The 47,417-nt window shown below is 28.6% G+C and carries 44 protein-coding genes; 20 read left to right on the top strand and 24 right to left on the bottom strand.

All coding sequences use genetic code 11. The annotated features are described in order from the left end of the window. Positions 1–356: 356 nt before the first annotated feature. The 12 genes from Q326_RS0108760 (at position 357) to pdxR (ending at position 11,915) form a co-directional block, all read left to right on the top strand. Positions 357–917, top strand: coding sequence for a 2-oxoacid:acceptor oxidoreductase family protein (locus Q326_RS0108760; RefSeq protein WP_026895048.1), 561 nt, complete (start codon positions 357–359; stop codon positions 915–917). Beyond that, the gene (locus Q326_RS0108765; RefSeq protein ID WP_026895049.1) at positions 904–1,791 is read left to right on the top strand and encodes a MurR/RpiR family transcriptional regulator; all 888 of its coding nucleotides are present in this window, start codon (positions 904–906) and stop codon (positions 1,789–1,791) included. The genes Q326_RS0108760 and Q326_RS0108765 overlap by 14 nt, the downstream gene beginning before the upstream one ends. 70 nt (positions 1,792–1,861) lie before the next feature. Further along, positions 1,862–2,491, top strand: a complete 630-nt coding sequence (locus Q326_RS0108770; RefSeq protein WP_051531330.1) for a histidine phosphatase family protein — start codon at positions 1,862–1,864, stop codon at positions 2,489–2,491. Between the two features lie 74 nt (positions 2,492–2,565). Further along, on the top strand, positions 2,566–3,012 hold the full coding sequence (locus tag Q326_RS0108775; protein ID WP_026895051.1) for a hypothetical protein: 447 nt from the start codon (positions 2,566–2,568) through the stop codon (positions 3,010–3,012). 145 nt (positions 3,013–3,157) lie between these two features. Next, positions 3,158–3,814, top strand: coding sequence for a (d)CMP kinase (gene cmk / locus Q326_RS0108780; RefSeq protein WP_026895052.1), 657 nt, complete (start codon positions 3,158–3,160; stop codon positions 3,812–3,814). Positions 3,815–3,817: 3 nt separating this feature from the next. Beyond that, a complete protein-coding gene (locus tag Q326_RS0108785) occupies positions 3,818–4,399 on the top strand; it encodes a lysophospholipid acyltransferase family protein (RefSeq protein ID WP_026895053.1) in 582 nt (193 codons plus the stop codon). 1 nt (position 4,400) lies between these two features. Continuing rightward, positions 4,401–6,356 (top strand): bifunctional 4-hydroxy-3-methylbut-2-enyl diphosphate reductase/30S ribosomal protein S1, encoded by a 1,956-nt coding sequence (locus Q326_RS0108790; protein WP_026895054.1) that lies wholly within the window; start codon positions 4,401–4,403, stop codon positions 6,354–6,356. 194 nt (positions 6,357–6,550) lie between these two features. Then, positions 6,551–7,321 (top strand): CheR family methyltransferase, encoded by a 771-nt coding sequence (locus tag Q326_RS0108795; RefSeq protein WP_026895055.1) that lies wholly within the window; start codon positions 6,551–6,553, stop codon positions 7,319–7,321. 30 nt (positions 7,322–7,351) lie between these two features. Then, positions 7,352–8,383 (top strand): M42 family metallopeptidase, encoded by a 1,032-nt coding sequence (locus Q326_RS0108800; protein WP_026895056.1) that lies wholly within the window; start codon positions 7,352–7,354, stop codon positions 8,381–8,383. Next, positions 8,374–9,384, top strand: coding sequence for a M42 family metallopeptidase (locus Q326_RS0108805; protein WP_026895057.1), 1,011 nt, complete (start codon positions 8,374–8,376; stop codon positions 9,382–9,384). Before Q326_RS0108800 ends, Q326_RS0108805 begins: the two co-directional genes overlap by 10 nt. Before the next feature lie 11 nt (positions 9,385–9,395). Further along, positions 9,396–10,403, top strand: coding sequence for a M42 family metallopeptidase (locus Q326_RS0108810; RefSeq protein ID WP_026895058.1), 1,008 nt, complete (start codon positions 9,396–9,398; stop codon positions 10,401–10,403). Positions 10,404–10,469: 66 nt separating this feature from the next. After that, positions 10,470–11,915, top strand: coding sequence for a MocR-like pyridoxine biosynthesis transcription factor PdxR (gene pdxR, locus Q326_RS0108815; RefSeq protein WP_026895059.1), 1,446 nt, complete (start codon positions 10,470–10,472; stop codon positions 11,913–11,915). 4 nt (positions 11,916–11,919) lie between these two features. On the opposite strand, the gene Q326_RS17025 is transcribed toward pdxR, so the two are convergent. Further along, complete coding sequence (locus Q326_RS17025) at positions 11,920–12,942, bottom strand: potassium channel family protein (RefSeq protein ID WP_051531332.1); 1,023 nt, start codon at positions 12,940–12,942, stop codon at positions 11,920–11,922. 268 nt (positions 12,943–13,210) lie between these two features. Here Q326_RS17025 and Q326_RS18485 point away from each other — a divergent pair, with 268 nt between their 5' ends. Continuing rightward, positions 13,211–13,360 (top strand): hypothetical protein, encoded by a 150-nt coding sequence (locus tag Q326_RS18485; protein WP_156936281.1) that lies wholly within the window; start codon positions 13,211–13,213, stop codon positions 13,358–13,360. A 179-nt stretch (positions 13,361–13,539) separates the two neighbouring features. On the opposite strand, the gene Q326_RS0108830 is transcribed toward Q326_RS18485, so the two are convergent. Next, on the bottom strand, positions 13,540–14,733 hold the full coding sequence (locus tag Q326_RS0108830; RefSeq protein ID WP_026895060.1) for a pyridoxal phosphate-dependent aminotransferase: 1,194 nt from the start codon (positions 14,731–14,733) through the stop codon (positions 13,540–13,542). A gap of 320 nt (positions 14,734–15,053) precedes the next feature. Between Q326_RS0108830 and miaB the strand changes: the two genes are divergently transcribed. The 6 genes from miaB (at position 15,054) to Q326_RS0108860 (ending at position 23,581) form a co-directional block, all read left to right on the top strand. Then, positions 15,054–16,343, top strand: coding sequence for a tRNA (N6-isopentenyl adenosine(37)-C2)-methylthiotransferase MiaB (gene miaB, locus Q326_RS0108835; RefSeq protein ID WP_245592080.1), 1,290 nt, complete (start codon positions 15,054–15,056; stop codon positions 16,341–16,343). A 118-nt stretch (positions 16,344–16,461) separates the two neighbouring features. Continuing rightward, positions 16,462–19,101 carry a DNA mismatch repair protein MutS gene (gene mutS, locus Q326_RS0108840; RefSeq protein WP_026895062.1) on the top strand — a complete coding sequence of 880 codons (2,640 nt, stop codon included), beginning with the start codon at positions 16,462–16,464 and terminating at the stop codon, positions 19,099–19,101. A gap of 12 nt (positions 19,102–19,113) precedes the next feature. Beyond that, positions 19,114–20,958: a DNA mismatch repair endonuclease MutL gene (gene mutL / locus Q326_RS0108845; RefSeq protein WP_026895063.1), complete on the top strand. Its 1,845-nt coding sequence runs from the start codon at positions 19,114–19,116 to the stop codon at positions 20,956–20,958. A gap of 13 nt (positions 20,959–20,971) precedes the next feature. After that, positions 20,972–21,922: a tRNA (adenosine(37)-N6)-dimethylallyltransferase MiaA gene (gene miaA / locus Q326_RS0108850; RefSeq protein ID WP_026895064.1), complete on the top strand. Its 951-nt coding sequence runs from the start codon at positions 20,972–20,974 to the stop codon at positions 21,920–21,922. A gap of 65 nt (positions 21,923–21,987) precedes the next feature. Next, a complete protein-coding gene (hfq, locus tag Q326_RS0108855; protein ID WP_026895065.1) occupies positions 21,988–22,224 on the top strand; it encodes an RNA chaperone Hfq in 237 nt (78 codons plus the stop codon). 64 nt (positions 22,225–22,288) lie between these two features. Continuing rightward, positions 22,289–23,581 (top strand): methionine gamma-lyase family protein, encoded by a 1,293-nt coding sequence (locus tag Q326_RS0108860; protein ID WP_026895066.1) that lies wholly within the window; start codon positions 22,289–22,291, stop codon positions 23,579–23,581. A gap of 74 nt (positions 23,582–23,655) precedes the next feature. Here the strand turns inward: Q326_RS0108860 and lexA are convergent, their stop codons facing one another. Continuing rightward, positions 23,656–24,279, bottom strand: a complete 624-nt coding sequence (gene lexA, locus Q326_RS0108865; protein WP_026895067.1) for a transcriptional repressor LexA — start codon at positions 24,277–24,279, stop codon at positions 23,656–23,658. Between the two features lie 144 nt (positions 24,280–24,423). On the opposite strand from lexA, the gene yneA reads away from it, so the two are divergent. After that, the gene (gene yneA / locus Q326_RS17030; RefSeq protein WP_051531336.1) at positions 24,424–24,732 is read left to right on the top strand and encodes a cell division suppressor protein YneA; all 309 of its coding nucleotides are present in this window, start codon (positions 24,424–24,426) and stop codon (positions 24,730–24,732) included. A 224-nt stretch (positions 24,733–24,956) separates the two neighbouring features. Here the strand turns inward: yneA and Q326_RS0108880 are convergent, their stop codons facing one another. The 21 genes from Q326_RS0108880 to Q326_RS0108980 all read right to left on the bottom strand — a co-directional run bounded on the left by Q326_RS0108880 (position 24,957) and on the right by Q326_RS0108980 (position 47,058). Further along, positions 24,957–25,931, bottom strand: a complete 975-nt coding sequence (locus tag Q326_RS0108880) for a tyrosine recombinase XerC (protein ID WP_026895068.1) — start codon at positions 25,929–25,931, stop codon at positions 24,957–24,959. Positions 25,932–26,362: 431 nt separating this feature from the next. Further along, positions 26,363–27,793 (bottom strand): adenylosuccinate lyase, encoded by a 1,431-nt coding sequence (gene purB / locus Q326_RS0108885; protein ID WP_026895069.1) that lies wholly within the window; start codon positions 27,791–27,793, stop codon positions 26,363–26,365. Further along, positions 27,790–28,992, bottom strand: coding sequence for a pyridoxal phosphate-dependent aminotransferase (locus tag Q326_RS0108890; protein ID WP_026895070.1), 1,203 nt, complete (start codon positions 28,990–28,992; stop codon positions 27,790–27,792). Before Q326_RS0108890 ends, purB begins: the two co-directional genes overlap by 4 nt. Positions 28,993–29,025: 33 nt before the next feature. Then, positions 29,026–29,397: a PadR family transcriptional regulator gene (locus tag Q326_RS0108895; protein ID WP_245592078.1), complete on the bottom strand. Its 372-nt coding sequence runs from the start codon at positions 29,395–29,397 to the stop codon at positions 29,026–29,028. Positions 29,398–29,409: 12 nt separating this feature from the next. Next, positions 29,410–30,228, bottom strand: coding sequence for a PHP domain-containing protein (locus Q326_RS0108900; RefSeq protein WP_084489588.1), 819 nt, complete (start codon positions 30,226–30,228; stop codon positions 29,410–29,412). An 80-nt stretch (positions 30,229–30,308) separates the two neighbouring features. Continuing rightward, positions 30,309–30,569, bottom strand: coding sequence for a stage V sporulation protein S (locus Q326_RS0108905; RefSeq protein WP_026895073.1), 261 nt, complete (start codon positions 30,567–30,569; stop codon positions 30,309–30,311). Positions 30,570–30,720: 151 nt separating this feature from the next. After that, positions 30,721–32,256: a ribonuclease Y gene (gene rny, locus Q326_RS0108910; protein WP_034601695.1), complete on the bottom strand. Its 1,536-nt coding sequence runs from the start codon at positions 32,254–32,256 to the stop codon at positions 30,721–30,723. 407 nt (positions 32,257–32,663) lie between these two features. Next, the gene (locus Q326_RS0108915) at positions 32,664–33,329 is read right to left on the bottom strand and encodes an AAA family ATPase (RefSeq protein ID WP_026895075.1); all 666 of its coding nucleotides are present in this window, start codon (positions 33,327–33,329) and stop codon (positions 32,664–32,666) included. Positions 33,330–33,336: 7 nt separating this feature from the next. Then, positions 33,337–33,588, bottom strand: coding sequence for a hypothetical protein (locus Q326_RS0108920; RefSeq protein ID WP_026895076.1), 252 nt, complete (start codon positions 33,586–33,588; stop codon positions 33,337–33,339). A 14-nt stretch (positions 33,589–33,602) separates the two neighbouring features. Then, on the bottom strand, positions 33,603–35,027 hold the full coding sequence (locus tag Q326_RS17035; RefSeq protein ID WP_051531338.1) for an AAA family ATPase: 1,425 nt from the start codon (positions 35,025–35,027) through the stop codon (positions 33,603–33,605). Between the two features lie 2 nt (positions 35,028–35,029). Then, entirely contained in the window at positions 35,030–36,010 is a 981-nt protein-coding gene (locus tag Q326_RS0108930; protein WP_026895077.1) for a metallophosphoesterase family protein, read from the bottom strand. 83 nt (positions 36,011–36,093) lie between these two features. After that, a complete protein-coding gene (gene recA, locus Q326_RS0108935) occupies positions 36,094–37,128 on the bottom strand; it encodes a recombinase RecA (RefSeq protein ID WP_347876187.1) in 1,035 nt (344 codons plus the stop codon). A 132-nt stretch (positions 37,129–37,260) separates the two neighbouring features. Further along, complete coding sequence (locus Q326_RS0108940) at positions 37,261–38,496, bottom strand: competence/damage-inducible protein A (RefSeq protein ID WP_026895079.1); 1,236 nt, start codon at positions 38,494–38,496, stop codon at positions 37,261–37,263. A 30-nt stretch (positions 38,497–38,526) separates the two neighbouring features. Continuing rightward, positions 38,527–39,072: a CDP-diacylglycerol--glycerol-3-phosphate 3-phosphatidyltransferase gene (gene pgsA, locus Q326_RS0108945; protein ID WP_026895080.1), complete on the bottom strand. Its 546-nt coding sequence runs from the start codon at positions 39,070–39,072 to the stop codon at positions 38,527–38,529. Next, complete coding sequence (gene rimO, locus Q326_RS0108950; protein ID WP_245592079.1) at positions 39,056–40,402, bottom strand: 30S ribosomal protein S12 methylthiotransferase RimO; 1,347 nt, start codon at positions 40,400–40,402, stop codon at positions 39,056–39,058. The genes pgsA and rimO overlap by 17 nt, the downstream gene beginning before the upstream one ends. Before the next feature lie 28 nt (positions 40,403–40,430). Then, the gene (gene mnmH / locus Q326_RS0108955) at positions 40,431–41,474 is read right to left on the bottom strand and encodes a tRNA 2-selenouridine(34) synthase MnmH (RefSeq protein WP_034601701.1); all 1,044 of its coding nucleotides are present in this window, start codon (positions 41,472–41,474) and stop codon (positions 40,431–40,433) included. A gap of 28 nt (positions 41,475–41,502) precedes the next feature. Continuing rightward, positions 41,503–43,719 (bottom strand): DNA translocase FtsK, encoded by a 2,217-nt coding sequence (locus tag Q326_RS0108960; protein ID WP_026895083.1) that lies wholly within the window; start codon positions 43,717–43,719, stop codon positions 41,503–41,505. Between the two features lie 98 nt (positions 43,720–43,817). Beyond that, entirely contained in the window at positions 43,818–44,642 is an 825-nt protein-coding gene (locus tag Q326_RS0108965) for an undecaprenyl-diphosphate phosphatase (protein WP_026895084.1), read from the bottom strand. Between the two features lie 120 nt (positions 44,643–44,762). After that, on the bottom strand, positions 44,763–45,437 hold the full coding sequence (locus Q326_RS0108970; protein ID WP_026895085.1) for a ClpP family protease: 675 nt from the start codon (positions 45,435–45,437) through the stop codon (positions 44,763–44,765). A 45-nt stretch (positions 45,438–45,482) separates the two neighbouring features. After that, entirely contained in the window at positions 45,483–46,703 is a 1,221-nt protein-coding gene (dapG, locus tag Q326_RS0108975; RefSeq protein ID WP_026895086.1) for an aspartate kinase, read from the bottom strand. Between the two features lie 85 nt (positions 46,704–46,788). Beyond that, a complete protein-coding gene (locus tag Q326_RS0108980) occupies positions 46,789–47,058 on the bottom strand; it encodes a YlmC/YmxH family sporulation protein (protein ID WP_026895087.1) in 270 nt (89 codons plus the stop codon). Positions 47,059–47,417: the final 359 nt, after the last annotated feature.

A 47,417-nucleotide genomic window follows, 5' to 3' on the forward strand; every position in this document is an offset into this window, starting at 1 on the left:
CACCTTTCCTAGAAAATGGAGAACAATTAGTAAAAGAGATATCCTAATCTTAGTCGCTAACTGCAACCTCGCACTATTAGCATTCATCTTTGAAAACTAACCTTGCTGTTGGTCTAATCAAAGAGATGCAGCATCTGTAGTATGCAGGTTATGACAACTAAGTCAGGAAGCATGCTTTTCTGGCAATAACCTTATGGTTTTGCAAGGAGGACAAGAATTATCCTTTGCTAACTATTCTTAATCTTATTTTAGCACTAGGATATCTCAATTAAAAATTGTAATAAAAATAAATAAAAAAAATATGCTTAGAACACTTATAAAAGTGTTTCTAAACATATTATACGAGGAGAGATCTTATGAGGATTCATAAAGAAATAATGTTAAGTGGGTCTGGCGGTCAAGGACTCATATTGGCTGGTATAATATTGGCTGAAGCGGCTATTTCAGATGGATTAAACTGTGTCCAAACTCAATCCTACGGTCCTGAAGCAAGGGGAGGTTCTAGTAAGGCTGAGGTTATAATAAGCGACAATATTATTAATTATCCAAATATAATGCAATGTGATATATTATTGTCTTTAACAGAAGATGCTTGTAAAAAATATATCTGTTCATTAAAGCCAGGAGGTACTCTAATTTTAGATAGTAAAATTAATTTACCTGAAAGAAGAGATATAGATATTTGGCATGTGCCTATATTGGATACCGCATTATTAGATCTGAAAAATCCTGTTGTTTCAAATATAGTTGCATTGGGCACATTAAGTGGTATAATAAATATAGTATCCGAGTATTCTATAATAACTTCTATTTTAAATAGAGTGCCATATGAGTTAAGAGATCTAAATAAAAAGGCTTTTTATAAAGGTTTAAAATTACAAGAACAGGGTGAAAAGTATTTATATGAAAGAAAATGAAAAAGATTTAATGCGACTAATTCAACTTAATTTTACTAGACTAAGTAAAGGACAAAAACTTATTGCAGAGTACATAACATCTCATTATGACAAAGCTGCATTTATGACAGCTTCAAAATTAGGGGAAAAGGTAGGAGTAAGTGAATCTACCGTTGTAAGATTTGCTAATGCTTTAGGATTCTCTGGATATCCTAGTTTGCAAAAGGCATTACAAGAACTTATTAAAAATAAGCTTACTACAGTTCAACGATTAAGTCTTTCTGATGAGTTATCAGAAAAAGGTGCTTTTATTGAAAATATATTGAAAGCTGATATAGAAAACATAAAATCCACCCTTGAGGACATAGATGTAGAGGTATTTAATCAAGTGGTAAATATGATTTGCGATGCTAAAAGAATATATATACTTGGTCTTAGAAGCTCCACTGCGTTAGCTGGATATTTAGGATTCTACTTGAGTTTGATGTTAGAAAATGTTAAAGTTGTAAGTTTCGGTATGAGTGACATATTTGAGCAATTACTGAGAGTTACTAACGATGATTTAGTTATAGGTATAAGTTATCCTAGGTATTCAAGAAAAACATTGGAAGCTCTAAAATATGTGAAAGACAATAATTGTAAGATTGTAGGTATCTCTGATAGTATGATGTCTCCTGTATCTAATATGGCTGATTATACATTAATAGCTAAAAGCAATATGGTTTCTTTTGTAGACTCCTTAGTTGGTCCAATGAGTCTTATAAATGCAATTATAATTTCCATAGGGGTTAGAAAAAAAGGAGAACTCAAAGACTATTTTACTAAATTAGAAAAGGTATGGAATGATTACAATATTTATGGTAATAGAGATAAATCGGATATGTTTGGGTTATAATAATATATATTAAAATCCTCGGGCCTTAAATTGTCCGAGGATTTTAATATATATATCTAAGGAGGGGATTATGACTAAATTATTTTTAGTGAGACATGGAGAATCAACTTGGAATTTAGAAGGTAAAGTGCAGGGTCAACATGATACTCATTTAACTAAAAAAGGAATATCTCAAGCTACAGCATTAGGTAACAGATTAAGATCTGAAAATATACATATAAATTCTATTTATTCTAGTGATTTAAAAAGAGCTTTTGAAACAGCTAAAACAATACATAGTTGTCTAAATAATGTTACAACTTTTAAAAAAAATATAGCATTGAGAGAAAGACATTTTGGTTTATGGCAAGGGCTGAATATAGATGATATTAAAAGCAAGTATAAAAAAGATTATGATATATGGAAAAAAACACCCCATCAGCTTATAATAGAAAATGGAGAATCTTTACAAGATGTACAAAAAAGAGTTATGAAATTTATAGATAGATTAATACACGAAACAAAAGATGCCAATATATTGATAGTTTCACATACTGTCGTTTTAAAACTTATTATTCTAGGATTATTAAAGCTACATATTAAAAATTATTCTAGTCTTAAATTAAGTAATACAAGTTTAAGTATAATAGAAATACCTGTTGGAAAACGGCCTTTTATAAGGGTTTTAAATGATACATGCCACCTTAAAGGTTTAAAATAAAGTTTTATTTTACTCATAAATAGCCAATAATAAATAAGTAAAGATTATTACTTATTTATTATTGGAGGAACTTTATGAAAAAAAATCATAAATATGATAAAATAGAAAAATCATTACTGAATTCAACTATAATATTTTTTTTAATTCTAATTTTCTTTCAAAGTATATTATTGAATGACAAAATTAGTATGTTTTTAAATAGAGAAACTATCAATCATAGTCTTTTTAATTCATCTTTACATAACCAATTAGGAAATTTGACATTAAAAATAAATAATGATCAATATAAAAATATAGAAGTTTTTATAAATGGAGACATGAAATTTAATTTTAAAAACAAATCTAAAATTAAATTTGAAGTCTATGACAATGATTTGATAGAAATTAATGGTAGCATGTATGAAGAAAAAGTAAATATATATTTAGTAAATATTTCTGATAATATTAAAACTCAATATTTAAAAACACATATTGCTACAAATGGAAATATAAAACCATTGGGCCAGATAAGATTGAAATAAATTATTTTATTATTTATTATGAAACTTGAGAAGGTATAAATATTGGTATATAATATTTTTGTATCCGTTAGAGACATTATAATCAAGGTTTCAGCTTTTAAACCACCTTTGAAGGTGGTACATTTTTGTTTAGGGAGGATTGATTGTGAATAATATTGTTATCGCTATAGATGGTCCAGCAGGATCAGGTAAAAGCACTATTGCAAAATTATTAGCTAAAAAACTCAATATAGAGTACATAGATACTGGTGCAATGTATAGAGCAATTACTCTTAAATTTTTAAGCAACAATATTGACTTAAGTGATAAAGAAAAAGTACTACAAATACTAGAGAATACAAAAATTGATTTTAAGGACAAACATATATTTCTTGACGATAAGATAGTAGATAATGAGATAAGAAAAAATTATATTAGTAAGAATGTTTCAGCTATAGCAAAAATAAAAGAGGTAAGATTAAAGCTTGTTAAAATCCAAAGATTCATTGCTATTAATAAAAGTATTGTCATGGATGGAAGAGATGTAGGCAGTTATGTATTGCCAAATGCTAATTACAAATTTTATATAACTGCATCTCCTGAAGAACGTGGCTTAAGAAGATATAAAGAATTAAAAGAAAAGAAAGAAAATGTCATTTTAAATAAAATAATAGAGGAAATAAAAAATAGAGATAGAATAGATAGTACAAGGGCATTTTCACCCTTAATTAAATCTGATGATGCAATTATAATTGATACTACTAATAAGTCTATAGAAATAGTATTAAAAGAAGTCATAGACCACATAAAAGAGGTGAAGTAGTTTATGCGATTTTATAATTTAGCTAGATTTTTAGCTAAAGTGGTACTAAAAATATTATATAAAGTTGAGATACATGGTTTAGAAAACATACCTAATAAAGGAAAAATTGTAATATGTTCAAATCATAGTAGTTTGTGGGATCCAGTTATAGTAGCAACATCAATATCAAGGCAAGTTTCTTTTATGGCTAAAAAGGAATTGTTTAATAATAAGATTCTCAAATCAATAATTTTGAAATTAGGTGCGTTCCCTGTAAACAGGAAAGGTGCTGATTTAAATGCTATAAAAACATCTTTGCGGATATTAAAAAAAGGAGGAGCATTAGGGATTTTTCCTGAAGGTACCAGAAATATAGAAGGTAAAAGAATAGATGCAAAACCTGGAACTGCTATGATTGGTATAAAATCGAGGACTCCAATAATACCAATGAGAATCATAACTAATTATAAATTTTTTAATACTATAAAAGTTTTCATTGGAAAACCAATATATTTGGAAAGATATTTTGGCCAAAAATTATCTATGGATAAATATTCTGAAATTAGTAATGAGATTATGAATAATATATATGGATTAGGTGATTAATATGAAAATTATTTTAGCTGAAAACTCTGGATTCTGTTTTGGTGTAAAAAAAGCTATAGATACCGCTATGGAATCATTAAAGAAAAATGATAATGCCTATTCATTAGGTGCTTTAATCCATAATAAACAGGTTATTAAAAAGCTTAATGATATGGGTCTTAGTGTTATTGAAGATTTGTCTAATATTAAACAAGGTAAACTCATAATTAGGTCTCATGGTGTACCTCTAAGTTTGTACTCAAAGGTTAAAAATAAAGATATAGATATAATAGATTCTACTTGTCCCTTTGTTAGAAAAATACAAAACAAAGTAAATAAATACAGTAAAGAAAATTATAAAATTGTTATAATAGGGAATCCTATTCATCCAGAAGTTATTGGAATCAATGGTTGGTGTAACAATGAAGCTTATATAGTTAATTCTCAAGAAGATATTGAACATATAAAAAAATGTGATAAAATATGTATTGTAGCACAAACTACTATGACTCAGGAAAAATTTGAGAACTTATCTTATTTAATATCACAGAAAGCAAATGAGTCTAAAGTGTTTAATACTATTTGTAGTGCTACTAGACTAAGACAAGAGTCTTGTTTTGAAGTATCAAAAATGGTAGATGCAATGATTGTAATTGGAGGATATCATAGCTCCAATACACAAAAACTTGCTGAGATAAGTAGAAGAAATTGTTCTAATACATATCATATTGAGACGATTGATGATCTACCATTACAAAAAATTAAAAAATACAAAACAATAGGAATAACAGCAGGTGCATCTACGCCTGACTGGATTATTAAGGAGGTTGTAAACACATTGAGTAATATTGATAATGATATGGACAAAATGATGAAAGAAATTGAAGAATCTATGGTTCAATTAAAAAGGGGAGAAATAGTAAAAGGTACTGTTATATCGGTTAATAGCAATGAAGTTATGGTCAATATTGGTTATAAATCAGATGGTATTATTGAAAAAAGCGAGCTTTCTAACGATCCTTTTATAAATCCAGAGGATATGTTTAAACCTGGAGATGAAATAGATGTATATGTTGTAAAAGTCGATGATGGAGAAGGTAATGTATTACTTTCTAAAAAAAGAGTAGATAATATAAAAGGTTGGGAAGAGTTAGAAGATATTTATAAAAATGGTGAAAAAATAAATGCTAAGATTGTAGAGATAGTTAAAGGTGGAGCAATAGCAGTAGTTAACAATCTAAGGGCATTTATTCCAGCATCTCATGTATCAGTAGAATTTGTAAAAGACCTAAATGAATTTTTAGGAAAAGATATGGTAGTGAAAATTATTGAAATAGACAAAGATAAAAAAAGAATAATAGTATCAAGAAAAGAAGTTGAAAAAGAAGAAATTAAAGTCAAAAGAGATAAATTGTGGGAATCATTAGAAAAAGGACAAATAATAGATGGTGAAGTGAAAAGAATAACTAATTTTGGGGCATTTGTAGATATAGGTGGCATAGATGGCCTAGTCCATATTTCTGAATTGTCATGGGGCAGAGTTGATCATCCTTCTGAAATAGTTAGTGAAGGAGATGATGTCAAAGTAATAGTATTAGATTTTGATAAGTCAAAAGGAAGAATATCTTTAGGCTTAAAACAAACAAAAGCTCATCCATGGGAAAATATAGATGAAAAATATAATATAGGCGATATAATAGAAGGTAAAGTTGTAAAATTAGTAGATTTTGGTGTTTTCGTTGAATTAGAACCAGGTCTTGATGGTTTAGTTCATATTTCTGAGATATCTCATAAACATATAGCTAAACCTTCAGATGTATTAGCTGTTGGAGATACAGTAAAAGTTAAGATCCTTGATATAAAGAAAGAAGAAAAAAGAGTAAGCTTAAGTATGAAGGAATTAGAAGATATGACACAATCAGATGAGAATTATGAAAATGATAATAGTGATTTAACGATAGGTGATATAGTAGAATAAATTTTATACAAAAAAGAAAGTTGAAAAAAACTTTCTTTTTTGTATAAAAAATTTGATAAATGTTCATACTATATAATGACCTCACAAAATACATCAAGACCCCCTTTACATTCTCTGTGGCTTTTATTGCCACAGACTTTTTTTTTATGCTAAAATATACTTAAACATCAAAAAAATAATAAAGGGGATACAAAATGGATAAATATGAAATTTTTAAAGATAAAGTGTATAAACTGACGGGGATAAACTTGTCATTATACAAAGAAAAACAAATGAAAAGAAGGATAGGCTCATTAGTTTCAAGGAATAATTATAATGACTTTGACGATTATTTTATGGCTCTAAAGAGTAATAAGAAATTATTTGATGAATTTTTAAATTACCTAACTATAAATGTATCAGAGTTTTATAGAAACCCTAATCAATGGCATATATTAGAAAAAAATATTTTACCAGAACTCTTGAAAAAAAACAAAAAAATAAATATTTGGAGCAGTGCTTGTTCCACTGGAGAAGAGCCATATTCACTGGTAATGCTACTAAGTAACTTTATGGACTTAAATAAAATAAAGATTCTCGCTACAGATATAGATAAAGGTGCTATAGAAAAAGCTCAAGTTGGAGTTTATAGTGAAAAAAGTCTTAAAAACCTTCCTGAAAAATTCAAAAAGAAATATTTTACTAAAATTAGCAATTCTTATAAAATAAATGAAGATATTAAAAAATGTGTGGATTTTAAAAGCATTAACTTATTAAAAGATAAATATCCTAAGAACTATCATTTGATTCTCTGTAGAAATGTCATGATATACTTTACTGAAGAGGCGAAATCTGAAATGTATAATAAATTTCATGATTCTCTTGCTGATGACGGTGTATTCTTTGTAGGTAGTACAGAGCAAATTATATTACCTAATAAATATAATCTACAACCTATAAAAACTTTTTTTTATAAGAAAATTTAATAAATCTTTGTATAGAAGGAGTGTATTATTGTGTTAATAGAAGATTTTTTAGTAGAAGCTACACAGTGTCCATCAGTTTCTGGATATGAATATAATGCTGTGAAAATAATAAAGGATTACTTTAAAACTTATACAGATACTATTACTACAGATAAACTCGGAAATGTAATAGCTCTTAAAAGAGGCACCACAAGTAATTTCAAAATAATGTTGGCTGCCCATATGGATGAGATAGGACTAATGATTACGGATATTAAAAAAAATGGAAGCATTAAATTTACTCAAATTGGAGGTTTTGATCCTAGAACATTAATAAGTCAAAATGTAGTTATACATGGGGCTAAAGATATAACAGGTGTTATTGTTTTATCTGATGAAAGTAAAACAGAGAAAGTTAAATTGAAGGACCTTCATATTGATACAGGATACACTAAAAAAGAATTAATTACATTAGTCAATGTAGGAGATATAATAACTATAGATAGAAAAATGTCTAAACTTGACAACAATATTTTAACAGGTAAATGCCTTGATGATAAAGCAGGCATAGCTGTAATGTTACAATGTGCTAAGGAATTATCTAATATGAAACATGATGGAGATATATATTTTGTTTCTACAGTTCAAGAAGAAGTTGGATACAATGGAGCTAAAACTGGAATTTATAGCATAGACCCTGATATAGGTATTGCCATTGATGTAGGTTTTGGAAAAACTCCTGAAATACCTGATGATAGAGCTATCCATATGGGTAAAGGTGCCGCCATTACTATGGGAGGTAATATACACCCTTCATTAAGAAAACATATGACTGAGGTTGCTAAAAAATATAATATACCTCATCAATTTGAAGTATCGCCAGGTGCTACTGGTACTGACGCATGGATAATGCAAATATCTAAAGCAGGTATTCCTTGTATTTTATTATCGATACCATTAAGGTATATGCATACATCGGTAGAAACTGTTGACATAAAAGACATTTTAAATGCAGGTCAATTATTGGCACAATTTATTATTAATATAACTGATGATTTGTTGGAGGGATTATTATGTTATTAAAAAAACTATCACAGTCCAGTGGTGTATCAGGCAATGAGGGAGAAATAAGGCAGGTTATTATAGAAGAGATTAGAGAGTATGTTGATAAAATATCTATTGATAAAATAGGTAATATAATAGCTTTTAAAAAAGGTACAAATCCATCATGTCGATTAATGCTATCTTCTCATATGGATGAAATAGGACTTATAGTTACTAATATAGATGATTGTGGGTTAATAAAATTTTCTCCAGTGGGAGATGTTGATAAGAGAACATTATTATCAAAACAAGTTTTTATAGGAAATAATAAAGTTCTCGGAGTTATAGGTGGGAAACCTATTCATTTGCAAAAACAGAATGAAAGAGAGAAGTTTTTAGATTTTAAAGATATGTATATAGATATAGGTGCAAAAAGTAAAGATGATGCTGAAAAATTAGTATCTATTGGAGATTATATATCATTCAATACAGATTTTTATCTTGTAAATAATACTTTGTTAAAAGGAAAGGCTTTAGACTCTAGGTCAGGATGTAATATATTGATTGATTTAACAAAAAATGATTATAAGAATGATATATATTTTGTATTTACTGTAATGAACAAAATTGGTGTTAGAGGAGCTGGCCCAGCAGCTTTTCAAATAAATCCTGACTTAGCAATTGTTTTAGAAAGCACTGAAACAGATGATATGGTTGAAAACAAAGAACATATACCAAAAATAACTTTGGGGAAAGGACCAGTATTGGGACTTATGGGAAAAAATATTATTTATAATGAAGAACTAAAAAAGATCATAATAAGAATAAGTAAGAAAAATAACATTGATATTCAATATCAAACCGATTCAAAGCATTTAAGTGATGCTTTTGCTATCCAAACTTCAGCAACAGGAATAAAAGTTGCAAGTATATCAGTACCTGTTAGATATATGTATTCTTTTAACAAATTAATAAGTAAAAATGATTATGATAATTTTAAAAAACTTTTAGATTTATTTCTAAAGGAATATAATAAATAGGAGGATAAAAGATGACTATAGAAAGCGGTTTATTAAAAAATTTGACTCAAATATTTTCTCCATCTGGATATGAAGATTCTATTAGAGACTTTATAAGGGAAGAAATAAAAGAGTATGTAGATGAAATATTTATTGATAAGCTTGGTAACCTAATTGCACGAAAAAAGGGAAATGGTAAAAAAATAATGGTTGCTGCTCATATGGATCAAATAGGTATGATGATTACTAATATTGATAATAATGGCTTTTTAAGATTTACTGGAATAGGAGGAGTTTTTCCACATCATGTTATAGGACAAAAAGTAATTTTTGAAAATAAAACAGTGGGCATAATTGAAATGGAAGAAAAAATAGAGAATAAGGATAAACTAAAATTAAAAGACCTTTATATAGATATAGGCGCAAAAGATAAATCAGAAGCTATGAAAACCGTCAATATTGGAGACACATGTGTATTCCATAGTGAATACCACGAAGACGACAATAGAGTGGTAACTAAGGCCCTCGATGACAGAATTGGGTGCTATATATTAATAAAAACAATAAAAGATTTAATTGAATCTCCAAATGATATATATTTTACATTTACTGTACAAGAAGAGTTAGGGCTGAGGGGCGCTAAGACATCAGCATTTTTTATAGAACCTGATTTAGGAATATCTGTAGATATTACAGGTTGTGGAGATACTCCCAATGCTGAACTCTTTGCTGTCAAACTTGATGGAGGTACAGCTATTAAAGTAAAAGATAATTATTTAATAACCCATCCAAAAGTTAAAAATTTAATGGTTAATATAGCAAAAGAAAATGAAATTAAATATCAGATGGAAGTTCTTGAATATGGTGGCACAGATTCTGGTGCTATTCATACATCAAAATCTGGGGTGCCTTCTGGAGTTATTTCTGTACCCACTAGATACTCTCATACAGATCATGAGACTGTATTTAAATCAGATGTTAATGCATCATTAAGATTATTAATGGCTATTTTACAGAAAGATGTTTCTCTTTATCTTTAATTGTATCGCATTATCTGATATGATTATTGTATGGAAACAAAATGTCTGTAAATGTGGAGGATTAAAATGAATAGTATATATGATATAAGTCTTGATAGAAGCTCCAATCAACATCTTTATATACAATTATACAATGAAATAAAAAAGCTTATAGTAGATAAGGAATTAAATCCTCACCATAAGCTACCACCTATTAGAAAATTATCTGAATTTCTAAATGTAAATAATGTAACTGTTGTAAATGCATATAAATTACTTGAACAGGAAAACTTTGTTTATAAAAAAATAGGTAGTGGTACATTCGTAAACAAAATAATACCTAACTCAATGATGGATATGGAATCAAATCAAGATATTAAAAAAAATAATGAAGATATAATAGACTTTGCCAGTGCTACCCCTACTCCTGATCTTTTTCCCGTATCTGACTTTAAGCTTGTTATGAATGAAGTACTAGATAGAGATAAAGGAGATGCTTTTGGATATCAAGAAAGTCAAGGCTACCTTCCATTAAGAAAGTCTATAATGGAATATATTAGTAATTATAATATACATACCAGATTAGAAAATATTCATATAGTATCTGGTGCTCAACAGGGAATTGATATAATATCAAAATCTCTCATTGATTATGGAGATATTGTATTCATAGAAAGCCCTACTTATACTGGAGCTATTGGCACTTTTAAATCTAGAGCTGCTAGAATAATAGAAATTCCTATGCTGGAAGATGGGATTGACATCCAAACATTAGAAAACAAATTAAAAACCTTTAAGCCTAAATTTATTTATGTGATGCCCAATTTCCAAAATCCCACTGGCTTTTCATATAGCTTAGAAAAAAAACAACAATTATTAAAATTAGCAAATGAATATGATATATATATTGTTGAAGATGATTATTTAAGTGACTTATCTTTTTATAGCAATGAAAATACTACTTTAAAATCTATGGATAAAAATGATAAAGTCATATATATAAAAAGTTTTTCTAAAATATTTATGCCGGGATTGAGACTAGCTTTTGTAGTAATTCCAATATCTCTTACTAGAGAGTTTATTGCAGCCAAACATATATCAGATATATCTACTTCTAGTCTTATACAGAGGGCATTTGATTTATATCTTAAAAAAGGAATATGGCAAAAACATATAAACTATATGGAAAATATTTATAAAAAAAGATTTGAAATAATGTCTGAAGGACTAAAAAAGTATATGCCTAAGGCTCTAAATCTTTATAATCCTATGGGCGGATTAAACTTTTGGATATCTTTGCCCCATGGCTTTTCCGCTGATGTATTATATGAAATATCCATTCATGAAAATATAACTTTTGTACCTGGATCCTATTTTTTCTTAAACAAAAGAGATGATAACCATTTTAGGCTAAGCATTGCATCAGTCTATGCTGATGAGATTTATAAAGGTATAGAAAAAATGAGTACTGTTATTAAAAAATATCTAAGTGAACAAATATATGTAAGAGATGAACAGACACCTTTACTATAAATTATCAATTAGGAGATATACATATCAATATATCTCCTTTATTTAATATCGTGCTAGATGATGGACATATATTTTTTTGTTTTTCTCGTATAAATCCTACTATTGTTACTTTGCTATCTAAAAAATGATTTAATACTTCCATATATGTTTTTCCATAGCAATATGAAGGAAGTTTAATCTTAAAACTTTTATAATAAGACATCTTCTCAAAAGATTCACTATCTTTATTTAGTAATTTATATAAAACATTTTTAACTAAGATTTCACTTTCTATTTCATTACTTATAAAAATATAATCTACATTTGCTCTTTTGAAATGAATCTTATTATCAGGGTTAAGTGCTTCAGCTATTAAAAATATATTGGAATTCAAATGGTCTATAGCTAGACAAGTTAATATGGATTTTGCATCTTCCATATGGGAATCCTTACTTTTTTTATTTACAAGTACCATTGCTGTTTGAGCTTCCTTAATATTAGCCCTCAATAAAGTCTTATCATACCAGGGATTCCCTTTAATAAATGATACATTCTTATTGTCAAAGGGATTGTATTCAATATCATCTATCAATACAATCTTTATATCTTTATTCTCTTTTAAAAGTGTGTTTATTATTATACTAGAACGTTCATCCCAACCTATTATAATTATATGTTCTTTAAAATTAACATCCAATATACCCATACCTTTCTTAAGATTTTTCTCTATTAATATAGATGCAAATGATGCAGCTATATAACCAAAGATACCTATACCTATAAGCATTAATAACATAGCTATAATACGGCCAGCAATAGTTATAGGAAATATATCACCATAACCTACAGTTGTACTAGTTACAATACCCCACCAAAGGGCATCCCATATTGAATTTACGCTGCTATTAATATTTGATTCAAGACAATAGAACACTATTGAAAAAGCTATAATTAATATAATCGATATAATAAAGCCCTTATATATTTTTCCTTCAAACATTATATGATGTATTTTCTTTATATAAATTAAAATACTTCTAACTTTCACTACCTCCATCCATATATAATGAGTTTCAAATGTATCTGTTTAAAATATTGAAATATGCAGTATTATTATATATATATTTCATGTTTTTTATTTACTTATTTGTGATAACTATAACTGTATAATTGTAGTGAAGTATACAATATTGATTCATTCATATAGTGCCATTTTAAATCTTATTATCTGATATATATGAATAATTTCATATATTGACTTGCAATTAACGAAAAAATCTGGTATAATATAGAAAAGGTTATAGGAGGGATGAAGCATGGAAAATAATATCATTCAAAACAACCAACATGAATTTGAAAGTAGATTAAAAAAATGTGGTGCTATAACGTGTATTCATAATATAGATGGATATTGTAATATGGAAAAATGTGAGATTTATGAGAGAACCCTAAGACAAGAACATTAAAATAATATTTTCTATATTAAAACACCTTTAGGTGTTTTTTTGTTTGCCGAAGATATTACTTATTAATAAAAATAAAAAAACCCTCTTGTCATATATAGTCAGGAATACTAACTAAATAAGACAAAAGAGGGTTGCTAATACTTTAGCATATAAATTTTTACTCTCTTATTATGATTTTATTATTTTCTACCTGGATAAGCTTTAAGCCCTTCTGCTAATATTTCCATAGCTCTTTTCAAGTCCTCTTCTTTTAAAACATAAGACATTCTTACTTCATCTCTACCTAATCCTTCTGTTGCATAAAAACCTTCAGCTGGAGCAAACATAACAGTTTCGTTATCTAGATCAAATTCTTCTAATAGCCATACTACAAATTTCTCTGCATCATCTACTGGTAACTTAGCAATTATATAAAATGCACCATGGGGTTTTTCGCAAAGTACTCCATCCATTTGTTTAAGTGCATTATATACAACATCTCTTCTATTTTTGTATTCAGCTACAACTTTATCAAAATAATCTTTAGTTACGTTTGTTAAAGCAGCAGCTCCAACTTGTTCGATAGTAGGTACACAAAGTCTTCCCTGACAAAGTTTTAATATTTGCTTTATTAATGTTTTATTCTTACTAGCTATACATCCTATTCTAGCACCACAAGCACTATATCTTTTAGATATACTATCTGTTATAACTACTCTATCTTCAATTTCAGCTACTTCACCAAAACTTATATAATCAAAACCATCATAAATAAATTCTCTGTAAACTTCGTCAGCTACTATAAATAAATCGTTTTCCTTGGCAATATCGCCTAACATATATACTTCTTCTTTTGTATAAATAGCTCCTGTAGGATTGCCTGGATTTGATAATAATATAGCCTTAGTCTTAGGAGAAATTAGTTTTTCTATTTCTTCTTTTTTAGGCAAATGAAATCCATCTTCTGCTTTAGTTGTAATAGGCTTAACCTTTACACCTATTTCTCTTCCAAATCCATTGTAATTTGTATAGAATGGCTCTGGTATAAGTACTTCATCTCCATCGTCACATACAGCTAAAAGGGTAAACAATATGGCTTCACTACCACCATTTGTTACTAATATGTCTTCTGGTTTAAAATCTATTCCATAATCGTTATAGTATTTTGTAAAACTATTAATTAATTCAGGTATACCTTGTGAAAAACTATAAGCTAGAACTTCTTCATCAAAATTCTTTACTGCATCAAAGAAAAACTTCGGTGTCTTAATATCAGGCTGTCCAATATTAAGATGATATACCTTTTTACCATTTTTTTTAGCCTTTTCAGCTATTGGAACAAGTTTTCTTATTGGTGATTCTTGCATAGATGTAATTCTGTTAGATAATTTCATTTAAGATACCCCCTAAAAAATATTTTATATAATGCATAAAAATATAGATGGTTAAACATTTTCCATCTATATCTAACTTCCATTTATATGATAACATATAAATAATACAAATAATAGATACTAATCATAAAATTTATATTATTTTTAATAGTGTATTTTTAAGACAAAAAAAAGTAATATGTTATAATAAAATATATGATTAAAATTGATATTTTGGTATAATAATTGAATATAGAACTAAAATCATAGGAGGAATTATTTTGAATATAGATGGAAATAGAAAAAGCAAAAAATATCTAATATCTACTTGGGGTTGTCAAATGAATGAGCACGATTCCGAAATGATTATTGGTATATTAGACCAAATGAATTTCACTCAGACTGAAAATAAAGCAGAAGCTGATTTAATAATATTTAATACATGCTTGATTAGAGAAAATGCTGAAAATAAAGTTTATGGAAATTTAGGAGAATTAAAAGAACTAAAAAAAGAAAATCCTGAACTTATAATAGCAGTATGTGGATGTATGATGCAGAAAAAAGAGATAAGAGATATTATAAAATCTAAATATAGACATGTTGATATAATATTTGGAACCCATAACATTCATAGATTGCCAGAGTTATTATCTAAATATAATCAAAATGATGAAATGTTAATAGAGGTATTGGAAGATAGTGACCATATAACAGAATATGTACCCGTTAAAAGGAAATTTAGTTTTAAAGCCTATGTTAATATTATGTATGGATGTAATAATTTCTGCACGTATTGTGTTGTTCCCTATACTAGAGGTAGAGAAAAAAGCAGGGAGCCTGAAGATATATTAAATGAAGTACTTAAACTTAGCAAAGAAGGATATAAGGAAATTACCTTATTAGGACAAAATGTTAATTCTTATGGAAAGACTTTGGACAGCAAGTTAACATTTGCTCAATTGCTATATATGTTAAATGAAGTGGATGGAATTGAACGGATTAGGTTTATGACTTCACATCCCAAAGATCTTTCGGATGAATTAATAGAGGCTATAAAGAAATGTGATAAAGTGTGTGAGCATATACATTTACCATTTCAATCTGGAAGCAATAATATACTTAAATCTATGAATAGAAAATATACAAAAGAAAAATATTTAGAACTTGTAGAAAAAATAAAGAAAGAAATACCAGATATAGCTGTTACTACAGATATTATTGTTGGCTTCCCTGGGGAAACAGAAGAAGACTTTGAAGAAACTTTAGATGTAGTTAAGCAAGTAGGTTATGATTCTGCTTTTACTTTTTTATATTCTATTAGAAAAGGAACTCCTGCTGCAAAAATGGAAGATCAAGTCCCCGAATCAATAAAAAATAAAAGATTTCAAAAACTTTTAGATACACTTCACCCTATTAGTTATAATAGAAACCTTCCATATTTAAATAAAATAGTGGAAGTATTAGTAGAGGGTACTAGTAAAAACAATGAATCTATACTTTCTGGCAGAACTAGAACTAATAAATTGGTTCACTTTAAAGGAGAAAAAAGCTTAATAGGAAAACTAGTTGATGTTAAAATTAACACAGTAAAGACTTGGACATTAGAAGGAGATCTCATAACTACAAAATAGATTATGAATTTTTAAAAACATAAGGTAAGGGAGAAAAGTTGTATATGTTATAATATTTGTATCCATTATTGAAAATTATATACACTTTTTTTATAAATCAATATAGGAGGAATATAGTTTGAGTAATTTAACTCCCATGATGAAACAATATATGGAGATAAAATCTAGACATAAGGATGCTATTCTGTTTTTTAGATTAGGAGATTTTTATGAAATGTTTTTTGATGATGCTATATTAGCATCAAAGGAATTGGAAATAGCCTTAACTGGTAGAGATTGTGGTCAAAGGGAAAAAGCCCCTATGTGTGGTATCCCTTACCACTCTTCTGATTCCTATATAGCGAAATTAATAAAAAAGGGATATAAAGTAGCTATATGTGAACAAGTTGAAGATCCCGCTAAATCAAAGGGGATTGTTAAAAGAGATGTAGTAAGAATAATTACTCCAGGAACTATAACTGATGCTAAAGTATTAGATGAAAAGAGAAATAATTATCTATCGTGTATATATATGGATAAAGATGGATTTGGCATATCTTATAGTGACATAACTACTGGTGATTTATACACTACTGAAATAGCAAATAACAATACAAATATAGAGCATAAATTGCTTGATGAATTAGCTAAAATTCAACCTACAGAAATCATTGTAAATAGCTTTTTATATGAAAACGAAAAACTCATAAAAAAAATTAAGGATAGATTCAATTTAGTATTAAACACTTATCATGATTGGGCATTTGAAATTTCCCATTGTAAAAATAAGATATTAAATCATTTTAATGTACTTACTTTAGAAGGATTTGGAATAGAGAATAAAAAGTATTCCACATCTTCTTTAGGAGGCTTATTAGAATATTTGACAGAAACTCAAAAGATTGTACTAAGTCATCTGAATACTGTGAGATACTATAGTATGGATAAATATATGGTATTAGATATAAATACTAGACGAAATCTAGAATTAACAGAGACCATGAGAGATAAATCTAAAAAAGGGTCTCTATTATGGTTATTAGATAAAACATCTACAGCCATGGGGGCAAGACTATTAAAAAAATGGATAGAAGAACCTTTATTAGATAGAACTAAAATAATTGAAAGACTTAATGCTGTAAAATTCTTATACAATAATAAGGATACTGTAGATTCTTTAAAAGACTTGTTGAAATCAATATATGACATGGAAAGACTTATGGGTAGAATATCTTATGGTAATTGTAATGGAAGGGACTTGATCTCTTTAAAAGATTCTATAAAAGTTATTCCTGATATTAAAGATATACTTATATCTGCGGACACCAAGCTTTTAGTTAAACTTGGTAACAAAATAGACGAGCTAATGGATGTCTATAATTTGATAGAAGATTCAATTATAGATGAGCCTCCTTTAACGATAAAAGAAGGAGGAATAATAAAGCCCCAATATGATGAAACTCTTAAGGAATTGAAAGAAGCTTCAGCTAAAGGTAAGGAATGGTTATCTAGCTTAGAAGAAAATGAAAAATTAAGAACAGGTATAAAATCTCTTAAAGTAGGATATAACAAAGTTTTTGGATACTATATAGAAGTAACTAAAACAAATATTAAAAATGTTCCAGATAATTATATGAGGAAACAGACATTGGCTAATTCAGAAAGATATATAACTCCTGAATTAAAAGATATGGAAAGTAAAATATTAGGTGCAGAAGAAAAAAGTATGAATATAGAATATCAAATCTTTATGGAAATTAGAGATAGAATAAGAAATGAAGTGAAAAGAATTCAGTCTTGTGCACATATAATATCATGCATAGACTGTTTATTATCTTTAGCTATTATAGCATTTAATAATAACTATATCATGCCAACACTAAACACTGAGGGTATTATTGATATACAATCTGGTAGGCATCCTGTAGTGGAAAAAATGATAGATCAAGAGTTATTTGTTCCTAATAATACCTTCTTAGATAATAAAAATAGGATTATTATTATCACTGGACCTAATATGGCAGGTAAATCTACATATATGAGACAAGTTGCCTTAATAACTTTAATGGCTCAGATCGGTAGTTTTGTTCCTGCTGAATCAGCTAATATTGGAATAGTCGATAAAATATTTACTAGGGTAGGTGCTTCTGATGACCTTGCACAGGGGCAAAGTACATTTATGGTCGAAATGAGTGAAGTGGCAAATATATTAAACAATAGTACTAAAAACAGCCTTGTAATTCTGGATGAAATAGGTAGAGGAACTAGCACCTTTGATGGGCTTAGTATTGCTTGGTCTGTAGTGGAATATATAAGTAACAAGGATAAGATAGGAGCTAAAACCCTTTTTGCTACCCACTATCATGAATTAACAGAATTAGAAGGTAAAATTGATGGAGTAAAAAATTATAAAATATTAGTTAAAGAAAAGGGAGAAGATATAATTTTCCTTCGAAAGATTTCAAGGGGTGGAGCAGATAAGAGTTATGGAATAGAAGTAGCTAGATTAGCTGGAGTTCCTAAAGAGGTAATAGATAGAGCGAAAATTATTTTGAAAAGTCTTGAAGAAAAAAATATTACTAAAAAAGGAAAACTTTCAGATATCGTTCCAAAAGAAAAGAACAGTAAGAATAATGATAAAGAAATGCAATTAGATTTATTTAATGCTAAGGAAAAAGAAATAATAGATAAGATTAAAAATGTAGATATCATGGATACAACCCCTATGGATGCTATGAATCTACTCTATTCTCTTATTAAAAAAGTTAAAGATTTGTAGGTGATTATTTTAATGACAACTAAAATTAATATATTAGATGATACTACTATTAATAAAATTGCAGCTGGTGAAGTTATAGAAAATCCATCTTCTATAGTAAAGGAATTGGTTGAAAACTCTATAGATGCTGGATCTAAATCTATAATTATTGAAGTTAAAAATGGAGGAAAAACTTATATAAGAGTAACAGACAATGGAACGGGAATAGATATAAGTGACATAAATCTTGTATTCTTAAGACATACTACTAGTAAAATAAAATCTGCTAAAGACTTGGAAAAAGTAATGTCCCTTGGCTTTAGAGGAGAGGCGTTAGCAAGTATAGCGGCTGTTTCTCACGTTCAAATGATAACTAAGACCAAAGATGCCTTAGAAGGTATCGAAGTAAATGTTAGAGGTGGAAAAATAGTAGACAAAAATGAAGTTGGATGTCCGTCTGGTACTACTATTGTTATAAAAAACCTTTTTTACAACACACCAGTAAGAAAAAAATATTTGAAGACAGAAGCATCAGAATCATCTAAGATTACAGATATAGTATATAAATTGTCATTAGCACATCCAGAGATATCTTTTAAATATATAAGAGATAATAAGATGATACTAAAAACTTCAGGAAATAATGACATCAAGTCAACTATTTATGATGTCTTTGGCAAAGATATATTCCAAAATATTATTCCCATATCTTATAAAGATAGTAATGTTGATATAAATGGATTTATTTCTAATCCATCATATACTAGAGGCAATAGGAAATATCAATATTTCTTTGTTAACGATAGATACGTTAGAAGTAAAATGATTTCTAAGGCAATAGAAGAGGGGTATAAGGAGTTATTAACAATTAATAGATATCCTGTAGCTATTTTGTGTTTAAAATTAAATCCTGAAACTATAGATGTAAATATACACCCTAGTAAGCTCCAAATAAGATTTCAGCAGGAAGAACTAATTAAAAAAATCATTTATAATTTAGTACACAATACAATTAAAAACAAATATATAATTCCTGAAATAAAATCGGAAAAAAAAGTGAAAAAAGAAGAAAAACAAACATCCTTTATAGATATAAAAATTGAAGACAATAATAGTAGCAATAATAAAGATGTTGAACCATCTGTAAAAGGATATGAAAAAAGATTATCCTATAATATTAAAGAAAACAATAATAACTATGGTAATATAAATATTAAAGATGAAAAAAAATTTATATTTGAAAGCAAAAAAAATCTTCCTTCTGATGATAAAAACAAAAAAAAGGATACTGGAATATTTCCAAATCTGAAAGTTGTAGGAGTAATCTTTTCTACATATATATTGGGAGAAGATTTAGATAATAAAATTTTTTATATTATTGACCAACATGCTGCCCATGAAAGAATTATGTATGAAAAATACAAAGAACAGTATTTAAATGAACATATCGTTATACAAAACCTACTAGCTCCAGAAGTAATAGATGTATCATTTAAAGATTATGAGTCAATAATCAATAATATTGAAATATTTAAAAGACTAGGTTTTATAATAGAAGATTTTGGAGGTAATAATTTAATATTACGAGGTGTACCTATGATATTTGGGAAACCAAATTCAAAGGAAATGTTTATGGAAATTTTAGATAATATAAGATCAGATTTAAATACTACTTATGATCTTAAAATAGATAAAATTATGAAATTGGCATGTACAAATTCTATTAAAGGAGGGGATAGAATACAGGATATAGAAATAAAAAAACTTATAAATGATTTAAGTAAATCCCAAAATCCTTTTACATGTCCCCACGGAAGACCTATAATAATAAAAATGACTAAATATGAATTAGAAAAAAAATTTAAAAGAATTCAATAAAGGTTGTGATAATATGTATACAAAACAGCCTCTTGTTATATTAGTAGGGCCTACTGCTATAGGAAAAACAGCTATTTCTATACAAATAGCTAAAAAAATTGATGGAGAAATTATATCAGCTGATTCTATGCAAATATATAAATATATGGACATAGGTACTGCAAAAGTCAATGAAGAAGAGATGAACTCTATTAAACATTACATGATAGATGAAATTCTTCCTAATGAAGAATTTAGCGCATCGGATTTTCAACAAAAAGCAAAATATTATATAAAGACAATAGCAAATAAAGGGAAAATCCCTATGCTTGTTGGAGGCACAGGACTATATATTAATTCTATTGTATATAATCTTGACTTTACAAATGCAGTTTCTGATTGGGAATTAAGGGCTAAATATAATAGAATTGCTGAAAAATTTGGAAATGGATATCTACATGAAGAGCTAAAAAAGGTAGATTTAGAATCATATAATAGAATACATATAAACGATAGAAAAAGAATAATAAGGGCATTAGAAATATACCATATAACTGGAAAACCCATGTCTTATTACTATAAGAAGTTTAGAGAAGAAAATAAAGAGTATAGACTGATTTTTCTTGGATTAAATATGAATAGAAAAAGACTATATGAAAGAATAAATAAAAGAGTAGATACAATGATTGAAAAGGGAATAATAGATGAAGTGAAGAATCTATTATCAAAGGGGTATAGTCCTTCTTCTATAGCATTACAAGGATTGGGGTATAAAGAAATAATTAAATATTTAGAGGGTGAATGGTCTTTGGAAGAAGCTATCCATATCTTAAAAAGAGATACTAGAAGATTTGCTAAAAGACAGATTACTTGGTTTAGAAGAGATAAAAGAATAAGATGGTTTAATAAAGATAATTATGAAAATGATACATATCTCACTGAAGATATAGTGAAGTATATAAGAAAAGATTTAAATCATTCTTAGTCTTTAACATTAACATTTTATTTATAATAATTTAAGGAAATAAATAGATTTTAGGAGGGGTATATTTGAAAAGCAATATAAATCTTCAAGATGCTTTTTTAAATAAAGTTAGAAAGGAAAACATAGGTATAACTATCTATCTAATTAATGGTTATCAACTGAAGGGTCATGTAATGGGATTTGATAATTATACTGTAGTACTTGCTTGTGATGGTATTCAACAGCTTATATATAAACATGCAATATCTACTATAATACCCAGTAAAAAAGTAACTTTTATGAATAAAGAAGGAAGTAATTAAAGATAGCTGGTCTAAGACCAGCTATCTTTAGGTAAATATATAATAAACTAAGCAGGTGATATCGATGAATGAATTTACTATAAAATTATTATGTAAACAGTTTGATTTAGATAAATATGTTATTTCATATATAAATGAAATAGAAAAGAAAATAACTCAGCAATTTAATAAAATTGATTCAATAAAAGAATTAAATCAATATAAAATAATAAGTAGCATGCAAAGGGCTAAATTAGATGATACACATTTTAACTGGACTACTGGATATGGTTATGATGATGTGGGTAGAGAAAAGGTGGAAGAAATTTTTAGTTATATATTTAATACTGAAGATGCATTAGTAAGACCTACTATTGTCTCAGGTACCCACGCTTTAACTTTAACGTTATCAGGGATACTAAGGCCAGGAGATGAGATGATATCTGCTGCTGGTGCTCCTTATGATACTTTACAGAAGGTTATAGGTATAAAAGGAAATGAACCAGGAAACTTAAAAGAATATGGAATCAATTATAAAGAAGTTCCTTTGACAGATCATGGAGAAATAGATTTAGATTTATTAGAACATACAATATCTGAAAAAACAAAGCTTATATTAATACAAAGGTCTACTGGATATAGTACTAGAAAAGCATTAACCATAAAAGAAATAGAAAATACAATACGTTTTATAAAATCAAAATACAATAATATAGTTTGTATGGTAGATAACTGTTATGGTGAATTTGTAGAAGAATTAGAGCCTACTGATGTGGGAGCAGATATTATGGCTGGTTCTTTAATCAAAAACCCTGGAGGGGGATTAGCATTAAGTGGAGGATATATAGTAGGGAAAAAAGATTTAGTCACTAAAATCGCCAATAGAAGTACTGCACCAGGTATTGGAAAAGAATGTGGCCTTACCTTTGGAACTACTAGAACTACGCTTCAAGGTTTGTTTTTATCTCCTCATACAGTTAGTGAGGCATTGAAAGGTGCTGTACTAGTAGCAGCAACTTTTGAAAAATTAGGGTTTGAAGTCATACCAAACTTAAAAGATAAAAGAAGTGATATCATACAAGGAATTCAACTTAATACCGAAGAAAGAGTAGTGGCCTTTTGCCAAGGAATACAAAGCGCTTCTCCTGTAGATTCCTACGTGACTCCCATACCTTGGGACATGCCAGGGTACGAAAGTAAAGTAATTATGGCAGCAGGAGCATTTGTACAAGGGTCTTCTATAGAACTTAGCGCCGATGCACCTATTCGTAAACCATTTATGGTTTATTTTCAGGGAGGACTTGTTTATGAACATTGTAAACTAGGATTATTGAAAGCAGTCGATAAGTTATACAAAAATAAATTAATAGAGATATAGCTTTACATAATAAATTTATGTAAAGTAAAGCACAGACAATACATTGTCTGTGCTTTACTTTAACATTTAAAATGCTATTTTATTTTTCTAAAAACCCCTATTACTTTTCCTAAAATTATAACGTCCTTAACACATATAGGTTCCATATATGGATTTTCAGGTTTTAATTTAATAAACTGGTCTTCTATATAAAACCTTTTTATTGTAGCTTCATTTTCTAATAGTGCAACAATAATATCTCCATTGTTAGCAGTGTTTTGTTGCCTGACCAATACATAATCTCCATCTAATATACCAGCACCTATCATACTTTCACCTTGAACAGACAACATGAAACTATCATTATTGTCTACAAAGTCTACAGGTAGTGGGAAGGTATCTTCTATATTTTCAACAGCCAATATGGGTTGTCCTGCAGTTACTTTTCCAACTATGGGAACTTGAACTATTTCTTTTTTAGAAAAATAAGAAATATCGTTATTGCTCTCTAGAATTTCAATAGCCCTAGGCTTAGTAGCATCTCTTCTTATGTATCCTTTATCTTCAAGCTTAGAAAGATGCCCATGTACTGTAGAAGTAGATCTTAGCCCCACAGCTTTACATATCTCTCTAACAGAAGGAGGGTACCCCTTGTCTTGAATCTCTTTTTTTATAAAATCAAGAATTTTTAATTGGCTCTTTGATAAATCTTCATACATAATAGCACCTCACATGGTTATATTTAGAATAATTATAACATAATTATAAAATTTTATCAAACATTCGTTCCCCAAACCCTTGACATAGAACATAAGTTCTATTATAATTAGATTAACGAACAAACGTTCTTAGGAGGGATTTAAGTGCATAAAAAGAGATTAGTTATTGTTAGCAAACCTAGATTTATAACATTCCTTATAATTGTATTTTTATTTTTGATGATACTTATAAATATTGCATTAAACAATGATAAGGTATACAGTAGTACATATACAAAACGATATAAAGAGATAATTGTAGACAGAGGAGATACCCTGTGGACTATAGCAAAGAACAATAAAAAGAATGGGGAAGATATAAGAAAAATAATACATAATATCAAAGAAATTAATGATATGGATAGTGTTCTAATTAAACCAGGAGATATTATCAAAGTCCCGATATTAAAATAAAAGCAAATCTCATTTTAAGAGATTTGCTTTTATTTTAATATCTACCAAAGCCATTCGGCATAAATAATACTACTAATAACAAGAAAAAGAATAACAATTCACTACCACTTTCTCCAAAACCTCCGAACAAACCTTTACTTTCAGCCATTATACAACCTCCTATTATTTATTTGACTATTAATACATTGTATTATGAAAAATATATTTTGTTACTAGCTGAAAGCTTAAACCTTTTTATCTTTTTTATTATTAGAAAGGGGATTACTTTTAACCGCTTTTCTAAGTCTATCATCATCTATATGGGTATATATCTGAGTAGTAGATACACTTTCGTGTCCTAAAATCTTTTGTAAAGCACGAATATCTACATTACCATACTTATACATCAATGTAGCTGCTGTATGCCTCAATTTATGAGGAGAGTATTTCTCAGTATCTAAGCTTGCTTTCTCCATATATTTCTTAACTAAATGTTGTACGGCCCTTACACTAATACGATTTTTCCTTTTGCTTAAAAATAGGGCCTTCTTATCTTTCACACCTTCAGTAGGTCTTACGGATAAATACCTATTTATACTATCTATACAGGCATCATTTAAATATATAGTACGTTCCTTATTTCCTTTGCCCACAACAGTTAAAGTATCATCTTTAATTTTATTTATATCTATACTGATTAGTTCTGATATCCTTAGACCACAATTCAAAAATAGGGTAATGATGGCATAATCTCTTTCTTTATATGTTCCATCTATAATATCTAAAAGAAACTTAGATTCATCTAATGTAAGATAAACAGGTTGCCTAGAATCAGTTTTAGGGGTTTCTAGATTCAATGCAGGGTTAGTATCTACTAGCTTTACAATTGTATGTAGATATTTAAAAAAAGATCTTATGCTGGCTACTTTTCTTGCTTTTGCAAAATTAGAATTATTCCTCTTTATATCAGAGTAAGATATAAAGGCAAATAGGTCTTGCAATGTAATTTTATCTATAAATTTTTCATCAATATCATCAATAGGTATAGAGTCGAAGTCCATATTTCTATCTACAAACCTATATCTTATTTTTAGAAACCTAAATAAAGTTCTTAAATCATAATAATATTCTTTTACTGTATTTTGAGATTTTCCTTTTATAGTGCCTAAATAGTTTAAAAAATCTTCTAGTATCAAAGGCATTGGTTCATCAAATATCATTTTTTACCCTCATTTCTTATTAGTTTTTGAGTATTAGTCGCAAAATATCTATTTTGCGACTAATATATAAGTAATATTCTATAAAATAGTGACCAATTCCTGCTTTTATCTATAAAAATATAAAAAATTATTAATTTGAAACTATCTAAACAAATTTTGTCTATTTTAGTCTTTATTTATCCTTACAGCTATTTTTATACATAATACGACATATACTATGTTTTAATCATTTTAATAGCTTTAAAATCAATCTGAATCGTTACATATTTTTACAATCAGTGCATTAAAAGTTCATTTTTGTTTCTAATTATATAAAAATAATAAAGGCTATTGAGTTTAAAATATTCTCAGATATCATTCCAATTCAACCAAATAAAAAAGGTTAACATAATTTAATTATGTTAACCTTTTTTATTTGGTTTCAAAAAACATTAAACTTTCAATTCAATATCAATTCCGACATATTCTTTATATTTATTAAGTATAGGTTTAATATAGTCTGCTATAAATTCTTCAACTTGTTTTGCAGATCTTCCAATATATTTTTTATGTTCCAATATATTTTCTAATTCATCTTTTGATAGTTGGAACTTATCTGAAGATATTATTCTATCTAATAAATCGTTTTTCTTTCCAAGCTCCTTGACCTGGTATCCAGCCTCCATTGATAACTGCCTAATAACTTCATGTAATTCCTGTCTATCTCCCCCTTTTTTAACAGCCTCCATCAAGATATTTTCTGTAGCCATAAAAGGAAGCTCATTTTCTATATGTTGTTTTATCACATTTTCATATACTACAATGCCATCAAAAATATTTATTCCTATTTCCAATATTGCATCACATGCTAAAAATGATTGGGCTATAACCAATCTCCTATTTGCAGAATCATCAAGGGTTCTTTCAAACCATTGGGTAGAAGATGTCATCGCCGGACTCATCAAATTAGAAATAATAAATCTAGCTAGAGATGCTATCCTTTCGCTTCTCATAGGATTCCTTTTATAAGCCATTGCTGAAGAGCCTATTTGGTTTTTGCCAAAGGGTTCTTCGATCTCCTTTAGATGTTGTAGAAGCCTTATATCATTAGTAATCTTATGCATAGACTGTGCTATTCCTGATATCACAGACAGTATATCGAAATCAACCTTTCTAGAATACGTCTGTCCAGTGACTGGATATGTATCTTCAAAACCCATTTTTTCAGCAACCAATTTGTCTAATTTTTTTACTTTTTCATGGTTTCCATCAAATAAATTTAAATAACTAGCTTGTGTTCCAGTTGTACCCTTTGCTCCCCTCATCTTTAGGCCTTTGATGCCATCAATTAAATTGTTATAATCTAGATATATATCATGTAACCAAAGAGAGGCCCTCTTGCCCACTGTAGTCATTTGAGCTGGTTGAAAATGAGTGAAGCCCAATGTAGGCATATCTTTATACTTTAAAGAGAACTCAGTTATTTTGTCCATCAAATTTACAAGTTTTATCTTTATAAGATTCATAGCTTCTTTCATAACGATTATGTCTGTATTATCTCCTACAAACGCACTGGTTGCTCCTAAATGTATTATTCCTTTAGATTTTGGACATACATGTCCATATGTATGAACATGGGCCATTACATCGTGACGAAATTTTTTCTCCATTTCTGCTGCCATATCATAATCTATGCTTTCTAAATTATCTTTCATCTCACTAATCTGATCATCGGTTATATTTAGCCCTAATTCCTTTTGTGACTCCGCTAAAGCTATCCACAGTCTTCGCCAAGTTTTAAACTTCGTATCAGGCGAAAATATATTTGCCATCTCTTTGCTACTATATCTTGTTATAAGTGGATTTTCATATAATTTTTTCATATTATGCCTCCTCGTATAAATCTTTCTATCCTATCTAGACCTTTTTCTATATTATCCATAGATGTAGCATAAGAAATCCTTATATAATCATCATTGCCAAAAGCTATTCCAGGTATTACAGCTACATGTGCTTCTTCTAAAAGAATATTAGAAAATGTCATAGATGAATCTACTAATCGTCCATTAATACTTTTATTTTTAAGTTTAGAAATATTGGCCATTATATAAAATGCTCCACCTGGATTATAGCATGACATTCCAGGTATGGAATTTATTTTTTCTACCATATAATCTCTTCTATTGATAAAATGATTTCTCATATTATTAATAATATCATAACTTTCTGTAAGGCCTTTAATGCTAGCGTATTGAGAAATTGAAGAAGGATTAGATGTTGTATGACTTTGAAAATTGGACATTAACCTTATTATTTCATCATTAGCTGCCGCAAAGCCTATCCTCCAACCAGTCATAGAAAATGCCTTAGACATACCATTAATTACAATAGTCAATTCTTTAATTTCTTTTCCCAATGATGCAATACTAATATGTTTATTGTCATCGTATATTAACTTTTCATAAATTTCATCTGAAATAACCAAAACCTTATTTTCCACAGCCCAATCCGCTATATCTTTCAATTCAGTTTCATTATATACAGAACCAGTAGGATTATTGGGAGTATTTAATATAATAGCTTTTGTATTTTCAGTAAATGCTTTTTCTAAATCCATTACAGTATATTTAAAATGATTTTCTTCTTTTGTCTCTATTAATACAGGTTTACCTCCAGCTAACTTTATGAGTTCAGGATAGCTTACCCAATAAGGCGAAGAAATTATGACTTCATCTCCAGGATTTAATATAGCGCACAACGCATTATATAAAGAATGTTTAGCCCCATTGGACACTATTATATTATCTTGAAGATATGCTAAATTATTATCTTTTTTAAATTTTTCACATATAGCATCCTTTAATTCTTTTATACCCGATGCAGGAGTATATTTAGTCTTCCCCGATATTATGGCATCGATAGCCCCATATTGTATATTCTCAGGAGTGTTAAAATCAGGCTCACCAGCTCCAAATCCTATAATATCAACCCCATTGTCTCTCATTTCATTGGCCTTTGCTGTAATCTTTAATGTCATAGAAGAAGATACGTTTTTTAATTTTCTAGATAAATTTAATTTCATATAAGCCCTCCATAGTAATTTATAATATATCTTTTATAATTTCATTTCATATATATCTGTTAGAACATTTGTTATTATAGTCAGAGAATCCATAAAATTGACCTTATATGTATTCTTTATGGTCTTATAATGCTTAAACCCTTCATCAGTTAGTCTATAATGCCTTATAGACCTTTTATCAGGTTCTTGCCATCGTCCCTTGATATATCCTTTTTCTTCTAACTGTCTCAATAAAGGATATATCATACCAGGACTAGGTTCCCATTTATCATCTAACCTCTCTTTTATCACTTCTATTATTTCATTGCCATAATAACTTTTATCCTTTAGTAAGTGCAATATATATAATTTAACAAAAGACGTAGTACTTATTTTGGAAGGAAATTGCCTGTTTCTTTTATTCAATATTACCCCTCCTTACAGCTGCTTTAAAAATTTATGTTCTTTAGATACATTTATATAATAATCTCCAACAATAGGAATGCCATCAAACAATCTTCCATGGCAATCAGAGCCTCCTGTCATTATTAACTCTAATTCTTTTGCCATAGTTTTAAATTTCAAAACATCTTCATTAAAGTGTTTCGAATGTATAACTTCAATACCATCAAAATTTTCCTCTATCAATAACTCCTTTACATTAATATCTCCCTGTATGATGCCAGGATGGGCAAGTACTGCAAATCCACCTAATCTATGGATTAAATTTACAGATTCATTAACAGTTAATTTAAATCTTGGTTCATAAGCTGGACCATTATATTTTAAATATTTATCAAATGCTTCCTCTATACTCTGAACATATCCATTATCAATTAGCGCCATGGCTATATGAGGTCTTCCTATAAAATCTTCACCTACATTTTTCCTTATGTCCTTTTCACTTATGTGTATATTTAAACCTTCTAATTTTCCAATTATTTTTTTTGCCCTCAATATCCTTTGACTTTTTATTTTTTCAGATAAATTGTATAACAAATTTGACTTATAATCAATACAATATCCTAAAACATGTATTTCACTATTATTTAATTCACTACTAAGTTCTATTCCAGGTATTATTTTTAAGTGCTTTTTATTATTAGCATTTAACGCTCTATCAATTCCTTTAGTAGTATCATGGTCAGTAATTGCTATAATATCAACTTCCTTTTTTATAGCCCAATCAACAACCTCTTCTGGTGTAAATAGTCCATCAGATGCTGTAGTATGGATATGTAAATCAGCTTTTATCATAAGCCCTCCTTATTATAGTCCATATTAAATAATGAAAAACCTGCCTATAATTTATTATGGCAGGTTTTTTGCTTATTATTTTATCTTGGTGCTACAATTAATTTAATAGCTGTTCTTTCTTCACCGTCTATTTCAATATCGGTAAAAGCTGGTATGCAAATAAGATCAACGCCACTAGGAGCAACAAAACCTCTAGAAATAGCTACTGCTTTCACTGCTTGATTAAGTGCACCTGCACCAATTGCTTGAATTTCAGCAGATCCTTTTTCCCTCAAAACTCCTGCTAAAGCCCCTGCAACAGAATTTGGATTTGATTTTGCTGATACTTTTAATACATTCATTTTTAAAGCCCCCTTAGTATTTTATAATTTATTACAATATAATACTTTTATTCTACAAATAACTATGAAACCCTTTTTTTATTTAAATTTTTTTATATTATTTTTAAATTATACTTTTTGTTAATAAAAAAATAGAGAAGTTTAAACTCCTCTATTTTGCATATTCTACAGCTCTTGTCTCTCTTATAACATTAACTTTTATTTGGCCTGGATATTCTAATTCATTTTCAATTCTTTTAACTATATCTCTAGCTATGTGTATTGTATCTAAATCATTAATTTCATCAGATTTCACAATTATTCTTACCTCTCTACCAGCTTGTATAGCATATGACTTTTCTACTCCTTCAAAACCGTTAGCTATTTCTTCCAACTTCTCAAGCCTTTTAATATAAGCTTCTAATGTCTCTCTTCTAGCCCCTGGTCTTGCTGCAGATACAGCATCAGCAGCTTGGACTAATATAGCTTCTATGGTTTCAGGCTCTACATCTCCATGATGAGCAGCAACGGCATGAATAACTTCTTTAGATTCTCTGAACTTTCTACATAAATCTACTCCAATGTCTACATGAGGACCCTCCACTTCATGATCTACTGCTTTTCCTATATCATGAAGTAAGCCAGCTCTTTTCGCTATCTTTACATCAGCGCCTAACTCAGCCGCCATTATACCGGCAAGATGAGATACTTCTATGGAATGATTTAATACATTTTGTCCATAGCTAGTTCTAAATTTAAGTCTTCCCAACAATCTAACCATTTCAGAATGTATACCATGTATACCAGTGTCAAATGTAGCTTGTTCTCCTACTTCTCTGATATGTTCACTTACTTCTTTTCTTGCCTTGTCAACCATTTCTTCTATTCTAGCAGGATGTATCCTTCCATCAGAAATAAGCTTTTCCAATGCTATTCTTGCTACTTCTCTTCTTATTGGATCGAATCCAGATAAAATAACTGCTTCGGGGGTGTCATCTATTATTAAGTCTATACCTGTTAAGGTTTCTAATGTTCTAATATTTCTACCTTCTCTTCCTATTATCCTACCTTTCATTTCATCATTAGGAAGGGACACTACTGAAACTGTGGTTTCAGCTACATGATCAGCTGCACATTTTTGAATTGCATGAGATATAATTTCCCTCGCTCTTTTAGATGCCTCATCCTTAGCTTTATATTCAATTTCTTTAATCATAATTGCAGCTTCGTGGCTTGTTTCTTTTCTGACATCATTCAATAATAGTTCCCTTGCTTGATCAGATGTTAAACCAGATAATTTTTCTAATTCTTCTACCTGTTTTTTATACAATTCTTCAATGTCAAGCTCTCTTTTTTCTATTTCTTTATTCTTTTTGTTTAAAATGTCCTCTTTTTTCTCTAAGGATTCACCTTTTCTATCCAATATTTCTTCTTTATGGACCAATCTTCTTTCCAACCTTTGAAACTCATTTCTTCTTTCTCTATTTTCCCTCTCCAAATCCGTTCTCATTTTATGAATCTCTTCTTTACCCTCTAGAAGATATTCTTTTTTTGAAGTTTCTGCTGTCTTTATTCCTTCTTCTATAATTCTTTTTGCTTCTTCCTCTGCTGTTTTTATTTTTGCTTCTGCTATAGTCTTTCTAATATAAATACCAGCAAAAATACCAATTGCCAGTCCTAATATACCTGATAATAGATAGTATACGATGGCAAAGCACCTCCTTTAACAATATTTATTTTCCAAGTTTCAATATCAATTAAGTAGTATTTGCTATTGATTATTAATTAAGACTAATAAATTAATAAAATATAAGTAGAATTAAATCAAAGAAAATCAATACAAACACTATAAACATTTAAAAACTGTAAAGACCCCACAACAAAATCCTAATTTCAAATATATCTTATTTAATATAGATTTTGTCAATTCATATTACAAAAATACATTCACAAAGTTTTTGAATATATTTTGTAGGTGTTATAAAAATATAAACCGAGTACACTCGGCTTATAGGGCTCTACTTTACATATGATTTGTAGACTTATAATGCCTAAAACAACAACTGATATTCGTTATTATTTTATTACTTTTACACTATTATGTCAAGTTAAATGTTACTCCTCTATAGGCTCAATATAGCTTATACTCCCCCTTAGAACCACTCTATAAGATAGTGTAGCTATAGAAGATAAATGATTATCATGAGTAACCATTATAATCTGCCTATCGAACATTTCAGAGACTTCTTTTAAAAATTCAGCCACATTAAAAATATATTCATTGCTTACATGCTTCGCTGGTTCATCTAGGATCAAAGGGCCTTCTACCTTAGGCATATGCAATTGAAGAAATGCGATTCTAAGAGCCAAAGATATTATATCTACTATACCTCCACCTCTAGACTGTTGTGGTTTAGTTTTAATCATTTGATCTTCATACTTAGTTATAACATAAAATTCAGCATTAGGTTTACCATAGAGTTCATCTATTTCTATTTTGAACTCTATGTCAGAATTAAAGATATATTGAAGACAATTTGTTACCAAGCCCTCAATTTGCTTTTTAGCTTGTTCCCTTGCAAACTTAGAAGTTTTCTGTAAAAGTATATTAGTCTTCTCTAGTAAATCTATATTTTCATTTACTGTTTTCAATGCATTCTTTTTAAGCCTTATTTCTTCCTGTATCCGTTCTCTTTTACCAGTTTCTCTAATAAAGTGTTCCTTTAAACTAATAATATCTTTATTGAGACCATCTATATTATAGTCTTCCGTAATCAACATATCCACCTCAATCATTCTTTAATATATCTGTAGGTAATAACTCTGTTGCTTTTTTAAAAAGTTTTTCTATTTCTTTTTCAAGCTTTTCTATTTCTTCATCTAAATCATCAGGACTAACACCCAAATCATTAAGTTCATCAATTATATCCTGTTGTTGTCGATTTAACTGTTCTAGACGAGCTTCCGCCTTATATTTTAAAGTTTTTGCTTTTTCTAAATTATTTTTAAGCTCTGATAAATGTTTTTCATGATTAGTCATTCTCAAACCTCCCATTATTTAAGATTATTTAAAATTCTATTTATATCTTCTTTATTTATTGAATTAAAGCATAGAGGACATACTTTCATATCTTTCATTAACTTACTATAATTATTTAGCAATGACTCTATATCATTTTTTAAAGTTTTTAGCTTTTCTTCATTTTTATGAATATTATCTGAAATAACTTTATAATTTTGTCTTGTTTTTATATATCTACTCATCAAATTAATATTTTTATAAATTTTTTCTACTATATTATCAACAATATATATATTATCAAACTTCTTAATATAATTATGACCCTTATCTATATTATTCTTTATCAATTTAAATTTAGCATCTACTTCCTTAAACTCTTTGTACTTGAGTATATATCTATGCAGTGTTTCTGAATCTTTATATAATTTATCTATATGTTTCAGTTTATCTAAATAAGATCTATTTCTATTTATCAATTGTACATTCTCTTTATATTTATTATTTAAACTAATAATAAAATCTTGTTTTTTGATCAATTTATTCAATATATCGATTGAATTATCTATTTCATATATTTTTGATAAGGCATTGTTTTGACAAACCATTTTTTTGATTTCAGTTTCAGTTTTTGTAAAAGTTTTTTTCTTTGACAGTAAAGATTTATACCTTGGTATAATTACTTCTATTTCATTTAGTGCACTTGCTAAATAGTCTATATCCTTTAATTTTTTGAGCATAACATATGTATTATTGATTTCTGACTTTACTAAATCATGCTTTCCCTTTAATTCTCTGATTTTTTTTAATTTATATTTTTTTTCAATTATTAAATCCCGTGTTTTTTCTAATTTTGATATTTTATATTTTAATTCATCTAAATATTCATAACTTTTTAAAGTATCTTCTAAATCGTCTAGTTCTTTTTCCGATTTTTTCTTATCCATATTTAAATTTCTATAGTCTCTCAACGTATCTTTTACAGCCTTGTCTACAATATGAACATCTACTAATCTACCTATAGCTTTTGCACGAGTGGCTGGCTTTTCCGATAATAAAAAAGGACCTTCTAATTGTTCTCCAACATTTATAGAAGTAGAATGTTTACCATCTAAAAATAATTTTCTAATATTTAACTTTTCAATTATCTCTAAAGGTACTGAAGTGCCAAACCCCTCATAAATTTCTTCATTATACATATAAATATTCTTACTAGCACTTCTAAGTCGCTGAATCTTTACACCATTACTAAAATATATGGTTACACTACATTCTTTTTCTCCCTCTCTAATAAAAAAAGTCCCTGCAGGTTCATTGTATAAAACCCATTTTATACCTCGTATAATAGCAGTCTTTCCATGATCAGAGGGTCCAACTATCACATTTAAACCATTTTCAAAATCTATTTCTGTATATTTATGGGATTGGAAATTTTCAAGAATCACCTTAGTTATATACATCTTTAATCATCATCTCCTGTATATGCGATTTGAGCCTGTTCTATACGGGATATGGCTTCTTTTTTTACTTTTTCCTCCACATTTTCTGCCATTAATAAATTATCTAAAATATGGTTTATCCCTAATTTTTCAAAGTCACCAGCTGAATCTACAGATTGTTTAAATTGAATCAATTTTTCACTTCTATAAATAGATAAGTCTAACTGTTCTCTATCAAGCACTTCTTCTCCAGGTAATATGTTCTTTAGTGGTATTAATTTAATATCTATTTGTTTCTCCAATGTAATTAAAACAACCTTTGGTACCCTATTGATCTCTTTTATACTATTTGTTATCCTTATTAGACTTCCAGGATTAACAAAATACTTATTTTCCAATGTTTTTATTCCAAACCCAGAATGATAATGACCTGATAATGTTATATCGGCTAATGTATCTTTTAAATCATCTATTAAAGAATAAGGAATTCCCTTTATAAAAGGTCTATCCAAAAGCATACCATGTACCATATGGATTGAGTAATCAATATCTCTGTCTTTATCTGTAACTATATAACCCTTTTTATTATTTCCATCGATATCATATCTATAAGGCTGCCCTGTAAGCTGAAGTTTAACATCTTTATTAATTATTATTTTCTCATTTTCTTTTATCAGTCTTATGAGTCCCATGGCATCAAATATACCCAACATAGTTCTATATATGGTTTTAGGATTATGACCATATATATCATGATTCCCTGCGATAGCTAAAATAGGTGCTCTGAATTTATTTAGAATCAAGGCAAATCTTCTTACTATTGCTGGCGATACATCAGGTCTATCAAATAAATCTCCCCCATGAAGCACATAATCAACGTTTAAATTATTGGCTATATTTACAATCTCATTAAATTTAGTTTCTAAAGTCTCTACAATATTATCTTTTCTATTTTTAGGAGAAGTTCCTCTGATGTGAGTATCAGTAAAAAAAAGTAATTTCAAATTTATAACACTCCCTAATATTAGTTATTATCTTATTAAATTATAACATAAATAAAAGATTAAAAACTTCCCTCGGGAAGTTTTTAATCTTTTATTTTAGCTTTACTCTCATCTTTTTTATTTTCATCTTTCTCTTCAATTAAACCATATTTTTCTCTTACCTTTGTTTCTATTTCATTTGCTACTTCAGGATTTTTAACTAAATAATCTTTAGAATTTTCTCGTCCTTGTCCTAGCTTTATATCTCCATAGCTATACCAAGAGCCTGCCTTAGTTACTATATCTGCCTTTACACCTACATCCAATATATTACCCTCTTTAGAAATACCTACACCATACATTATATCAAACTCTGCTTTCTTAAATGGTGGGGCAACTTTGTTCTTAACTACTTTTACTCTAGTCCTATTACCTATTATATCATCACCTTGTTTTAGGCTTTCAATTCTTCGTACATCTAATCTAACAGATGAGTAAAACTTTAAAGCTCTTCCTCCAGGAGTTGTTTCAGGATTTCCAAACATAACTCCTACTTTTTCTCTCAACTGATTTATGAAAATAGATGTAGTATTAGACTTCTTAATAGCCCCAGCTAATTTTCTTAGGGCTTGAGACATAAGCCTTGCTTGTAACCCTACATGACTATCTCCCATTTCTCCTTCAATTTCTGCCTTAGGAACTAAAGCAGCTACAGAGTCTACAACAATAACATCAAGCGCTCCACTTCTAACCAAAGCCTCTGCTATCTCTAAAGCTTGTTCTCCAGTATCTGGCTGTGAAATAATCAAATTTTCTATATCTACTCCTAATTTTTTTGCATATCCTGGATCCAGTGCATGCTCTGCATCAATAAATGCAGCATCCCCACCGTTCTTTTGGGCCTCTGCTATCATATGAAGTGCAACTGTTGTCTTACCTGATGACTCGGGCCCATATATCTCTACTATCCTTCCTCGTGGAACTCCTCCAATTCCTAGAGCAATATCAAGATCTAAGGCTCCAGTTGAGATTGATTCTATATTTAATTTAGAATCTGCACCTAATTTCATTACAGAGCCCTTACCAAATTGTTTTTCAATTTGATTCAAGGCCATTTCTAAAGCTTTTTTCTTTTCCATCATATTATTCCCAGAAAATCTGGTACACCACCTTTCCATTTCGAACAAATGTTCTATATGGTTATTATACATGATTTGGTATAAAAGGTCAATGATTCTCAGTAATTTTATTTTTATCTATATACAATACATCTATAGTTTTTTCAGATATTTTATTAATTCATAATAGGCTAAATTAGCTGTCTTATTTTGTATAGAAGTCCTATTCCCAAATAATTTCTTCTCAATAAAGAAAGATTTTCTTTTAGTAGATATCCCTATATAAACTAAACCTACTGGCTTTTCATCACTACCTCCATCAGGGCCTGCTATCCCCGTTACAGATAAAGCGATATCTACATTAGATTTTTTTAATAATCCTTGAGACATTTCTAATGCAGTTTCTTTACTAACTGCACCATAGTTTTTTAGAGTAGAAGATTTCACTGATAATTCATCCATCTTAGCTTCATTACTATATGTTACAATACCTCTGTCGAAAACCTTAGATACTCCAGGTATTGCTGTAAATCTACTAGAAATAAGTCCACCAGTACATGACTCACAAAACGCTATCTTTAATTTTTTTTCAATTAATAACTGAAAAGTTTTTTCTTCTAAAGATTCATTGTCATAACCATATATATGGCCTTCTATTAAATCATTAATTTCTTTTTCTGTATTTTCTATTAAGCTATTGACTTCTTCATCACTAGAAGCCTTTGCAGTTACTCTTATTTCCACTTGACCTTCCTTTGCGTATGTTGCAACAGTAGGATTCGATTGATTATCTATTATATCTTTTAATATAGTTGCTACTTTAGACTCACCCAGACTTATAGTTTTTAATACTTTAGACTTAATTATATAATTAGACTTTTTATTTAAAATAGGAAATAGCTTTTCTTCAAACATATGTTTAAGTTCCCTAGGTGGTCCTGGAAGCAATGCTATAATTTTGTCATATTCTTCTAAAAGTATACCTGGTGCTGTTCCAAAATCATTCTCTAATATTTTACTTCCTTCAGGAATATATGCCTGTTTAATATTGTTTTTAGTCATATTAATATTATTGCTTTTGAAAAAAGTCTCAATCTTATGTAAAGAATCTTCATCTAATATAAGTTTCTTATTCATAACTTCAGATACAATTTCTTTAGTTATATCATCTGAAGTAGGTCCTAATCCTCCTGTTATTATTATAAAATCAGACCTCTCTATTGCACTTTTTAAAATATCTTTTAATCTTTCTCCATTATCTCCAACTGTGGTATGATAATAAATGCCTATTCCAATATCAGCTAATCTTTCAGATAAATATTTAGAATGTGTATTTAATATATTGCCCAATAATATCTCTGTGCCTACATTTATTATTTCTCCATTCATCTTATGCATCCCCTAACAATAAAATTGATATTATTTTGAACTAGAATGAAAAACTTTTCTATTCTTATATAAATAATCCATCCCTGATAGAATAGTAAATATAACAGCTAGTAAAACCGCTATTTGATCAAATGGAAAATTTAATAAACTAAAAGGAAAATTATTTAATAATAAAGCTACTATAGCAACTATTTGAGTTATAGTTTTTATCTTTCCCCACCAGCTAGCAGCGATAGTTATTCCTTCTGATGCAGCTAACACTCTTAACCCAGTTATTGCAAATTCCCTTGCTATTATTACAAATACTATCCATGATGATAACTTATCCATTTCTATTAATGAAACCAATGCAGCAGAAACCAATAATTTGTCTGCCAAAGGATCCATGAATTTACCAAATTTAGTGATTTGATTTCTACTCCTTGCTATATAACCATCAAGACTGTCAGTAAGAGCAGCTATTATAAATATACCTGCTGCTATATACTCTCCATAAGGGATTTTCAAAAATAAAAAAAACATAAAAACAGGAACTAAAAATATTCTAATTATAGTTAACTTATTCGCTAGATTCATCAGCCAATTCTCCCCTTAAATCATATTCTAAAAACTCAGTAATCTTCACTCGAAAAAAATCACCTATCTCCAATTCATTTTTACTATTTATATAGACTCCACAATCTATTTCTGGGCTATCCATATAAGTCCTTCCAAAGAAAAGATTTTCATCAACTTTTTCTTCAATTATTACATCATATATTTTACCAACTTTCTTTTCATTTAAATCATATGATATGTCCCTTTGCAATGACATTATTTTGTCGCTTCTCTGTTTTTTAATAGAATCATCAACCTGATTAGGCAAAGAGGCAGCTGCAGTGTCCTCTTCTTGAGAATAAGAAAATACCCCCAATCTATCAAATTTAACTTTTTTTACAAATTGATATAATTCTTCAAAATGATTTTTATCCTCACCAGGAAATCCTACTATTAAAGTAGTTCTTATTATTATATCTGGAATTTCGTTTCTTAGTTTATTGATAATTGATTCTATTTCTTCTTTCGTAGCTTTTCTATTCATCATCTTTAATATATGATTATTTATATGCTGTATAGGTATGTCTACATACTTTAATACTTTATCATTTTTTTTAATACTATCTATAAGCTTTTGATTAAAAGTCTCAGGATAAATATACAATACTCTAATCCATTTTAAATTTTTAATATCATTTAACTTATCTAATAACTCTGGAAGTTTAAATTCGCCATATAAGTCTAAACCATATTTTGATGTGTCTTGAGCAATCAATATAATCTCTCTTACTCCATTTTTGACTAAATAATTTACTTCCTCCAAAATTGATTCCATAGCACGACTTCTAAATTTTCCTCTAAGCTTAGGTATAATGCAATAAGTACAGAAATTATCACATCCCTCTGCTATTTTTACATATGCCATATGAGGGGGAGTAGATTGAACTCTCACAGTATTATTAATATTAGAAAATGTATTGTTAATATTACCTACTCTAATTATTTTTTGTTTATTCTTTAGTTTATTTATAACTTCTACTATCTCATCTATATTCCCCGTCCCTATTAAAGCATCTATCTCAGGGATTTCATTCATTAGTTCAGATTTATATCTTTCACTTAAACATCCTGTAACTATTAAGTACTTACAATTATACTCTTTTTTAAGCATTGCACACTCTAATATTGTATTTATAGATTCTTCCTTAGCATCATTAATAAAACTACATGTATTTACAATTATAATTTCAGCATCATCAATATCATTTACCAAATTCAAATTAGCATTTTCTATTAATCCTGCCATTATTTCAGAGTCAATTAAATTTTTAGAACATCCTAAAGAAACCATATATATTCTATCTTTCACAATAATTCACCTTTCCAATCATATGCAATCATAATAATTTGTTCTCAAATTCTATCAAATTTTTCACTGCATCATCTAAATTTTTATACATAATTATTTTATCATATTTACTTATTTTATCAATCGAGTATTGATATAGAGGATCATAATATTCAACCATTAGTTTTTCACACACATATTTATAATCATTTAACTGTATTTTGTTAATTAAACCATCACAAATACTATTTCCAATCCTCTTTCTAAGCTTATCTATACTATTAATTAAAGCTTCATCCCTACAATTATCTTCTACATATACGTAATCCTCAATAATATTTTTAATTCTATTTTCCATATTAGTATTAATAAGTATATGAAATCCTGATTCCATCTTTTCAAATATTGGATCAGGAACTATACAATTTCCTATCCTTTTACTTTCACTTTCTATAAAGATATATTTACTTGGTGCATCTTTAAGTTCTTCAACAATTGACGATTCAAATTTTTTTTGAGATATAAATTGATTATTGAATACAATATTCCCAAAAACTGAGCCACTATTACGAGCTAAATATTCTAAATCTAAAACAGAATGTCCTTCTTTCTTTAATTTCACTAAAATCTTAGTTTTGCCTACTCCAGTATATCCATGTAGCACTATGCATTTAATCTTTTTACTATACTTATCTATACTATCAATTACATACTTTCTATAACTTTTGTACCCACCATCAATAACATATACATTAATCCCCATTATATCAAGAACTTTTGCCAATGAATTACTTCTCATACCACCTCTATAGCAAAATAATGCTATTTCTTTATTATTTTGCTGCAATTCCTTTATTTTTTTGTAATAAAGAGGTAATTTCTTCGAAGCATACTCAAGACCCATTTCTTTAGCTTTTTCTTTGTTAATCTGAGTATATATATATCCTACTGTTTCTCTTTCCTGATTATCTAAAATAGGTAAATTTATAGCACCTGGGACAGTATCTTTGTTAAACTCCATAGGACTCCTTACATCAATAAAACAAATACTGTCTTTTTTAAGCGCATCATATATATTTATTTTTTTTATCATTTACAACCATCTGCCTTTTCTATAAATATTACATCAAATCTTCTTCGTCAATCAATACTTTTCTTGGTTTACTCCCTTCATGTCCTCCAACTATACCTCTTTCTTCCATATCATCAATTAATCTTGCAGCTCTAGAGTAGCCAATCTTTAATTTCCTCTGAAGAAAGGATATGGACGCTTGTCCTTCAGCTACAATCAATTTAATGGCATCTTCCAATAGTTCATCACTATCACCATTTGATAAATTAACCTCTTTTTCGATATCTTCAATAACCTCATTATTATAATTAGTATCATGTTGAGATTTTAAAAATTCTACAATGTTTTCTACTTCTTTTTCACTAATAAAAGCACCTTGAATCCTTGTTGGTTTTGGAGAGCCTACAGGATAAAAAAGCATATCCCCTTTGCCTAATAGTTTTTCTCCTCCTCCCATACCTAAAATTGTTCTTGAATCTCCTTGAGAAGATACCGCAAAAGATATTCTTGATGGTATATTAGCCTTTATAGTTCCTGTTATTACATCTACCGAAGGTCTTTGTGTAGCCACTACTAGATGTATACCTGCAGCCCTAGCCATTTGTGCTAATCTACATATACTATCTTCTACTTCTGAAGGAGAGGCCATCATTAAATCTGCTAACTCATCTATTATTATCAATATTTGTGGTAATCTATCTCCATCTTTTTTTTCATCTATTTTATTATTATAACTTGAGAAATCTCTAACATTATTCTTAGCAAATAAATTATATCTCTTAGTCATTTCCTCAACAGCCCAATTCAAAGCACTAGCTGCTTTTTTAGCATCAGTTACTACAGGAATCAATAAATGAGGGATTCCATTATATACACTTAATTCAACCACCTTGGGATCTATAAGCAATAATTTTACTTCATCAGGTCTTGATTTAAAAAGTATACTGGTTATAAGAGTATTAATACAAACACTTTTTCCAGATCCAGTAGCTCCTGCTATAAGCAAATGAGGCATTTTGGCTATATCAGTTACCATAGGATTCCCACTTATATCTTTACCCAATGCAAAGGGTAATTTTGTATTTATTTGTTTATACGCATCTGATTTAAACACTTCTTTCAAAAATACATCTGCTTTGTTAAGATTTGGTACTTCTATGCCAATAGCAGATTTTCCAGGGATAGGTGCCTCTATTCTTATCCCTGATGCTGCCAATCCAAGTGCTATATCATCAGTTAAATTTAATATTTTACTAACCTTAACTCCTGGTGCTGGCTGTACTTCAAACCTTGTAATTGTAGGGCCTCTACTTATTTGGATTATTTCTGCATCAATACCAAAATTGAATAACGTTTCTTCAAGCCTCTCAGCCTTATTTATTATTTCTTCACTTTCATCTGTATTGCTAGAGATATTTTCGTTTAAAAGATTTTCCAAATTGGGATATTTATATTGACTAAAATCCTCACTCATAGATACCTGAACTTCATCAATTTCTTTATAATTGGTTTTTTCATTTTTAGACCTATTATTATTTTTAGTATAATCTAATATTTTTATCTTTTTATTAAAATTTTCTTCTTCCTTTTCAATATTCTCACAATTAGTATCTTCATCCTTAGGTTCAATTATAGATTCGTATTTGCTATCTTTTTTTTCAACTAATACAAAATTTTTAATTCCTTCAAAACTATTTTTAAATATATTCACTAAAAACTTATATATGTTTTTCATTACTGATACTATGCTTTTATTTGTTATTAAAAGACAGGATATAAGTATAATAGAAACTAGAATAATATAAGAACCTATAACTCCAAAAAGCTTTAAAAATATATATGAAAATATAGAGCCTATTATGCCCCCTCCACTACCATCCATCCCAAACGCTGAGGAAACTCTAACCTTACTTAAAAAATCTAAATCAGAATAATTACTAAATATATATATATCTAATAATATTAAATAAGTTATAAAAATAGTTATTATAGAAGAAGTTTTTTTGTTAGAATAAAATTTAAATCTATTTAACAAAAATAATATACCTATAATTAAAATTATGTATGGGACTATATATCCTCCAAATCCCATTAATTGAAATATTCTCTTTTTCATAAATATGCCAATATACCCTGTAGAATTATTATACATACTTACAAGAGAAAGTATACCAAAAGAAATAATAATTATACCTATTATCTCTTTATTTAATTGCTTCTTTTTGTTCTTTTTCTTGCTTTTTCTAGTGGTTGTTTTTCTTTTCATGTATATCACCTCCTATGATTATTTCGTTATATATCATAGAATATCCTTTTGCTTAATCAAAACCATAATCTAAAATTTAAAATACCTCATATGAATCTTTAACCCTTAAAATTTAAAAATATTAATAATCCGCCAAGTAGCCATAGATATATTGAAAAGTAATAAAGCTTACCCTTCTTTAGTAAATTAACTAATAACTTTATAGCAAAAATACCAGTAATGGCAGAAACTAGAGTTCCTACAATTATAGGTAATGTTAAAGCCATACTATTATTTAAAATCACATCAACAAAATCTAAAACTGACGCCCCCAATATAGCTGGTATTGCCATTAATAAAGAAAATTTTGTGGCTGTTTCTTTGTTAAGTCCTCTAAATAAACTTCCTACAATAGTTGAACCAGACCTAGAGATGCCTGGAGTTATGGCACACCCTTGAAAAACACCTATTATTAATGCATCAAATATAGAAATGTTTCTAGCCCTTTTATATCCTGATAAAAATTTTTCAGAAATGAATAGTATAGCACCAGTTATCATAAAAGCTATAGCTACTGCTAATAAAGAACTATATAATCCTTCAAAAAAATCCTTAAAAAAAACACCCATTATTCCAGTAGGGATTGTCGCTATTATAATCATTAAAGCAAAATTTTGATATCCATTTTCTATATTAATCCTTTTGTTTTTTACTAAATTAATTAAAAGTCTAATAAAACCTAAAACTATTTTGTATATATCGTTGAAATAATAAATAAAAATTGATATTAAAGATCCAAAATGAAACATAACAGTAGAAAATAGTACTCCTTCTTTTATTCCAAAAATATTGTTTAGTAATACTAGATGCCCCGAACTACTTATAGGCAAAAATTCTGTAACTCCTTGCAAAAAACCTAATATTATTCCTTGTAGTAGACTCAATTAGAACCCCTCCTAAAAAAAATTATACAAAAATGAAAGTGTTAATGAACGTCATCAACACTTTTACTCAAGTAATTATAACATAATTTATATTAATATACTATTTTTATTTATCTATTATTACTCGTTAAATAGTTCTTGTAGCTTATTTATAGAATCTTTTAATCCTCCTACCTCATCTATAACTCCTACCTCTACAGTTTCCTTCCCTATTAATACAGTGCCCACATCATTAGCTATTTCATCAGTATCATACATTAGATCTTTAAGTTTATCCTCTGTTATCTTTGACGTTCTCAATATGAAATCAAATATCCTTTGCTGCATCTTTTGAAAATACCTAAAAGTTTGAGGTACTCCTATGACTAAACCATTCATCCTAATAGGATGCAATGTCATCGAAGCAGTAGGAGCAATAAACGAATAATCTGCTGATGTGGCCAATGGAACTCCAATGCTATGACCTCCACCTAATACTAAAGATACAGTAGGCTTACTCATACTATTTATCATCTCTGATAATGCTAATCCAGCTTCTATATCACCGCCTACAGTATTTAATAATATCAGTATTCCTTTTACTTTTGGATCTCTTTCAGCTGATAGTAATTGGGGTATTATATGTTCATACTTTGTTGTTTTTTTATTAGGAGGTGAAGCATTATGACCTTCTATTTCTCCAATTATTGAGACAAAAAATATGTCTTTAGGTACTGTTGCTATTGTAGGACTCCCCATAGATTCTATATTTTTTCGGGTATTATTTTTTAAGTCCTTATTCTCTTTTGATATCATTTGAATTCTCCTTCTTAAACAAATTAAAAAAAGTAGACTTTTAGTCTACTTTTCCCCCAATCCAAATTCTTTATGCAAAACCTGCAAAGCCTTGCTAGAATCTTCATGTCTTACTAAACACCAAATTGTTGTATGTGAATCAGCACTTTGTAATATTTCTATATTAGCTTTATTAAGAGTATTTACTATTTTAGCCATAACTCCTGGAATTCCATGCATTTTATGTCCAATTAAACTCAATTTGCAACATCTTTCTATTATATTGTAATTATAATTACCTTTTTCTAAAATATTTTTAATTAGTACTGTATCTTCACTATCAATAGTAAATACTTTTTTATCAGTAAAAAAGTTTATCAAGTCTATACTTATATCATTTTGAGTTATATTGGTCATAAGATTATCTATTTCATTTTGTTTATAAATACCATTTATAGTTATTTGTGTTCTATTATTCTTATATGTTATTGCATTTATTACTTGGTATTTATTCATATAATCATTATTATATCTAAAATCGTTAAACCTGATACCTCCCACTACAGTACCTTCACAATTAGTCATAGTATTTTTAATTATTACCTCTATATTGCTTCTTTCAGCTATTTCTACAGCTCTAGGATGAATCACTTTTGCTCCATCTTCAGCTAATTGATATAATTCATTATAACAAATTGAATCTATTACTTTAGCATCTGGAACTATTCTAGGATCTGCTGTCATTATTCCATCAACATCTGTATATATTTCTACAGATTTACAATTTAAACTTTCTGCTAAAACAACAGCACTGGTATCACTTCCGCCTCTCCCTAATGTAGTAAGCTCTCCATTAGAAGTTCCTCCTTGAAAACCTGTAACTATAACTATTTTATTCTGTTTCAAAGCATCATTTATCTTATCAGTATTTACAGATAAAATTTTAGCATTACCAAATGTATCATCAGTTTCTATACCTGCTTGATATCCCGTTAAAACACAGGTTTTAAAACCCTTTTTATTTAATAGATTAGCAAGAATAACAGAAGATATCATCTCACCACAAGACATCAATAGATCTATATCTCGTAAATCTGAATACCCTTTGTCAATTAAGGATAATAATGTATCAGTGGCATAAGGATTTCCTAGCCTACCCATCGCTGATACAACAACAACAACTCCCATTTTTTTATTATATTTATCAATTATTTTATTAGTAACTAGTTCTCTAGTTTTATTATCTGAAAGAGAAGTTCCCCCAAATTTTTGTACGATTATTTCCATAGTTTCACCCCAAATTTTTGTTTATTTAGGTATTTATCAATATATTATATGTTATTTAAGTTCTTTTGTTAATTCAGTAGTTATTTTATATCATATAATTTTTTTTCATAGTTTTTTTTGGATCAATCTCAACTATTATCATATCATCCCCAATTTTTCTAATTGTCTCCCAAGGGATTTCTATCAAATCCCTTTCTCCAAAAAATTTAAATGCAGAAGATGTATAAGGTAATAATAAAGCCAATATTTTACCATTTTTTTCATCAATTAGTAGGTCCGAATCTGCAATAATTCCTAGTCTTCCCCCATCGTTGAGATTAACAATCTCTTTTCCCCCCAATTTTGATAATTTCAATTTTATACCTCCTCGTATAATATAGTTAGAACATTTGATAGAAATTAAATCTATTTTCAAGCAAACATTCTTATAAAATTTCAAATTAATATTCATATACTTAGTAAAGCTTTTCTTTATAAACATCATTTCTTTAAATATTGTTTCTATCATAAATCTTTAGCAGGAAACTCAGCAAATTAATGCTATGTTATCATGCTGATTCATAATATAATATCTCCTGAATAGAGGTTAGACGTACACCTCCTGGATGGTTTTTATAAACCGATATCCGTGAAAAAGCGTGTCATTCCATCAGTGAGATTCTATGTTTTAGCTGGTTGGGTTTCCTTCTAGGAATTACCCGTGTCACTTACGAG

The sequence above is a fragment of the Clostridiisalibacter paucivorans DSM 22131 genome (genome assembly GCF_000620125.1).
GTDB lineage: Bacteria > Bacillota > Clostridia > Tissierellales > Clostridiisalibacteraceae > Clostridiisalibacter > Clostridiisalibacter paucivorans.

Excerpts from the sequence above, each read along its gene's own strand:
- Q326_RS0108760 (WP_026895048.1), top strand. The coding sequence starts at position 357 with ATGAGGATTCATAAAGAAATAATGTTAAGTGGGTCTGGCGGTCAAGGA.
- Q326_RS0108765 (WP_026895049.1), top strand. The coding sequence starts at position 904 with ATGAAAGAAAATGAAAAAGATTTAATGCGACTAATTCAACTTAATTTT.
- Q326_RS0108770 (WP_051531330.1), top strand. The coding sequence starts at position 1,862 with ATGACTAAATTATTTTTAGTGAGACATGGAGAATCAACTTGGAATTTA.
- Q326_RS0108775 (WP_026895051.1), top strand. The coding sequence starts at position 2,566 with ATGAAAAAAAATCATAAATATGATAAAATAGAAAAATCATTACTGAAT.
- Q326_RS0108785 (WP_026895053.1), top strand. The coding sequence starts at position 3,818 with ATGCGATTTTATAATTTAGCTAGATTTTTAGCTAAAGTGGTACTAAAA.
- Q326_RS0108790 (WP_026895054.1), top strand. The coding sequence starts at position 4,401 with ATGAAAATTATTTTAGCTGAAAACTCTGGATTCTGTTTTGGTGTAAAA.
- Q326_RS0108795 (WP_026895055.1), top strand. The coding sequence starts at position 6,551 with ATGGATAAATATGAAATTTTTAAAGATAAAGTGTATAAACTGACGGGG.
- Q326_RS0108805 (WP_026895057.1), top strand. The coding sequence starts at position 8,374 with ATGTTATTAAAAAAACTATCACAGTCCAGTGGTGTATCAGGCAATGAG.
- Q326_RS0108810 (WP_026895058.1), top strand. The coding sequence starts at position 9,396 with ATGACTATAGAAAGCGGTTTATTAAAAAATTTGACTCAAATATTTTCT.
- pdxR (WP_026895059.1), top strand. The coding sequence starts at position 10,470 with ATGAATAGTATATATGATATAAGTCTTGATAGAAGCTCCAATCAACAT.
- Q326_RS18485 (WP_156936281.1), top strand. The coding sequence starts at position 13,211 with ATGGAAAATAATATCATTCAAAACAACCAACATGAATTTGAAAGTAGA.
- Q326_RS0108830 (WP_026895060.1), bottom strand. The coding sequence starts at position 14,733 with ATGAAATTATCTAACAGAATTACATCTATGCAAGAATCACCAATAAGA.
- miaB (WP_245592080.1), top strand. The coding sequence starts at position 15,054 with ATGAATGAGCACGATTCCGAAATGATTATTGGTATATTAGACCAAATG.
- mutL (WP_026895063.1), top strand. The coding sequence starts at position 19,114 with ATGACAACTAAAATTAATATATTAGATGATACTACTATTAATAAAATT.
- miaA (WP_026895064.1), top strand. The coding sequence starts at position 20,972 with ATGTATACAAAACAGCCTCTTGTTATATTAGTAGGGCCTACTGCTATA.
- Q326_RS0108860 (WP_026895066.1), top strand. The coding sequence starts at position 22,289 with ATGAATGAATTTACTATAAAATTATTATGTAAACAGTTTGATTTAGAT.
- lexA (WP_026895067.1), bottom strand. The coding sequence starts at position 24,279 with ATGTATGAAGATTTATCAAAGAGCCAATTAAAAATTCTTGATTTTATA.
- Q326_RS0108880 (WP_026895068.1), bottom strand. The coding sequence starts at position 25,931 with ATGATATTTGATGAACCAATGCCTTTGATACTAGAAGATTTTTTAAAC.
- purB (WP_026895069.1), bottom strand. The coding sequence starts at position 27,793 with ATGAAAAAATTATATGAAAATCCACTTATAACAAGATATAGTAGCAAA.
- Q326_RS0108890 (WP_026895070.1), bottom strand. The coding sequence starts at position 28,992 with ATGAAATTAAATTTATCTAGAAAATTAAAAAACGTATCTTCTTCTATG.
- Q326_RS0108900 (WP_084489588.1), bottom strand. The coding sequence starts at position 30,228 with ATGATAAAAGCTGATTTACATATCCATACTACAGCATCTGATGGACTA.
- Q326_RS0108905 (WP_026895073.1), bottom strand. The coding sequence starts at position 30,569 with ATGAATGTATTAAAAGTATCAGCAAAATCAAATCCAAATTCTGTTGCA.
- Q326_RS0108915 (WP_026895075.1), bottom strand. The coding sequence starts at position 33,329 with ATGTTGATTACGGAAGACTATAATATAGATGGTCTCAATAAAGATATT.
- Q326_RS0108920 (WP_026895076.1), bottom strand. The coding sequence starts at position 33,588 with ATGACTAATCATGAAAAACATTTATCAGAGCTTAAAAATAATTTAGAA.
- Q326_RS17035 (WP_051531338.1), bottom strand. The coding sequence starts at position 35,027 with ATGTATATAACTAAGGTGATTCTTGAAAATTTCCAATCCCATAAATAT.
- recA (WP_347876187.1), bottom strand. The coding sequence starts at position 37,128 with ATGGAAAAGAAAAAAGCTTTAGAAATGGCCTTGAATCAAATTGAAAAA.
- Q326_RS0108940 (WP_026895079.1), bottom strand. The coding sequence starts at position 38,496 with ATGAATGGAGAAATAATAAATGTAGGCACAGAGATATTATTGGGCAAT.
- pgsA (WP_026895080.1), bottom strand. The coding sequence starts at position 39,072 with ATGAATCTAGCGAATAAGTTAACTATAATTAGAATATTTTTAGTTCCT.
- mnmH (WP_034601701.1), bottom strand. The coding sequence starts at position 41,474 with ATGATAAAAAAAATAAATATATATGATGCGCTTAAAAAAGACAGTATT.
- Q326_RS0108960 (WP_026895083.1), bottom strand. The coding sequence starts at position 43,719 with ATGAAAAGAAAAACAACCACTAGAAAAAGCAAGAAAAAGAACAAAAAG.
- Q326_RS0108970 (WP_026895085.1), bottom strand. The coding sequence starts at position 45,437 with ATGATATCAAAAGAGAATAAGGACTTAAAAAATAATACCCGAAAAAAT.
- dapG (WP_026895086.1), bottom strand. The coding sequence starts at position 46,703 with ATGGAAATAATCGTACAAAAATTTGGGGGAACTTCTCTTTCAGATAAT.